51 protein-coding genes (1 of these 51 running past the window's edge) are annotated in these 57671 nt (G+C 43.2%); 33 read left to right on the forward strand and 18 right to left on the reverse strand.

The annotated features are described in order from the left end of the window. Positions 1-41: 41 nt before the first annotated feature. Both ACP69U_RS08310 and uvrA read right to left on the reverse strand, forming a co-directional pair. Positions 42-497, reverse strand: coding sequence for a hypothetical protein (locus ACP69U_RS08310; protein ID WP_426138269.1), 456 nt, complete (start codon positions 495-497; stop codon positions 42-44). A gap of 245 nt (positions 498-742) precedes the next feature. After that, complete coding sequence (gene uvrA / locus ACP69U_RS08315; RefSeq protein WP_426138270.1) at positions 743-3649, reverse strand: excinuclease ABC subunit UvrA; 2907 nt, start codon at positions 3647-3649, stop codon at positions 743-745. A 708-nt stretch (positions 3650-4357) separates the two neighbouring features. Between uvrA and ACP69U_RS08320 the strand changes: the two genes are divergently transcribed. From ACP69U_RS08320 to ACP69U_RS08385, 14 genes are all read left to right on the forward strand, one after another. Next, entirely contained in the window at positions 4358-5722 is a 1365-nt protein-coding gene (locus ACP69U_RS08320; protein ID WP_426138271.1) for an MFS transporter, read from the forward strand. A 136-nt stretch (positions 5723-5858) separates the two neighbouring features. Next, positions 5859-6458 (forward strand): DUF3833 domain-containing protein, encoded by a 600-nt coding sequence (locus tag ACP69U_RS08325; protein ID WP_426138272.1) that lies wholly within the window; start codon positions 5859-5861, stop codon positions 6456-6458. 264 nt (positions 6459-6722) lie between these two features. After that, a complete protein-coding gene (gene ssb / locus ACP69U_RS08330) occupies positions 6723-7346 on the forward strand; it encodes a single-stranded DNA-binding protein (RefSeq protein ID WP_201581943.1) in 624 nt (207 codons plus the stop codon). Between the two features lie 702 nt (positions 7347-8048). Next, a complete protein-coding gene (locus ACP69U_RS08335) occupies positions 8049-8660 on the forward strand; it encodes a hypothetical protein (RefSeq protein ID WP_426138273.1) in 612 nt (203 codons plus the stop codon). A gap of 114 nt (positions 8661-8774) precedes the next feature. Continuing rightward, complete coding sequence (locus ACP69U_RS08340; RefSeq protein ID WP_227676075.1) at positions 8775-9293, forward strand: BLUF domain-containing protein; 519 nt, start codon at positions 8775-8777, stop codon at positions 9291-9293. 62 nt (positions 9294-9355) lie between these two features. After that, entirely contained in the window at positions 9356-9793 is a 438-nt protein-coding gene (locus ACP69U_RS08345; protein ID WP_201561037.1) for a BLUF domain-containing protein, read from the forward strand. A gap of 432 nt (positions 9794-10225) precedes the next feature. Then, positions 10226-10549 carry an H-NS family nucleoid-associated regulatory protein gene (locus tag ACP69U_RS08350; protein WP_045453321.1) on the forward strand — a complete coding sequence of 108 codons (324 nt, stop codon included), beginning with the start codon at positions 10226-10228 and terminating at the stop codon, positions 10547-10549. A gap of 346 nt (positions 10550-10895) precedes the next feature. After that, on the forward strand, positions 10896-11723 hold the full coding sequence (gspN, locus tag ACP69U_RS08355; RefSeq protein ID WP_426138274.1) for a type II secretion system protein N: 828 nt from the start codon (positions 10896-10898) through the stop codon (positions 11721-11723). Further along, positions 11724-12620, forward strand: a complete 897-nt coding sequence (locus ACP69U_RS08360; protein ID WP_238035544.1) for a type II secretion system protein N — start codon at positions 11724-11726, stop codon at positions 12618-12620. A gap of 186 nt (positions 12621-12806) precedes the next feature. Beyond that, entirely contained in the window at positions 12807-15053 is a 2247-nt protein-coding gene (gene gspD / locus ACP69U_RS08365) for a type II secretion system secretin GspD (protein ID WP_372814885.1), read from the forward strand. 237 nt (positions 15054-15290) lie between these two features. Next, positions 15291-15479, forward strand: coding sequence for a hypothetical protein (locus ACP69U_RS08370; protein WP_201554633.1), 189 nt, complete (start codon positions 15291-15293; stop codon positions 15477-15479). Between the two features lie 188 nt (positions 15480-15667). Beyond that, complete coding sequence (locus ACP69U_RS08375; protein ID WP_426138275.1) at positions 15668-16657, forward strand: TatD family hydrolase; 990 nt, start codon at positions 15668-15670, stop codon at positions 16655-16657. 165 nt (positions 16658-16822) lie between these two features. Further along, entirely contained in the window at positions 16823-17674 is an 852-nt protein-coding gene (locus tag ACP69U_RS08380; RefSeq protein ID WP_426138348.1) for a tRNA threonylcarbamoyladenosine dehydratase, read from the forward strand. Between the two features lie 21 nt (positions 17675-17695). Next, positions 17696-19513, forward strand: coding sequence for an ATP-binding protein (locus ACP69U_RS08385; RefSeq protein ID WP_426138276.1), 1818 nt, complete (start codon positions 17696-17698; stop codon positions 19511-19513). Positions 19514-19819: 306 nt separating this feature from the next. Here the strand turns inward: ACP69U_RS08385 and efp are convergent, their stop codons facing one another. Continuing rightward, complete coding sequence (gene efp, locus ACP69U_RS08390; RefSeq protein WP_045444336.1) at positions 19820-20395, reverse strand: elongation factor P; 576 nt, start codon at positions 20393-20395, stop codon at positions 19820-19822. A gap of 167 nt (positions 20396-20562) precedes the next feature. Here efp and epmB point away from each other — a divergent pair, with 167 nt between their 5' ends. The 8 genes from epmB (at position 20563) to ACP69U_RS08430 (ending at position 31863) form a co-directional block, all read left to right on the forward strand. Further along, positions 20563-21570, forward strand: a complete 1008-nt coding sequence (gene epmB / locus ACP69U_RS08395) for an EF-P beta-lysylation protein EpmB (RefSeq protein WP_426138277.1) — start codon at positions 20563-20565, stop codon at positions 21568-21570. A 220-nt stretch (positions 21571-21790) separates the two neighbouring features. Next, positions 21791-23566, forward strand: coding sequence for a hypothetical protein (locus ACP69U_RS08400; RefSeq protein WP_426138278.1), 1776 nt, complete (start codon positions 21791-21793; stop codon positions 23564-23566). Positions 23567-23927: 361 nt separating this feature from the next. Beyond that, positions 23928-26015 (forward strand): EAL domain-containing protein, encoded by a 2088-nt coding sequence (locus tag ACP69U_RS08405; protein WP_426138279.1) that lies wholly within the window; start codon positions 23928-23930, stop codon positions 26013-26015. A 290-nt stretch (positions 26016-26305) separates the two neighbouring features. Next, positions 26306-26767 (forward strand): c-type cytochrome, encoded by a 462-nt coding sequence (locus ACP69U_RS08410; RefSeq protein ID WP_426138280.1) that lies wholly within the window; start codon positions 26306-26308, stop codon positions 26765-26767. Between the two features lie 220 nt (positions 26768-26987). Then, positions 26988-28016, forward strand: coding sequence for an AAA family ATPase (locus ACP69U_RS08415; protein WP_426138349.1), 1029 nt, complete (start codon positions 26988-26990; stop codon positions 28014-28016). A gap of 133 nt (positions 28017-28149) precedes the next feature. Next, a complete protein-coding gene (locus ACP69U_RS08420; RefSeq protein ID WP_426138281.1) occupies positions 28150-29199 on the forward strand; it encodes a DUF58 domain-containing protein in 1050 nt (349 codons plus the stop codon). Beyond that, positions 29196-31517, forward strand: a complete 2322-nt coding sequence (locus ACP69U_RS08425) for a transglutaminaseTgpA domain-containing protein (RefSeq protein ID WP_426138283.1) — start codon at positions 29196-29198, stop codon at positions 31515-31517. The genes ACP69U_RS08420 and ACP69U_RS08425 overlap by 4 nt, the downstream gene beginning before the upstream one ends. Before the next feature lie 67 nt (positions 31518-31584). Further along, on the forward strand, positions 31585-31863 hold the full coding sequence (locus ACP69U_RS08430; RefSeq protein WP_055124646.1) for a DUF4031 domain-containing protein: 279 nt from the start codon (positions 31585-31587) through the stop codon (positions 31861-31863). Between the two features lie 230 nt (positions 31864-32093). Here the strand turns inward: ACP69U_RS08430 and ACP69U_RS08435 are convergent, their stop codons facing one another. Together ACP69U_RS08435 and ACP69U_RS08440 are read right to left on the reverse strand one after the other, a co-directional pair. Then, positions 32094-32612 (reverse strand): DUF302 domain-containing protein, encoded by a 519-nt coding sequence (locus ACP69U_RS08435; RefSeq protein ID WP_198329414.1) that lies wholly within the window; start codon positions 32610-32612, stop codon positions 32094-32096. Between the two features lie 173 nt (positions 32613-32785). Further along, entirely contained in the window at positions 32786-33679 is an 894-nt protein-coding gene (locus tag ACP69U_RS08440; protein ID WP_045453282.1) for a LysR family transcriptional regulator, read from the reverse strand. Positions 33680-33870: 191 nt separating this feature from the next. Here ACP69U_RS08440 and ACP69U_RS08445 point away from each other — a divergent pair, with 191 nt between their 5' ends. After that, on the forward strand, positions 33871-34995 hold the full coding sequence (locus ACP69U_RS08445; RefSeq protein WP_055124643.1) for an S-(hydroxymethyl)glutathione dehydrogenase/class III alcohol dehydrogenase: 1125 nt from the start codon (positions 33871-33873) through the stop codon (positions 34993-34995). A 74-nt stretch (positions 34996-35069) separates the two neighbouring features. Here ACP69U_RS08445 and ACP69U_RS08450 read toward each other — a convergent pair whose 3' ends face one another. From ACP69U_RS08450 to ACP69U_RS08460, 3 genes are read right to left on the reverse strand one after another with little or no spacing between them, the layout of a single operon-like run. Further along, positions 35070-35588: an HAD family hydrolase gene (locus tag ACP69U_RS08450; protein WP_426138284.1), complete on the reverse strand. Its 519-nt coding sequence runs from the start codon at positions 35586-35588 to the stop codon at positions 35070-35072. Beyond that, a complete protein-coding gene (locus ACP69U_RS08455) occupies positions 35589-35798 on the reverse strand; it encodes a hypothetical protein (protein ID WP_426138285.1) in 210 nt (69 codons plus the stop codon). A gap of 57 nt (positions 35799-35855) precedes the next feature. Further along, positions 35856-36524 (reverse strand): DsbA family oxidoreductase, encoded by a 669-nt coding sequence (locus ACP69U_RS08460; RefSeq protein ID WP_426138286.1) that lies wholly within the window; start codon positions 36522-36524, stop codon positions 35856-35858. Positions 36525-36886: 362 nt separating this feature from the next. Between ACP69U_RS08460 and nfsB the strand changes: the two genes are divergently transcribed. From nfsB to ACP69U_RS08500, 8 genes are all read left to right on the forward strand, one after another. Then, positions 36887-37543 carry an oxygen-insensitive NAD(P)H nitroreductase gene (gene nfsB / locus ACP69U_RS08465; RefSeq protein ID WP_426138287.1) on the forward strand — a complete coding sequence of 219 codons (657 nt, stop codon included), beginning with the start codon at positions 36887-36889 and terminating at the stop codon, positions 37541-37543. A 299-nt stretch (positions 37544-37842) separates the two neighbouring features. Then, positions 37843-38490 (forward strand): 2Fe-2S iron-sulfur cluster-binding protein, encoded by a 648-nt coding sequence (locus ACP69U_RS08470; RefSeq protein ID WP_426138288.1) that lies wholly within the window; start codon positions 37843-37845, stop codon positions 38488-38490. After that, positions 38487-39476, forward strand: a complete 990-nt coding sequence (locus ACP69U_RS08475; protein ID WP_426138289.1) for an FAD binding domain-containing protein — start codon at positions 38487-38489, stop codon at positions 39474-39476. Before ACP69U_RS08470 ends, ACP69U_RS08475 begins: the two co-directional genes overlap by 4 nt. A 2-nt stretch (positions 39477-39478) precedes the next feature. Beyond that, positions 39479-41926: a molybdopterin cofactor-binding domain-containing protein gene (locus ACP69U_RS08480; RefSeq protein ID WP_426138290.1), complete on the forward strand. Its 2448-nt coding sequence runs from the start codon at positions 39479-39481 to the stop codon at positions 41924-41926. A gap of 126 nt (positions 41927-42052) precedes the next feature. Then, a complete protein-coding gene (locus ACP69U_RS08485; protein WP_426138291.1) occupies positions 42053-43441 on the forward strand; it encodes an XdhC family protein in 1389 nt (462 codons plus the stop codon). Further along, positions 43438-44178, forward strand: coding sequence for an NTP transferase domain-containing protein (locus tag ACP69U_RS08490; RefSeq protein ID WP_426138292.1), 741 nt, complete (start codon positions 43438-43440; stop codon positions 44176-44178). The genes ACP69U_RS08485 and ACP69U_RS08490 overlap by 4 nt, the downstream gene beginning before the upstream one ends. A gap of 31 nt (positions 44179-44209) precedes the next feature. Then, a complete protein-coding gene (locus tag ACP69U_RS08495; RefSeq protein ID WP_426138293.1) occupies positions 44210-44785 on the forward strand; it encodes a GNAT family N-acetyltransferase in 576 nt (191 codons plus the stop codon). A 125-nt stretch (positions 44786-44910) separates the two neighbouring features. Further along, positions 44911-45432: an HdeD family acid-resistance protein gene (locus ACP69U_RS08500; RefSeq protein WP_087814292.1), complete on the forward strand. Its 522-nt coding sequence runs from the start codon at positions 44911-44913 to the stop codon at positions 45430-45432. Between the two features lie 405 nt (positions 45433-45837). Here the strand turns inward: ACP69U_RS08500 and ACP69U_RS08505 are convergent, their stop codons facing one another. The 5 genes from ACP69U_RS08505 to ACP69U_RS08525 form a co-directional block, all read right to left on the reverse strand. Continuing rightward, complete coding sequence (locus tag ACP69U_RS08505; protein WP_426138294.1) at positions 45838-46452, reverse strand: hypothetical protein; 615 nt, start codon at positions 46450-46452, stop codon at positions 45838-45840. Between the two features lie 41 nt (positions 46453-46493). Continuing rightward, the gene (locus ACP69U_RS08510) at positions 46494-47111 is read right to left on the reverse strand and encodes a hypothetical protein (RefSeq protein WP_426138295.1); all 618 of its coding nucleotides are present in this window, start codon (positions 47109-47111) and stop codon (positions 46494-46496) included. A gap of 143 nt (positions 47112-47254) precedes the next feature. Further along, the gene (locus ACP69U_RS08515; RefSeq protein WP_426138296.1) at positions 47255-48004 is read right to left on the reverse strand and encodes a PhnD/SsuA/transferrin family substrate-binding protein; all 750 of its coding nucleotides are present in this window, start codon (positions 48002-48004) and stop codon (positions 47255-47257) included. Positions 48005-48007: 3 nt separating this feature from the next. Then, positions 48008-48502, reverse strand: a complete 495-nt coding sequence (locus tag ACP69U_RS08520) for a PAS domain-containing protein (protein WP_426138297.1) — start codon at positions 48500-48502, stop codon at positions 48008-48010. A gap of 291 nt (positions 48503-48793) precedes the next feature. Next, complete coding sequence (locus ACP69U_RS08525; RefSeq protein ID WP_179797756.1) at positions 48794-49156, reverse strand: roadblock/LC7 domain-containing protein; 363 nt, start codon at positions 49154-49156, stop codon at positions 48794-48796. Positions 49157-49788: 632 nt separating this feature from the next. Between ACP69U_RS08525 and gdhA the strand changes: the two genes are divergently transcribed. Both gdhA and ACP69U_RS08535 read left to right on the forward strand, forming a co-directional pair. After that, the gene (gdhA, locus tag ACP69U_RS08530) at positions 49789-51135 is read left to right on the forward strand and encodes an NADP-specific glutamate dehydrogenase (protein WP_426138298.1); all 1347 of its coding nucleotides are present in this window, start codon (positions 49789-49791) and stop codon (positions 51133-51135) included. A gap of 244 nt (positions 51136-51379) precedes the next feature. Next, the gene (locus tag ACP69U_RS08535; RefSeq protein ID WP_426138299.1) at positions 51380-51964 is read left to right on the forward strand and encodes a PepSY domain-containing protein; all 585 of its coding nucleotides are present in this window, start codon (positions 51380-51382) and stop codon (positions 51962-51964) included. 152 nt (positions 51965-52116) lie between these two features. Here ACP69U_RS08535 and hutI read toward each other — a convergent pair whose 3' ends face one another. The 5 genes from hutI to hutU form a co-directional block, all read right to left on the reverse strand. Further along, on the reverse strand, positions 52117-53442 hold the full coding sequence (gene hutI, locus ACP69U_RS08540) for an imidazolonepropionase (protein WP_426138300.1): 1326 nt from the start codon (positions 53440-53442) through the stop codon (positions 52117-52119). Positions 53443-53489: 47 nt separating this feature from the next. Beyond that, on the reverse strand, positions 53490-54518 hold the full coding sequence (gene hutG / locus ACP69U_RS08545) for a formimidoylglutamase (protein WP_426138350.1): 1029 nt from the start codon (positions 54516-54518) through the stop codon (positions 53490-53492). Positions 54519-54551: 33 nt separating this feature from the next. After that, complete coding sequence (gene hutH / locus ACP69U_RS08550) at positions 54552-56114, reverse strand: histidine ammonia-lyase (protein ID WP_426138301.1); 1563 nt, start codon at positions 56112-56114, stop codon at positions 54552-54554. A 119-nt stretch (positions 56115-56233) separates the two neighbouring features. Next, on the reverse strand, positions 56234-57595 hold the full coding sequence (locus ACP69U_RS08555) for a YjiH family protein (RefSeq protein WP_426138302.1): 1362 nt from the start codon (positions 57593-57595) through the stop codon (positions 56234-56236). Positions 57596-57665: 70 nt separating this feature from the next. Further along, on the reverse strand, positions 57666-57671 hold the final stretch of the coding sequence (gene hutU, locus ACP69U_RS08560; RefSeq protein WP_193008641.1) for a urocanate hydratase. Its footprint extends 1713 nt past the window's final position; 6 of the gene's 1719 nt are visible here — the last part of the coding sequence; its start codon lies beyond the right edge, outside the window; the stop codon is at positions 57666-57668.

Below are 57671 nucleotides of genomic sequence, written 5' to 3' on the forward strand. Positions count from 1 at the left end.
TCGACGCTTCAATCAGCATGCGAACGGCGCGTTCTTTAATCTCAGGAGTGTAGGTTTGTCTTTTCATTGTCATATTCTCTCAGAATGTTGAGTCTCCGACAATCCCGGGGCGGTTCAAAGTGAGAGATGAGGAAATAGCGCCCATTTTCACCTGAACCAGAAAGTAACATTGGTATCTGTGTTAATGGAGAATTAAATACTGATTCTTGGACTTGTGGTGATTCTTTATCAGGTTCTGACTGCTCTTCATCATATTGTCTTGCTTTTTCTGTATAGCCATCATAAGCACTTACAAGCCAAAAGCCGATAAGAACTATAATAATGATTAGGAAGATAGTTGCGCCAGAACAGCCACTATTCTTTTGTCTTTGACGACTGCTTGCTAGCAAATTATTGTTATCTATCTGTTCTGAAGGAGTAGGGAAACCACAACTAGGACAAGCAGTACTTTGATCACTAATTCTTTTAGAACATTCAGGACAGTTAATTAAAGCCATTTTTTTCTACTTTATCTTCATGTGTAATATCATCAGCACATTTCTGCAAGGGTAAGTACTACAAAGTTGTTTAAATTGTTGGTAAATAAGATAAAGATTATAACTTATCAGTAATTTTTGAGCAACAAATGTCAAGATTTTATACTTTTTAAAATAGAGTTTTTAAAGTCTATTTTATATATCACCACCAACAAAAAGGCCACTCCCTAAAGAGTAGCCTTTTATTAATCATTTACTAGCGTGTATTAGCTGACTTCTTTCATGCCTTGCTCAAGCATCGGCTTTAAGAATATACCCGTGTAGGACTCTTTGACTTCAGCCACTTGTTCAGGCGTACCTTCCGCAATAATCAGTCCGCCACCTTTACCGCCTTCAGGGCCCAGATCAATCACCCAATCGGCGGTTTTGATGACGTCCAAGTTATGCTCGATGACCACAATAGTATTACCTTTATCGCGTAGGGCATGCAAGATATGCAGCAGTTTATCGATATCATGGAAATGCAAACCAGTGGTTGGCTCATCCAAGATATAGAGCGTCTGTCCCGTATCGCGTTTGGCAAGCTCACGCGCCAGTTTGACACGTTGCGCTTCACCGCCTGATAGCGTTGGCGCAGACTGACCTAAACGAATATAGCTAAGACCAACATCCATCAAAGCTTGCAGACGACGATAAATCGCTGGAATGGCTGAGAAGAATTCAGTGGCATCTTCGACGGTCATATCTAGGACATCGGCAATATTTTTACCTTTATAGTGAATCTCTAAGGTCTCGCGGTTATAGCGCTTACCTTCACAGGTATCACATGGCACATACATATCAGGTAAGAAATGCATCTCAACCTTTATAAGACCATCACCTTGGCACATCTCACAGCGTCCGCCTTTGACGTTGAAACTAAAGCGGCCCGGCTTATAACCACGAGCACGCGCTTCTTGAGTTTGGGCAAACATCTCACGCACAGGGGTAAACACACCCGTATAAGTCGCTGGGTTTGAGCGCGGCGTACGCCCAATTGGGCTTTGATCGATGTCAACCATTTTGTCCAGATGCTCAAGACCGCTGATGCTGTCATGCTTATCCGCGATGAGCGTTGAGGCATTATTCAATTGCGTCGCTGCCAATGGCATAAGGGTACGGTTAATCAACGTTGATTTTCCCGAACCTGAGACACCAGTCACACAAGTCATAATACCAATGGGAATGGTCAAATCTACATCATCCAAGTTATTACCTGAGGCACCTTTTAGCTCAATCGTCATCGGAACTTGTTTGGGTTTGGCTTTACCTTTGACTTCCATATCGATCGTTTTGGCTTTATGACGAATGGCTGGAATCTCGATTCTCTTCTTACCAGACATATATTGTCCAGTCAGCGATTCTTTGTTTGCCATGATGTCATCGACCGTGCCCTGAGCGATAATATGACCGCCATGTACACCTGCACCGATACCGATATCAATCACATGATCTGCTTGGCGAATGGCATCTTCATCATGCTCAACGACCAGTACGGTATTACCCAAATCACGTAAGCGCGTTAGAGTTTTTAGCAGACGATCATTGTCACGTTGATGCAGACCAATGGATGGCTCATCAAGGACATACATCACGCCCATCAGACCTGCGCCAATTTGGCTGGCAAGACGAATACGCTGCGCTTCTCCGCCCGATAGCGTTTCAGCAGAGCGAGCAAGGGATAGATAATCAAGACCGACACTGACAAGGAAGTTTAAGCGCTCGTTAATCTCTTTAAAGATTTTTTCCGCGACTTCGCCTTTATGACCGCCAATTTTTAGCGTTTTATAATAGTCAGCTGCGTCACCGATAGACAGCTTGACGATTTCGGCGATGGTGTGATCTTCGACACGGACGTTACGTGAAATTTCATTGAGTCGCGCGCCATCACAGACATTACAAGTGGTATCAGCCAGATATTTGGCTAGCTCGTCACGCACGAGATTGCTTTGCGTTTTGGCATAGCGACGTTCTAAATAAGGCAATACGCCTTCAAATGGCACGGTCTTATTGGTTTTACGACCGCGCTCATCAGTGAAATTAAAGGTTAGCTTTTCTTTACCAGAGCCTTGCATAATCAGGTCTTGTTGCGCTTTGGTCAGATCTTGCCACGGTGCATCCATATCGATTTTGAAATGATTACAGACAGTGCTAAGCAGGCCAAAATAGTAGGCATGACGTTTGTCCCAACCATTGATCGCGCCTTGATTGAGCGATTTTTCATGATGGGTAATGAGTTTCTCAGCCGAAAAATACTGACGTTTGCCAAGACCATCACAGCTTGGGCACGCGCCGTATGGGTTGTTAAAACTGAACATACGCGGTTCAAGCTCAGGTACGGCACGATCACAGACAGGGCATGAATGCTTGGCTGACATCACTTGGTTTTCGTCGCCGCCTTCTTTTGGATTGCCATCCATAAAGTGTAACGTCACTAAACCTTGACCCAAGCGTAGCGCCGTCTCTAAGCTCTCTGCGACGCGGTTACCTAAGTCGTCACGGACTTTAAAGCGATCAACGACGACTTCAATGGTATGCTTTTTCTTCTTATCTAGGGTTGGTAGCTCATCGGTATCGTAAACATCGCCGTCGACACGTACGCGCACAAAGCCTTGACCAATTAGTTGCTCAAGTAAGACCGTATGCTCGCCTTTACGCTCACGAATCACTGGAGCTAAGATCATGATTTTGGTGTCATCTGGCAACGCCATGACTTGATCGACCATTTCAGTGACTGACTGCGCGACCATTGGCTCGCCATGCTCAGGGCAAAAGGGCGTACCGATACGCGCATAAAGTAGGCGCAGATAGTCATAAATTTCGGTAATCGTCCCCACAGTTGAGCGCGGGTTATGGTTGGTCGATTTTTGCTCGATAGCAATCGCAGGGGATAAGCCCTCGATACTATCGACGTCAGGTTTCTCCATTTGTGAGAGGAATTGACGTGCATAGGCCGATAAGCTTTCGACATAACGACGTTGCCCTTCGGCATACAGCGTATCGAATGCCAATGACGATTTACCAGAGCCTGATAAACCCGTAATGACCACAAACTTATCTCGTGGAATGTCTAAATCGATATTTTTTAGATTATGAGTGCGTGCGCCGCGAACCTTAATATACTCGTGTGCCATCGGTGTTAGGTTTCCTATTTGCTAAAAGGGGATTGAAAATATCTCAAATTAAAAGTTAAATATAGATCAATAGAATGGTTGGTTAAAAACGTGAATATTCTGTAAATTTATAATGTTGTTATAAATAGTTTTATTATCAAAGATTTTGTTATAAATAATATTTTTATAAAGTGTTCATACGTTGATGAAGTGAGAGCTATAGATGCCTAATTTACTGTTTTAATTTTTATAATTGCTGAGCAGTATGCTGCTTGGCGTTCATTTTGCTGTTTTCTTATTCTACAGCCTTTAAGGTGATTGGTTTTCGTATGACTAAGCAAATCTAAATCAAATCAATGTTAAGTAGTAGTCATCTTTTGTCATGGTTTTGACCAAAATGTCATTTTATAGAGGAGTTTGTCATCTAAGCGATTGCTCTAGCTGACGAGTAATAATGTTTATGACGCCTTACTTTATTGTCATGGCGACCGCATTATTCAAGGTGTGATTGCGCATCCGATGCAGTTGGTAACAAAATAATCGCGTAATATGAATGGCTTGGGTTGAGAAGGTATAGGAGGCTGCACTCATAAGACAAAAGTCTCGGCACGCAAACGGCGAATGTCTTATACTAGTGGGCTTAATTTGTAGCTAAAGTCTTGATAGCATCACAATAGTACAAGCAGCGCAGTAGTGATAAATCAGCAATGACGAACCAGTGAGGCAAGTATGAATAGCGTAGAAAAACGGGCAATCCTCGGGGTCGGTGGTATATTTGCTTTGCGGATGATTGGTCTGTTTATGATTGTGCCTGTGTTTTCTGTATATGGTGACAATTATGCGCACGCGACGCCGTTTTTGATTGGCTTAGCCGTCGGTATTTATGGGCTAGGGCAGGCGATATTTCAGATACCCATGAGTTTGGCTGCTGACAAGTTCCCGCGTAAGCCGATTATCTTTTTAGGGCTGATCTTATTTGCTCTCGGCGGTATCATTGCGGCAAATGCGACTGATATTTACGAGGTTATCATTGGTCGGGCGCTGGCAGGTAGTGGCGCGGTTTCAGCGGTATTGATGGCATTATTGGCTGATGTAACGCGCGAAGAAATGCGTACCAAAGCGATGGCGACGATGGGCTTGACCATTGCGACTTCTATCATGCTCGCTTTTGCCTTTGGTCCGTTATTGGTTGGCTCGCTGGGTATCTCTGGTTTATTTTGGTTGACCTCAGGCTTTGCTGTTTTGGCGATGCTGTTATTGTTGTTTGTGCCGACACCGCTACGAGTGCTTAAACACAATTTAGACAATAAAACTATTGGTCAGCAATTAGCGACCGTCCTCAAAATCGGCGATTTAAACCGTTTACATATCGGTATCTTTGCTCTGCATCTAACCATGACGGCGATATTTGTGATATTGCCGCATCAGCTTAATGAAGTGATGGGGCTGTCGGTACGTCAGCAAGGCTTGGTTTATTTGCCGCTGTTATTTATTGGTTTTGCCGTCGCCATTCCTTTTATTATCATTGCCGAAAAGAAACGCAAAATGCGTCAAGTATTCTTAGGCGCGATTGCGTTAATGACCGCTGCTTTAGCGATATTGGCTATTGGCAGTCAGGTTGGCATTGGTATTATATTAGGTCTGTTATTGTACTTTATGGGCTTTAACTTACTTGAGGCAACGATTCCCTCATGGATATCTAAGCGCGCCCCAGTCGCCAACAAAGCCACTGCGATGGGGCTTAACTCATCCAGCCAGTTCTTTGGTGCGTTTGTCGGTGGTGCGATGGGTGGTTTGTTATTAAGTCAGCCGAATTTGCTGGCGTGGGGAATTTTAGCCGTCATTATGGGCGTGGCACTACTCATTATCATTCCTATTTCTCAGCCGCCATACTTATCGAGTACCACGGTGACCATCCCTAAAGACATTAATATCCAAGACTGGTCACGGCAAATGCTGGCGGTAGATGGCGTGGATGAGCTGGTCGTGATGGCGAAAGAGCAAGTCGCTTATTTAAAGTTAGACAAGACACAATTGACAGATGACTCGCGCATGCAGTTATCGAGTTTGGCACAGAGTCCACTAGATATTTAACAAAGGGTATAAACAACGTACTTAGGCGAGTAGAGGTAAGGTTGAATAGGCGAAAACTGAGTAGACAACGACTAGATAGACAGCCATTATTAATAAGTGAACGCTAAATCTTTATCTCTATTTAAAAGGAATTAATATGAGTAAGTTTAAAGTGCTATCGCACGGTGTTGCGCTTCGAGCAGTGGCTAAATTTTCGATAGGTCTTGGTCTATCAGCCATGTTACTACTCTCAGGCTGTGCCACACAAAATATCCAAGCCTATCAGAACAGCACGCCCACGCTCGATATGCATGAGTTCTTCTCAGGTCAAATCGATGGTTGGGGCATGTTTCAAGGTCGCAATGGCGAGGTTAAAAAACGCTTTTACGTCGATATTGATGCCACTCACGAAGGCGATAATGTCATCGTTTTAGATGAGAAGTTCGCATGGGCAGATGGGTCAAAATCACAGCGTATATGGCGATTGACCAAACAAGCTGATGGTAGCTGGAAAGGAACAGCAGGCGATGTCATTGGCGAGGCAACAGGGAAAGTGGTTGGCAATACCTTGCATTGGAATTACTTGTTAGAGCTACCCGTTGAGGATAAAACCTACAAAGTGAATTTTGATGACTGGATGTATCTGGTCGATAAAAACGTCATGCTCAATCGCTCAGTCATGAAAAAATTTGGCGTAGAGCTGGGTAGCGTCACCTTGAGTATGCATCGCAATAACGAGAGCAATGATTCTAAATAAGTTTATAAAGGGCAGAGTGAGTTGATAAGTCAGTAACTGGTAATAGTATTAATTCGCTTAATAAAATGGCAAAATAGCAATATCATGGTTTTTTAAACCCAAAAATTATAATATATATCTAAACGACATAGATTGTCGTCTTTAATAAATAGCTTGTAGATATTCCAATAAAAATTGATTACAGTAAAATCATTAATGAATGCGCTTAGCTGCACAGTCATTAAAGCGATTCATAAAATTATTCATAAGTAAAAGGACGGTATCATGCGCGGAGTTAATAAAGTTATCATCATCGGTAACCTTGGAGCAGACCCTGAGGCACGTCAATTTAATAACGGCGGTAGCGTGACCAATATCTCGGTTGCAACGTCAGAGCAGTGGACCGACAAGCAAAGTGGCGAAAAAAGAGAAGCGACGGAATGGCATCGTATTTCTCTATTTAATCGTTTGGGTGAAATCGCCGCGCAGTATTTGCGTAAAGGCAGTAAAGTTTATATCGAAGGCAGTTTGCGTACCCGTAAATATCAAGATCCCAATGGTCAAGACCGTTATATTACTGAGATTCGCGCTGAGCAAATGCAAATGCTAGATGGTGCGACTGGTGGTCAAAGTGATAATAGCTTTGGCGGTCAAAATCAGGGTCAAGGTGGTGGCTATGGCAATCAAGGTGGCCAAAACAGTCAAAACAACTTTGGTCAGCAAGCAAACAATCAGCCAGCACAGCAAGGCGGTTACAACCAGTCAGCTGCTCAAGGTGGTCAAAACAGCTTTAACAATCAAAGCGCACCTGCTCAGCAGAATCAGTTCAATCAACCTGCGCAAAAGCCTGCACAGTCAAAGCCAACAGCAATGCCTGACGGTCCTGTCGATGATGATATTCCGTTCTAAATCTGATGATGATAAGACTTATATGTAAAGAGTAATCTATAGAAGGCCCTGCAATTGCAGGGTTTTTTTATGCCTAGTGATAAATAATTTAAAAAATAAATTTTCTATAGTGCCCATAAAGGTCGTATGAAAGTGAGCGCGTTTAGAAAGATAGACTTTATCAATTGCTATATTATCTCGCTAAAAAAGTAAAACGTTTGTTGGTTTTTATAGTTGTAACCTGATAGTTATTTGAAAGAATAGAAAATTAATTATTGGTTGGTAAACGATTTAGTAAGAAGATAAAGCGGATAAACAGTAACCTGCTTCATTGATTTTATCGATTTTTTTATTCTCATTATCTTATCAAATTTTATATTGAAATTTATGAAAACTACCTTTCATATCCTATATAGACCGTCTGTTCTATTGGATTTAATTAGTGCTAACGGTTCATTAAATGGGTTGATATAATCCACTCGAATCAATAATTCAAACAATATTAAATGTGGGGCTTTCATTTAAAGTGATTCTTATTAACCAATAAAAAGTCAAAATTTGACTGTTCAATGGCTGAAATAATAAAAATTCATCTGGTCGACCGCTTACTATAGGGTTGGTTCAATGTGAAAGGTTAAAGCTGTCACGCTTTTATAATCAATTGACTATAAGAGTGCCCAACATTACTGCTAGTGCTGAGTACAAAGAATGAAAGATGGTGATGTGTTTCAAAAAACTGATTTGGGCAGAGAAGAGATTAAATCTCAGAGTCTCGGCATATTGCCGCGTGAAGCGAGAACATTGCTCATTATGATCGATGGCAAACGCACGTATCAAAGCTATCTTGATACGCTTGACCGTAGCAAGATGTTTGCTGATTTTGGCGGTGTTGCACCACTATTTGAGTTGCTGTTAGGGCTTGAGTGTGTAGAGGTAGTGGGCGCTGATAATGCTACCTCCCAAACATCCACTGCGCCGCAATCACCGACGGCTTACCAGTCTCAAGCATCGTTGTCTGAAAGAAATATTGAGACAGAGTTTGATCGCACCTTTAATGATAAAAGTCTCAATAAAATGGCAGCATTAGGCAAGAAATCAATCAGTAGTATTTTCAAGGCTAGGTTGTCTGGTGCGAGCTACGAAACGATAAAGTCAGAGTTGGCTAACTATATTGAAAAAAACGCACCACCAGTAGAAGCTTGGGGTTACTTGTTGAGTTTAGAACAATGCGCGGATAGCTCGCAATTATTGAGCTTGGTCAAAGAAATACAGAGCACCAGTAGCAGTAATTTATCACGCGGCATGAATGATTTTATCAAAAAAATTCAACGTTAATATATACGCGACTTATGTTATAAAAAAATGACTTATACCACAAATACTCGGTTATAAAAGACAGTAGCTGGGTGGTGATGGGTGAAAAATTTAGCAAACTAATTGGAGTGTTTTGTGGAATCAGCTGAGCTTTCAGAATTAAATCGCCTAAAAATGCATCATGGCGAGCATATTATTTTACGTTTAACTTACATTAGCCGTTATAACACCGACAATCCTAAAGGTGAAGTAACGCGCATCCTGACACAAGCTCAGCAAAATAATGAGCGCAATGGTATTACGGGTGCTTTGGTGTTCAATCACAATTATTTTTTGCAAAGTATTGAAGGGGCGAGACCCGTCATCAATGAATTGCTCAGAAAATTGGTTAAAGATAATCGGCATCATGGCTTACAAGTCATCGAATGCCGTGAAGTAGAGCTGCGCCATTGGAGTAAATGGTCAATGAAGTATTTGATTCCGAGCGATGAAAACAAAGGACTTGCGCTTAAATTTTCGACAGGTACTCAGTTTAATCCTTATTTGATGAACACCAATCAAATCATGATGTTGATTGAGACGTTATCAGACCTTCAAGAGCAAGAAGCCGTGAGCGCCGCCAAAAAGAAGAAACCATGGTTTTCTATTGGCTAATTGACTGACGTGTATAAAAGCTAAGAACCATCACACCCATGACATTTTAAAAGAGATAAGATATGACATCAGCAATGGAAGATGCACACATTTTGATGAGCATGACATACGCTAGCCGTGCCAACCCAGATGTATCGGCCAACGACTTCAACGAAATCTTGCAGCAAGCACAAGTAAATAATGCCGCCAATGGCATCACTGGTATGCTGACGTTTAATAAAGATTATTTTTTGCAAACCGTTGAAGGGCCAAGAGCACAGATCAATCGTCTGTTATATAGTTTAATTGCTGATCCGCGTCATCATGACTTACAGGTTATTGAAACACGTGAGTTAAAGCATCGAGCATGGTCTAAATGGTCCATGAATTATGCTTCACCGACTGAAAAAAATGCGGCGATTTATTTAAAATATTCGACAACGATTGATTTTAATCCCTATTTATTGAGCGCCGAAGCAGCCTATAATTTGATGAATGAGCTTAGTGATCAGCATGATTAATCAATAGCGCTTTTAACTAATCGGTAAGTATATATATGGAAACAATTAGTTGCTATTTTTAATGGATTTATGTTTGCTGAGTTATTCGTTCAATCGTTTTTAGGACATTGTTTATAGAGACTGGTTTTATCTTAAAATTAATAACTGTTTGTGAATAACTATTAAATAAATAATGGTTTTTCATTTACCCGATTTTACTATTCACTGACCTTTGCTATAGTAGATATAATAATCTACTGTTGTGATAGCAAGGTTTTTTGTTTATATTATCTACGCCATTAGCTATTGTGGCTAACAATATTTTATTTGGTTCAAAAAATATCGATTTTTGACATTCATCGTTGTATTTAATGATGAATACGTCATTCTTAGTTCTTAATAGTGAATAATATCTATTAAGGTTATATTTTTTATCTTACAGTTGGATTTATTATGAGCAAAAATACCGCCATTGATTTAGAAAACCTGAACGTTGATGAGCTACGTGCCATCACTGAAAATGCCCAGCAGCTTATTGCCAAAAAACAACATCAGCGTTTGTATGACGCTTATATGCAGTTTGAGAAAATTGCAGAAGATAGCAATGCCTCTATCGAAGAGATTCTAAAAGCTGGTGAAACGCTAGAGAAAAAACGCAGCATCAAGTATCGCAATACTGACAACAACGAAGAAACGTGGACTGGTCGTGGTCGCAAGCCAACGTGGTTGGTTGAAGCGCTAGCAGCAGGTCGTAGTATCGAAGATTTTGCTATCTAGATAGTGTAGTGGCTAACAGGATGATGTCGGTTTAGATTTAGCAAGGTACAATTTTTATTAAAGGCTATTTAAAATAAGCGCTCGTCTAAATAAGAGCTTGTTTAAATAAGTCCTGTTTTAAAAAAGCGCCATGTTACATCTACTCTGATCATTGGGCTTGTTTCTTATGATTTGTGTGCAATGATAGCGTTTGATCGTGATAGTCCTTTCGTCTTAGAAGCTGATAAAAGCCAGTATCTTTATTGCCATTATGTTGGTAAAAAGATACTGGCTTTTTTTCTGTCATCTGTATGCCATTGTTTGTTATGATAATGACGTTTTTGTCTTATATAAGAGTTATGCAACCGTGCCCCAAGTATCTGCGTCGTCTCATAAGCGCCCTCGTAAGCTGTGGTGGCTGGTTGGGTTTGTATTATTTGCATTATTTGCTGTGTTGCAAATGCCAGCGGCGTGGCTGCTTGAAAAGTATGCTCCCGAAACGCCTTATGTACAGCATGTGTCGGGTAATTTATGGCAAGGCTCCGTTATCTGGCAGATGCCTTTAGCAGCGACACCGCTCACAGGTACGGCAGAATGGTCGTGGCAGCCATGGCATTTGTTATTGGGTAAGATAAGTGCAGAGGTCTATATCAATTCAGCACAAACCCGCCTCAATGGACAAGTGAAAATAGGCAGCAACTCATGGCAAGTGGATAATATGAGCGGCAAGATAGCACCTGAGACGTTGGCAAGTTTGGTTGATTGGCAATTGCCCAATACACCGATTCAGGTCAATAACGTTTCGCTCAGCCGTCAGTCTGGCTCAAGTACTGCCGCAGAAAACGCTTCAACAAAAAATCCATCTGGTTTTACTCAAGCCGATGGTCAGCTGACATGGGTCGGCGGTGAGATAGGCTATCCTAGTGGTGGCAAGGTTTTTTATCTGACCATGCCTGCGATGCGTGCTGAGTTAAGTGCCGAGCAAAAAAACAATAAAAACCTGCTTCATATCAATTTATTAAACAATCAAGATAAGCGCTTGGGCGACTTATATATCGATGGCGATAATATGTTGGATGTCAGTTTGACGCAGCGTTTATTAGAAAGTATGCCTGAGTATAAAGGGCAAGCACCCCAAGATACCCCAGTCGTCAGTGTGCGTCAGCCGCTGCTAAATGGGCTGGGGACACGCTAGATGATGAATGTTTCTACAACTTTAAAACCTGTGCTTAACACCCTTAATCGATTCTCAGGTTGGGTATTGTTATTGGCTGTTGCTTGGTTATGTTGGACAGCGGCTCGGTTACTATGGTTGTTGCTCGCAGCACCATTGGCACCGATGTTGCCACCAGCAGCTTTGCAAAACACATCGGCATCTGGCAAGGACTATAGTGGATTATTTGCTATTTTTGCAGACCCTGATCCTATTGCAGCAGCAGTGCAGCCACCGCCCAATGTCAATCTAAAAGGCGTTCTGTTAGCAATGCCAGAGAGCATGTCCTCGGCACTACTGGATGTCAATGGTGAAGTGAAAAATTATCGAATCGGTGATGCGCTAAAAGACAGTGGCTATACCCTTGTCGCTGTCGACTGGAATTCGGTTGTCATCGCTGATGCCAGTGACAAGCAAACCGTCATTAGCATGCCAGCCGCGATGCCGTTAGACCAAAGTGACATGATCGCAGGTGCCGTGAGTAATCAGCGCTTGCCAGAGAACAGCATGTTGCCTAACGCCCCTCAGCCTACACAAAATACTGAGGAAGAGTCCGCTGCGACAGGCAGTGACAGTAGCCCGCAATCTGCTATCGATGAAGCGGTCACAGAATTGCAAGAAAACCCCGCCAGTTATTTGAGTAGGATGGGGGTTATGGCAGCAGGGGAAAGCTATCAAGTAACACCTGCAATGCCAGCAAAGCTGCGTAATCGTCTAGGGCTTGAGCCAGGTGATAAAGTGCTAACGGTTAATGGTCAAAGCGTGGGTAGTAATCCTGCCCAAGATGCTAGTGTGCTACAACAGGTACAGCAATCAGGTGAGGCGCAAATAGAGGTACAACGCGGCGATCAAGTCATTACCATTCGTCAGCAGTTTTAAGCGCAATAAATGGGTGAGAGCTCTTACTTTAAGTAAACAAGTTTTAAGTAAACAAGTATTTAGATAGTGCCACTTAAATAATGCCATTGTGGGCAGAATATTAAGTGAGCAAAGCAATCATTGAGCACCTTAGCACACAATAAATCCAGTACATACTAAGCGACATCACTGTAGGTAATCATCAATATGGTAAGTTTTCATAATTTTTCAGTCACGCCTCTGTACCATGTTTTGCAGCGCCTGATGCGCCTGTGTCGTCCTCTTTGCCTCGCCGTACCATTATGGGCTGCCAGTACAGGTCTTGCGAGTGCTGAGAGCTGGAAAGTCAACTTACAAGATGCCGATATCAAAGCCTTTATTAATGAGGTGGCAACCATCACTGACCAAAACTTTGTCCTTGATCCGCGTATCAATGGCAATGTGACGGTGATTTCTAACAAAGCCTTGTCCCGTGACGAAATCTATCAGCTGTTTTTGAGTGTGATGCAAGTCAACGGTATTGCAGCGATTGACTCGGGAACGACCATTAAATTGGTGCCAGATAATGTCGCCAAACAATCTGGCGTGGCAGTTGATTTACGCGGTGACAGTGTTGGTGAGGCGTTAGCTACTCGTGTTATTTATTTAACCAATACCCAAGCCGCAGAAGTGCTGGGTGTCATCCGTCCGCTTATGCCCCAATCAGCTCATGCCGCTGCCGTGCCTGGTGTCAATGCCTTGGTATTGTCCGATCGTGCAGATAGTCTTAATCAGCTGACGTCGCTTATCCGCGATTTAGATAGCAACGTCAATGACAGTTTGCAAGTGATACCACTACGTCACGTCGATGCTGAACGTATGATGGAATTGATTAGCGCCTTGGTTGCAAGCGCTGGTAGCGGGCAAGCACAAGGTGGTAATAACCAGCTTAAAGTCATCGCTGACACCTCTAGTGATAGATTGTTGGTGAAAGGCAGTCCGGAGATGATTGCTAAAGTCAAAGAGATGGTCAATCAATTGGACACCACGCCTACAAGGCGTTTGAGTGGTCTGCGCGTCTTTCGATTAAAATACGCCAGTGCAGGTCATATTGCAGATATGCTACGCGGATTGCTCGCCAATCAATCTATTAATAGCGCTGGAGCAACGTCCTCGTTAGAGTCTGCATCATTGAACGATTCCAGTAGCACGGGTGCTACCTTGACTAATGAGTCTAGCACTAACACGACTAACAATGCGTCGACCTCAGCTACCTCTGGTGCCAATTCGAGTAGTACTGGTACAGGTGTTGGCGGGCGACCTTTTAGTATTATCGCTGATGAAACCCAAAATGCCGTTATCGTTAATGCAGCACCTGAGCTGATGTTTGAGATTGAAGATGCGGTCAATCAGTTGGACAGTCGCCGCGCGCAAGTATTGATTCAAGCGGCTATTGTAGAAGTGTCAGGTGATGATGCGACCCAGCTTGGTGTGCAATGGGCGCTTGGCAATGCCAATAGCGGCTACGGAGTCGTAAACTTCAATAACGTAGGCGCGAGTGCTACAGCACTTGCTGCCGCCGCGTTAGGTGGCGGTGCCGCCAGTATCAGTGCAGCAGCAGGCTCGATAGCTGGTGCTTTGATTGGTATTGGTGATAGCAGCAAAGACAGTCAGGGAAATACCCAGTTTTATGGGGCTATCTTGCAAGCGCTTGATTCTTCTACCAGTGCCAATCTTCTGTCTATGCCATCAATTTTGACATTGGACAATGAAAAAGCCAGTATTTTAGTGGGTCAAAACGTGCCTTTTGTGACAGGTTCCTTTACCACCAGTGGCAACGATTCTAGCAACCCCTTTCAAACCATTGATCGTCAGGATATTGGTATCAATCTAAATGTCATTCCTCATATTGGCGACAATGGCACCGTACGCTTGGAAGTCTCACAAGAAGTCTCATCCGTCGTGCCTGGTAGCACTGGAAATGCTACTGGTTTGGTGACCAATAAAAGCCTCATCAATACGACGATTCTGGCTGATGATCAGCAGACCATTGCTCTTGGTGGCTTGATGCGTGAAAACAGCACCACGCGCCAACAAAAAGTCCCTGGCTTGGGTAATGTGCCAGTCATTGGTCGACTGTTCCGCTCTGACAATGACACGACGCAAAAAAGCAACTTAATCATATTTTTACAGCCAACCATCCTACGTGATGGCAGGGCAGTCGCCAGTGTCACCGAGCGCAAATTTAACCAAATGCGCGTCCTACAATTGGTCATTGATAAAAACGGTACCATTAAACAGCTGCCATTGAGCGGTACGGAAGGTTGGAATGGCGATGTTAGTGTAGATTATGAGTTGATGCCGCTCAATCCCCTTGTTCCTAAGCGCGATCAGACACCAAAGTCTCAGTCTCAAGGTTTTACCAAAGTAGACAGTCCTAATAATGGTATGACAACTTACCCTTTAAACCGTTAAGCACTCAAAAAAGCGCTTTATTAATGATAGGTTAATAAAGCGCTCGCCTCCTATTCTTATAGCATGTAGAGACACGGTGTAATAAATAAACTACGCCGTACATTAGCTTGCGTATTCATAACACAGATAAACATAGCAGTTTTTATATCGCAGTATACTAATGAGTAATTGAGTAGTAAGTATGAACACTTGCTGATAAATATAGCAGATAATGATATAAAGGTAGGGGTGAAAGCAATGACAAGTCATACAAATGCTAAAAAGTGGTTTTTATTAGCAGTCGCTGCCACCGCCTTATTAGTGATTCCTCGGCGTAGCAGTCGACAAGCTAATACCAGACCGTTAGATGAGCACAATGTATCAGATGAGCACTCAGATGAGCACAATGCAAAAGCCAATCATGATGATACTAATAGGGCGTGTTGAAGGTCTCTTTATTTATCAAAAGCTCTTTTGTTGATGAGTATTTTTCTAACTGTCGAAATCATTTTAAATAAAGTTGCCATCCTAAAGTGTTCATTGACGTGGTTATTGCTACAAAATGACAAATAATGTCTATTGAATGACAAATCACGGAACGTCTCGCTGAAAACTATTAATTTTGGAGTCTATCAATGACCCCTATCGCTTCACCTAAGATGATCAAACAGCCCTTACCTACTATTTATCCTCTCATTGATACGCATACTCATTTTGATGCCCCAATATTTGATGATGATAGAGAAATACTGACGCAGCAGGCTCATACTCAGGGAGTACGCCATCTGGTATTAGTCGGCTATCTATATCAGCATTTTGAGCGGATGTATGAGACTGAGCGCCTGTTAAATACGCTGTCATTACCTACGACAGCCAATGTCGATAGACAAAAAGTGTCAAATTTTAGTAGCCATGTTGCGGTTGGTTTGCATCCTTTTTATATTAAACAACATACTGACGATCATTTAATCGCTATGGCAAAAAGGATTGCTGATAAACGCCCATTAGCAATCGGCGAGATTGGTTTAGACACCTTTACTGAGGCGATGAAAGCGCCTGACATATTTGCCAAACAAGTACGATTTTTTAAGGCACAATTGGATATGGCGGTGACTCATCAGCTGCCAGTGATGCTGCATATTCGTAAAGCCCATGCAGAAGCATTGGCCATACTAAAAGCGCATGACTACGATGCACACAAACTTGGCGGTATCGCGCATAGTTTTAGTGGTGGGACGCAAGAAGCCAAAGCATTTGTTAAGTTAGGATTTAAGCTTGGGGTTACCGGTCAAATCACTAATCCCAATGCTAAGAAACTGCGCCGCGCCATTCAAGCAGCGGTTGATAGCTATGGTGTTGAATGTTTGGTGATAGAAACGGATTGCCCTGATATGACGCCTATCATGTGTCAAATATCTGACCATGATTCATCAGTGCCAAATCAAGACTCAGACAGTGAACGGAGGAGTACAGCCGTACATAATAGAAATGTACCTGCCAACTTGCCATGGGTATTGCTAAGCTTGAGTGAGTTGCTTAATGTACCACCCGCCAGTCTTGCTAAGCAATTGTGGCACAACAGTTGCAGTGCTTTGCAAACAAAATGGGATTATCCGTTATCGTAGTGCCACAGATTTTAGTCAATGACGGTTTATTATATGGCTAGCCATTGATATGATAGTGAATGAGATAGCCGTGAATAAAGAAATTGACGTAATATAAGCGCCACCAAAATAATTTAAAAGAGCATTTAATCTGTTATGAGTGAAATACAACCATTTGAGCAAACAATGACAGAATCCATTGGCACCGAAGACGTTACAAAGACAGAAAAGCTTAGCGAAGACAATGTGCAATATGAACGCCGTTTTCAAGGTACGCGCACTCTTTATGGTACGGCAGCTGTCACTACTTTTGCCGATGCGCATGTATACGTTATTGGCGTTGGAGGCGTTGGTTCTTGGGCAGCTGAGGCTTTGGCAAGAACGGCAGTGGGCACTATTACGTTGATTGATTTGGACGTATTGGTTGCGTCCAATGTCAATCGGCAGTTGCCTGCACTAGACAGCACCTTTGGTGAGAGTAAAATTGCAGCGATGGCCACCCGTATTCGTGAAATTAATCCCAAAGTAACGCTAAACTTGATCGATGATTTTTTAACTGTAGAAAACGTCGCCACTTTATTGCCAAGTCGCGATGAAGCAAAAGCCGCTGTTGCTCAAGGCAGACCTATGGTTATTTTGGACTGCGTAGATGATATGAATGCCAAGCTTGCCATCGCGCTACACTGTCGTTTTAATAAATTAAAACTGGTTTGTGCAGGCGGCGCAGGTGGCAAGATAGACCCTAGTCAGATTAGGGTGAGTGACTTGCGTGACAGTTACCAAGATCCTTTACTTGCTAAATTACGCAATAAGCTGCGCCACGAAAAAGGCATTAATAGTACACTAAAAGAAAAGTTCGGGATCAAATGTGTCTACTCTACAGAGCCACCACGTGTAGATAAGAGTTGTCAGACAGGCGGTTTGCAGTGTGGTGGTTACGGCTCAGCAGTAGTGGTCACATCGGTGGTTGCGATGATTATGGTGAGTGAAGCATTACAATTATTAATAAAACAGGCGGGCATCAAGCCGAGCGTCTGATCTTATTTAATGGAGTCTATCTTGTCTATATTTAACGCACCTAAACACAGCTACCCAGTGGCGGCAGATGAAGTAGAACGCATCAATAAGCTTAGAAAGTATCAGGTGCTCAATGACAATGATGAGCCTGCATTTAAGCGTCTAATTGATCTGGCAAAGCTATTTTTTGATGTACCAGTCGTGACCATCACTTTCATGGACGAAGAAACACAGTATCTAAAATCTATTCAAGGACTGGGCGGTGTTTGCCGCACGACGCGTGAAGTGGCTATTTGCAATTATACCGTGCTTTCTAACGACGTCTTTGTAGTACCGGACTTAACCAAAGACAGTCGCTTTAGCCACAATCCCTTAGTGACAGAATCGCCATACCTACAGTTTTATGCTGGTGCGCCAATTATCTTGCATGAGGACAATAAAAGCTATCGTTTGGGCTCGCTGTGTGTGATGGATATGAAGCCCAATCATGACTTTGATGAGCAAAAAGCAAAGGTGTTGGCTCAATTTGCGATGATGGCGGCAGATGCCTTGCAGTTACAGGATAAGCAGCGTGATGCCAAACATGCCAATGAGATGAAATCAGACTTTTTGGCCAATATGAGTCATGAAATCCGTACCCCAATGAATGGTATTATTGGTATGGTGGAGATGCTCGGTGAGACCAAACTTAGCAGTGAACAACAAGAATACGTGGATAATATCAAAGTTTCCAATGAGCATTTGATGGCGATCATTAACGGGATTTTAGATTTATCGAAAGTAGAATCTGGGAAAATGACCATTGATTCTATTCCTGTTAACTTATCTGCATTATGTAATGAGGTGGTCAGCCTCTTTGCTGTTAAAGCACGTCAGCGAGGGCTCATTTTAGACTACCATTATACCGAGTCATTATCGCCCTATGTACAAGGCGATCCGGTACGCCTCAAACAAATTTTAGCAAACCTTGTTAATAATGCGATTAAATTCACTCGTGAGGGCGGGCGAGTCACTATTGATGTCAAACATGTACCCAATTGTCATTGTGATGGTTTTGACGACGACAGCGCTGACCAATATCGCGCTCAAGGCATTTCAGCAAGTGATCTCAGCAAAATAACGGCTCAAGAAGCTATCAGTAATACCATCTATCATGAAGTCATGACCCTATGCATTGAAGTCACAGATACAGGCGTCGGTATCAAAGCTGAGTCATTGGATGCGATATTTGATGCTTATGACCAAGCAAACAAATTCACCCACCGTCTTTATGGTGGCACAGGTCTAGGACTCTCGGTTTGTAAGTCTTTGGTTGATTTGATGGGCGGTTATATCGATGTGGATAGCGAAGTGGGTGTGGGCACTACGTTCAGTGTTTTATTGCCGCTACCGACTATTGACGAAAACCAGTATGAGATGTGGCAAGATTCAAATGACTTTACGATGATTGAGCCGACCCATGAGCGTGCTGGTCATATATTGTTGGTTGAAGACGATACCGTCAATGCCATTATCGCTAAAAAAGCCCTGAATAATAGTGGTCATACGGTCACGCATGTCACTGATGGGCAGCAGGCTATTGAAATTTTTGCGCTCTCACCTGAGCGTTATGATGTCATTTTAATGGACCATCACATGCCTATTTTAGATGGCGTGCAGGCCACTATTAAATTGCATGAACTCTATGATCCTCAATCATTACCACCTATTATTGCGTTGACCGCCAATGCAATGGATGGTGAGCGTGAAAAGTATTTAAAAGTTGGGATGCAAGATTACTGTACCAAGCCTTTCAAACAAGAGCAGTTGAATGCATTGGTACAATATTGGCTGATACAGAAACACTCATCAGCAGAGTAGTGGTTTGGTAGATATCTATAGAAGGTTATTTATCATCGCTGTCATCAATAGCGACAGTTCATCCACTATAAAAAACCACAGCGCTGACCTTGTTTGACATACTCCATATGAATTTTTACTCGGTTGTTTTGGAATGCTTTTCAATCAAATTAACTACAGAGACAGTATTAAAGACAATATTCATAAATAAAAAAAGCTGAACCGCTTTATCAGTGGTTCAGCTTTTTTGTGGAATAACAGCTAGAGGCTAACTGTTAAGTTCTATTATATAAGTCCTATTATGTCGAGCGCTATGACTTTTACATACTATTGGCTAACGCGAGTTTGATAGTCACCTGTGCGAGTATCAACACGTACGACTTCTTCTTGTTGTACAAACAATGGCACACGGACGACAGCACCTGTCTCTAACTTGGCAGGTTTGCCGCCACCACCTGAAGTATCACCACGCACACCAGGATCTGTTTCAGTGATTTGCAACTCAACGAAGTTAGGCGGTGTTACTGAAAGAGGAGTACCGTTGAATAAAGTGATGGTACATAGTGCATTGCTGTTTTCTTTTAGCCACTTTATTGAATCGCCCATCGCTGTTTTGTCCGCTTGAATCTGCTCAAAACTTTCAGGGTGCATGAAATGCCAAAACTCACCATCGTTATATAGATAGTTCATTTCAGTATCCATGACATCAGCAGCTTCTAAGCTATCGCCTGACTTAAAGGTTTGTTCCAATACTTTACCACTACGAAGGTTGCGCAATTTAACACGGTTAAAGGCTTGACCTTTACCTGGTTTGACAAACTCGTTTTCAAGAATGGCACAAGGGTTGCCATCGAGCATGACTTTTAGACCAGCTTTAAATTCATTAGTAGAAAAACTTGCCACAAGAAACTCCTAGGGGTTATAAATAGAGTGGTAGATAAGGGAATGAATAGCTTGCTGCGTTAAAATCGCTTATTACGCTAAGTGTTTAAAGGATAGGTCGTATGCTTTGATAGGCTACGCACTAAGCGCGTATAATAGCGACTTTTGGGCACAGGTATTAGGTTGTCATGATAAACCATTTAATCACACAAAAAAACTGGCAAACGCAATTATCCGAGGCCATTACGTCTATCGATGAGCTGTTAAGCATCCTAAAGCTAGAATCATTGCGGGCAGAGGTTTATGTGCCTAGGCATTTTGAGCTGCGCGTACCACGTGGATTTGTGGCAAAAATGAGTATCGGCGATAGCAATGATCCTTTACTGAGACAAGTATTGCCTGATCAGCGCGAGCAAATCAAGGTAACGGGCTATGTGGCGGATCCCTTGAGCGAGAATACGCAAAACCCAGTCAAGGGTATGCTGCATAAGTACCAATCCAGAGTATTATTGACCGTGACAGGTGCTTGTGCCATTCATTGTCGTTACTGTTTCCGTCAGCATTTTGACTATAGTGCCAATATGCCGACGGCTGATGCCAAAGAAAATATCATTGATTACATTACCGCACACCCTGAGATTAATGAGGTGATTTTGAGTGGCGGTGATCCACTGAATGTGACAAATAGACGATTGTTTGCTTGGCTAGATACTTTAGAGTCACTCCCGCAATTGACCACTATTCGCTTACATACACGCTTGCCGCTGGTCATACCAGCGCGTTTGGATGATGCGTTATTGACCAGACTGTCTCAAAGTCGCTGTCATATTGTGATGGTAATTCACTGTAATCATGCCAATGAAATCGATGCCTTAACAGCAGAGCATCTGCAACGTGCTCGAGCGGCTGGTATGACTTTATTGAATCAAGCGGTGCTATTAAAAGGCATCAATGATAGCGTTGCTGTTCAAACACAATTAAGTCAGCGTTTATTTTCCGCTGGTGTGTTGCCTTATTATCTGCATGTATTAGACAAAGTTGCTGGTGCCGCACATTTCGATAATGATGAACGCTTTGCAATTGAGCTGTATTGGTCATTGTTGGCAGTACTCCCTGGTTACTTGGTACCCAAGCTGGTCAGAGAGCTACCAAATAAACCTTTCAAAGTACCGATTGATATTTACAATGATCGTTAATATAGGCACTATGGTATATTGAAAAATTAGTGAACAAAGCGTGGTTTTTAGAAGATGGGCGTGCGGTTAGATGATGCTATAGAACTTAATCGTTACTAAAAATGGGTGCTGTCGATTTCGATGGTTGCTGCTGATTTGTATCTTTTATCTTGTGTTGTTGCATACGGCATGGTTGAATATTTGCCTCCTGCCAAGTTACTCAAGGTTACTAGGAATACTGATGATAACTTTATCGACATTTCAAGAGCACCTATCTTCTACAGAGGCATTGCCACTAGTTTCTAAGCGATCCGCTAATGGCCAAGAAGGTTATTTGCTAAAGTTGTTGGCAGCGTTACCTTCGCAAACGCAAGCACAGCAAGCTGAACAATTAGCAAAAATACTTACGGTACTACGTGTGGCCAATATCGATGATTCGCAACGTCTTACCCTTATGGCGACGGTGATAGACGCCTCAGACCAGTTAATTGCCACTTTGCGACAGTCTTATATTTATGAGACAGGTGCGCTTAGTGACATTCAAATGGGTTATGTGGCTCAAATAAAGTCGCTATATTATTCAATGATTATGGTCTATGACAGAGTGATACGTCATAAAACTTCATTGCTCAATAATCAGCGAAAATATGCTGCAAGTAATGGCTGGCAGCGCTATTTTAATGGTGATAAGTCTTCATCAACGACACTCGCCATTGCTATTTACCAGACGCTGCTGATGTACCAGAAGCTATTGGGCGAAGAAGCACTGTGCTATCAAAAACCCTCATCTTACTTATGGCACAAAATCAATCAGCTGTATTACCTTGCTTATCAGTACCATGCGGCTGAGATTAATATGAGTGTTACGGCAGGCGTACAGCGTGCCAAGACGGTTCATCAGTTGTATTGCCAAATTTGTTTATACAGTCTATTAAATGTACGTGCCATGCGTCGTCCCAATATTCTGCTCGTCCAACGTTTGTTACCTGAATGGGCTAAGCATATCGTTGCGACGATTGAGCCAACCACTGAGACACGCGTGTTCGTTGATTTACAAAGTGACAATCCGCCAACTTACCTGACGGCCAGCTCTACAATCAACCCATACGACGATCGCTATCACTGTTTATTTATAGAAATTGCCCCGCTGGTTGAGTATCTTAAATTACGCAAACAGGCCTTAGTCAAGGAAGGGGGTGAAGGGGTTGAAAGTCACTTGCTTAATAAGATAGCGATGACGCTCAATTACCGCTATCTACAGCCGCCACTCACATTAGCGACTAAACATAGTGCGAAAGAAGACGCTGTGTTGATTACGGGCTTTAATAATATTCATTATCGGGTTAGCCATTCACATAGCTTTACCAGTTTGATAGCGATGAAAGAGCTACCAGATGAGCAGCGGCCTCGTTATGATACTGTGAATAAAAAACAAGACAGCAGCCACGTATTAACCAGCGAAACCTTTGATAGTAATGATGATTTGTCACTATTTCGTACCTTGCGATTATCACCGAAAATAGATGCTTTAAATGAAGACAGCTTTCATAAAGACAGTGTTGATAAAGACAATGTTGATAAAGATAGTCTTAACGTAGTGGCTGATAATAATGATTCTGCGACGACTGCACCGCCAGCATTACAGATGATGAGCCTCTTTTTAGTCTGTCGATCTGATACAATCTCGCCGCCTGATTGGTCGATGGGCGTGGCGCGCTGGCTTAATTATGATAGCAAAAATCCAGAGATCGAGTGGCAAGTACTCGGACATCAGCTAGTGGCTTGTGGATTGCGTTTAGAAGGTGGAGAAACACGTAGTCGCCATTTTGTGCCAGCATTTATCCTTGGTAGAGATGAGCGGCTACAAACCACTGGTACTCTGATTGTACCGACTTCTTACTTCCAGACCGATGATAGAGTGATTATGCGTATTAATAGCAAACAAACCCCTTTGCGTTTGGGACAGAGATTGCTGATTACTGATGAATTCAGTCAGTATGAAGTGGTACAGCTGTAGTTTATTTGAGTGGTTATAAAAAAGTCGCCAGATAGTAACGCCAATAAATACTGGCTTAAATGTTACTTCATCAAATTTTTTTATTCAATAATGACAGTGAATAACTGTACCGAATAATGATGATAAGTTAGTCTGCAAGCAGTCATATTATTGTCTATAATGATGGATATTATTACTCTCGTTTAGACAATGCTTTTGGTTTACCAATATGTCACTTTGATTCGGAAAACGATGCCAATCTAATAAAAATTGCTAAGCCTATTCCTGATAGTATTTTCCTTGCTAGGTTAATGCTTAGAAAAGGTGTAGGGTGTCAAAACTAAAACACAAAAATAAGATCACAAGATTCAAAAGGCTTCTTATGCGTACTCAGTCCGTCTTAAACCTATTAGTCATTGATGACGATCAGCTCTACGCTGAGCGCCTTGTGCACTTACTAGGTTGCTATTATGACACCATCAATTTAGGGTTTTTAGACGATAAAGAAGAGCTATTAAAGTCACTCCGACAACCGTGGGATGTCTTGGTGTTTGGCAATGCTTATGATATGAGTTTTACCGATGTAGTGGGCGTCGTTCAAGAACAAAGTATTGATCTGCCTATGATCTGCCTATTCAATGAAAAGATGGCAGCATCCGCCAATAATGATGAGGGGCTACCTGATATTATTAGCGGCACGATGGTCAAATCTCTCAAAGTAGACCAAGAGATGGCAGTAGTGATGTCTATTTGCCTACAGCATGATAATTTACGCAGCCGCCGTGAGCTTAAAATGTTGCGACATGTACTCTCTGAAGCAGAACAACGCGCCAACGTCTTGATTAAAAACTCTAAAAGTGCGGTCGCCTATATTGATCAGGGTATCCATATTTTTGCCAATGATCCTTATCTTCAGCTTTTTGGTTTTGAGTCGATGAATGATGCCATAGGCGTGCCTGTCGTTGACCTAATTGCAGGCGGTGATAACGTTAAGGGTTTCAAACAGTTCTTACGTCAATTTGATAAAGGTAGCCGCCAAGAAGTCGAGTTCAATTTTGAAAGTAAGCGGATGGATGGCAGTACTTTTGAAGCAAAGCTACAATTGGCAGCAGCGACCTTGGATGGCGAGCCGGTTACGCAGGTTATTATCCAACAAAACCATAGTAACAGTGCGGAAGTTGCCAAGCGTTTGGCAGCCGCTGAATGCAAAGACAACCTGACAGGAATCAATAATCGCCGTGGCTTTGAAGAACAAATGGCAATCATGTACCAGCAAGCACGTCAAGGTGTACTAACGGCTGGGCTTTTATATATTCAACTCGATAATGTTGGTAAAATAAGAAGCAGTCTAGGTTTGCAAGGGGTGGATGCGACCGTCAAGCAAGTCGCCTATGCATTAGATGAGCTGATATCAGACGGACATGTGAGTCGTTTTAGTGATACTGCTTTTACCATACTGGTCGAGGATAAGACCACCACAGAGCTTGAAAAACTGGCTGAGCATATTGGTTCACGTATCGGTGATATGCTCATTGAAGTAGATAAGCGTACGACCAGTACTACTGTCAGTATTGGTATTGTCAAAATCGAGACCAATACCGCAGAGCCAAGTATACTGCTTGAACGCGCGATAGATGCCATTAATCAGATTATGATAGAAACCTCTAATCATGGCGGCACCTATCATTTATATGACCCAAGCGAGCATGCCAATAGTGATGATCATGCACTTGCTGAGTCTTTAATCGATGCCATTGCCAATAGCCGTTTTGAGTTATCGTTCCAGCCAATATATGATATTAACAATGATCGAAGCGACTTTTTTGAAGTATATCTGCAGTTACCATTGGCGGATGCGGACAACACGATATTGACACCTGATCAATTTATGGCAGTCGCCAAGACGCATAAATTGCTCGAAAAAATAGATCGTTGGGTGCTCATCAATGCCTGTAAAAAAGTCAATGAGGTACGTAAAACACATCCTGAAGCTAGATTGCTAGTGCAATTGACTAGTGCCTCATTGATAGACAAAAAACTGCCTAGCGTCGCCAGTCAGCTTATAAAAGCGGTGGGCGGTGCAGCTGGTGTGCTAACCTTGCAGTTCAACGAAAAGGACGTCGCAGACCATCTCACAGTGGCGAAAACTCAGTTTGCTGCCCTTAATCAAGTCAGCTGTCAGATGGGTATCAATAACTTCGGTTCTTCTGCCAAATCCATAGAGATTGTCAGTTTTGTGCAGCCAGATATGGTGCGTTTAGCACGTAGCTATGTGGATGGTATCGATTCGGCAGACAATTTAGAAACTGTTAAATCACTTATCATGCGTACTAATGAAGTCAATGTGGACGTATTGATGCCTTATATTGAAGATGCGGCGACCATGTCCGTTGCTTGGAGCGTGGGCGCGCGCTATTTACAAGGCTATTATTTAGAAGAACCCAGCAGTACGATAAAGGTTGCGACCTAAAGACATTTAGAGTGCGTTTGATATGCAACTATCAACAGTGCTTATTTATGGAATACTCTACACGGCTTAATAGTTCATAAATTCTTTATCGTCATACATTACAACAGCATTATTCAAACTGTCCTATAAGCGTTGTTTATTGGCTCGATATGTCCCAATAAATAACGTTATGTTTTTACAAGCAGCTATTTAGATGTGAAGAGGATTCCACTTTGCATGTGTTTGACCCTGACTTCATTATTTGTACTGTTCACCTATAGCTGACATTCCTCAACCAAAGATTGCCGAAAATGCCCATCATTAATAAGTATCAAATAAGCAGTATATTTACTGCTATTTTATTGCTCAGTGCTTGCGGGGAACGTACCCCACCTGATCATCGTGCTCCTGTGACATTGCCGCTCTATACGGAAGGTGATGCTGATAATGGCGCGATCATCTATCAAGATGCTTGTGGTCAATGTCATCAACTGAATGCGGGTCTCAATAAAAAAGGTCCGCAGCTGATGAATATATACGGTGCGCCAGCCGCTGAGCTAGAAGATTACACCTATAGTGACGGGTTAAAAACATCCGGTTGGATATGGGATGCGCAAACGCTCGACCCTTATATTGCGGATGCGGAAAAAGCCATGCTAGATTCAAAAATGCTGTCAAACCCGATGCCCGATGCCCAAGAACGTGCGGATGTAATCGCTTATCTGTCAACGCTTCGTGCCGCCGCGCCGATAGCTGAAGATGACTCAAAATAATAGCCAATCTATGGCGTGTTCTCAATCTAAACGAAAGCGACTAAATGGGCTAAAAACGGTTAAATTTTACCAAACCACGTCAAAAAGTTGGTTAATATCTTGATATTATCTGCGCTATTTTTTTGTTTGGCTGCCATTTATCTCATTTTTATCACCATTTTCAAAATAAGAACACGCTCTAGAAACATTAATCCCATAAAAAATGAGCCAATAATTGACTATGACCCACGCAGCTATCGATAGAGCCATTATAACACCACATCAATCAGCAGCAGAGGTGATTAATACGTCGACCTTTAGCGCTGCCGACTATCGTCACAATCAGCAGAAAATTGCCCAGCTCATAGCGCAGTTAAATCAAATTGTGTTAGATAAGCCGCAAGTGGTTAAGCTTGCGCTTAGTGGAATTTTGGCAGGTGGACATCTGTTGCTGCAAGATCTACCGGGTATGGGAAAGACGACATTAGCGCAAGGCTTGGCGCAATTATTAGGCTTGAGCTTTAGTCGTGTACAGTTCACCAATGATATGCTGCCAGCAGATATCTTAGGGATGAGTATTTATGATCAAAGTAAACAGCAGTTTGAGTTTCGCCCTGGGCCTATTTTTACTCAGCTGCTACTCGCTGATGAAATTAATCGCTCTAGCCCAAAGACGCAAAGCGCATTACTAGAGGCCATGGAAGAGCGGCAAGTCACCCAAGATGGGCAAACCTATCCTTTGCCACAGCCGTTTTTTGTCATTGCGACCCAAAATCCTCTACAGCAAGCAGGTGTCTATCCGCTCCCTGAATCGCAGCTAGATAGATTCTTATTATGCTTGTCGCTCGGCTATCCGTCGCCTACCGCAGAGCGCGAGCTATTAAAAGGTCAGGATCGCCGCGAGCTACTAAAAAGACTAGATACGGTGCTTGATACCGAGGCGGTCTTATTAGCGCAACAAGGTGTTAAACAAGTTTATGTTGCGGATGTGGTCTTAGATTATCTACAGAGATTGGTCGCAAAGACACGAGCAAGCTCCGAGTATCATGGCTTATCACCGCGTGGTGTGTTGTCGCTACAGCGTGCCGCGCAGGCTTATGCGTACGTATCGGGGCATATGGAAGTGACACCTGAGGATATCCAAGCGGTGTTTGCCGCGGTCACGGATCATCGTCTCGGTCAGCGTTTTGTCCCAGCTCATGTGACTGGTGGGCAGGCGACGCAGACCATCGCACAACGTATCTTGGCAGAAGTGGCTGTTGTCATTTAAATGATGGTTATTTCAATCACTGTTATTTAAGTATTTATTTTTCAGTTGCCTGTTGTTTCATGGCACATTTATTTTTAAAACTATCGCCAATTATGGATGAGAGTATCAATTTTATGGTAAGGATAGGGTAGTCATGAGCTTTTTACCAAAAGCCTTAACCATACCAGCCACTTTAGCATTGAGCCGTTGGTTTGCCTCGCGTGCGCCCAAAAGTGATAGTGCCACCCTCAACTTGCGTAACGTTTATATCTTTTTTAGCCGTGAAGGGATGCTATATGCGGTGTTGTTAATCATCACCTTTATCGCTGGCATCAACTATGGCAATAACTTGGTATTAGGTTTATGTTTTTATTTGGTCAGCGTCTGGCTTATCAGCTTTCATGTAACCTTTGCGCACATTTCAGGTCTGCAAGTACGTTTGCTAGAAGTGACTATGGCAGAAGCGGGCGCGCCTGTTTGGGTGACTTTGCAGTTGCGCAGTGAGAGCCGCCAACCAAGACGGCAGTTGTTATTTAGCTTTGAGCAGACTAGTGGCACGGCTAATAGCGAGAAAGATAAAAAAGCCCATAAAAAAATCAAACATAGCGCTAATAATCAACAGTCGATACTGGTGACACGACTGCAAGGCGAGCAAATTATTCGCTTGCCAGTACCGACGCATAATCGTGGGCAGTTTGAATTACCACGCTTAAAAATAAAAACGGTTTATCCTTTGGGCATTATGCGGGCGTGGTCCTATGTCTATTTTGCCCGTACTGCTTGGGTCTATCCAAAACCTGAAGTGTTTGATTGGCAGGCGCAGTATGCAGTTGCCAGTCAGGAGGATTTGCCAACAGGCGGACAATATCGGCAAGGTCAAGATGATTTTGAGCGGCTAGATAACTACGTTGAAGGCGAGTCGCTGGCACGGGTGTCGTGGGGACATGTAGCACGTGGTCAAGGCATGTTGACCAAGCATTTTGCTGATCCAGTCGGTCATGAGCAAACGTTAGATTATGCGGATATGCCAGCAGCACATCATGAGCAAAAACTCGCACAACTGGCGTATGGGGCGATGAAATTAGGTGAACTGGGCGTGACATTTCATATGCGCTTACCCAATGACACGCATTTAGCTGCACCCATGGGTGAAGGCGATAGTTTTGCACAAGCGTGCTTGCTAAGGTTGGCGAAAGCACAATGACTAATAAGACCAACTCAAAAAAACTCCCTACAAATGACGTTGAACATACATTTATAGGTTTTCCTGAAACAAGTCCCACAAGCTTTGAGCAGTTGGCACTGGGTCAAAACGTCACTGATCGTGCTCTACAGGATAGCGCTGCAAAATGGACTCGTAAGCTATTCGCCTTGCCTGCTTATTATTGGATGCTAATTGCTCAAATTACCGTTATTTTACCTCATGCGGTGCATCTGCCATTTTGGTTGATAGGTTTTGCGGTGGTCAGCATCGCCGCCCAGCTACCGTCTATAAAAGCTAAGTTTAAAAAAACAGCGCATTTAAAACGTGTCTATCAAGGCATGCAAATGCTCGGCTTTTTATTGGGGCTGGCAGGTCTATGGCTGACTTACAATACAGCGTTTGGACTGGATATGGGCGTGGCGTTTTTAGTGCTCTGTCTCATCAGCAAGCTGTGGGAGATGTATAAACGGCGTGATGCTTATGTGGTCTTAAATTTATCACTATTTGTCCTTGCCGCGCTGTTTTTGATGGATCAAGGTCTTGTTACTACTTTAGAAGTGATTGTTGGTGCAGTTATCATTTTATTGGCATTTATTGCGCTTAATGATGACGGCAACACTCGCGGTGATGGTCGCTTGCGTACTTTGGGTGTGCTGGGTATCGGGGCGTTGCCGTTATTAGTCGTGCTATTTTTGTTCTTCCCGCGCTTGCCACCACTGTGGTCAGTACAGCTATCAGGTCAGCAAGCAACCACTGGCGTATCCGACAGTATGTCGCCCGGTGATTTTGCCAATTTGGGACAATCGACTGAGCTGGTGTTTCGGGTAGAGTTTGCAGAGAATCGCCCGCCGCAACAGCAGTTATATTGGCGTGGTTTGGTGTTTAGCGACTTTGACGGTATTACATGGCGTCCTAGCCCTCAGCAACGACAATGGCGACCTGCACCGCAAATGCCATCTTGGATTGAGAATGCCTTTGCAACTGTCCCTGATGAAGTAAAGGTTGCGCCTACCAGCTATGAAATTATCCTAGAGCCGACGCAGCAAAACTGGCTATTTGGACTTGATTATCCTTTTGCCCAGCGCCAAGATGTCAGTATTACTTCAAACTTTACCTTATTAAAAGATCAGCCCGTCACTCAGCAGTTACGTTATGACGTATTGCAATTTGCACCGATGCGTATCGATCCGATTCTCTCTGATGAGTTGCGACGTCTAAATCTTACCTTGCCAGCCGACGGAAATCCGCAAGCAAGAGCACTGGCCCAGCAGTTATTTGCGCAATCAGGATCAGATCCAGTGCGCTATATGGCGGCTATTGAACGCTGGATTAATCAAACAGAATTTCGTTATACGTTATCACCGCCACGGCTGAGTAATAACCGTATTGACGAGTTTTTATTTGAGACCAAAGCTGGGTTTTGTGAGCATTATTCTTCCAGTTTTACCTTTATGCTGCGCGCCGCTGGCATACCCGCGCGCGTCGTCGCCGGCTATCAAGGTGGTGAGCTGAGTCGCGGTGGTAATGTGTGGGAGGTGCGGCAAAAGGATGCGCACGCTTGGACGGAAGTTTGGCTTGAGGGTCAAGGCTGGGTACGTGTCGATCCGACGGCTTTTGTCGCGCCTGAGCGTGTCGAGCAAGGGATGGATGCGCTGACGCAGGCACAAGGAGCGGCAATGTTCGGCGATGGCGCTAGCGCACAAATCAGCTATCAGCAGTATCAAATGCTACAAACCTTACGCCGTCTGTCCGACCAAGCCAGCTACTATTGGCAAAAAGATGTCGTTGGTTACGATCAGGACAAGCAAGCTGACTCGCTACTCAAATGGTTTAACATCCGTTCAATCACGCAGCAAATTATTTGGCTAGCGGCAAGTGCTATTACCGTCATGGTGATTTTGGTCTTTGTCATTTGGCAACGTCGCCGTAAGCGTTGGCATCCAGCAGACCAGCCGCTTGCACAGTTATCAAAACGTATTGGCAAAGCGGATAAATCACTTGCTCGTGATGAAAGTGAAGGTCAGTTGGCTTGGCTTGAGCGTGTGGCAATAGCGGTTAATGACCGAGAAAATGATTCAAAGGCTGATATTAACGCTGATATTAACGCTGATATCAATGCTAAAAGCAATAATAAGAGCAGTAAAGCTAGTAAGCTAACAGATAGCGGTGATTCAGACATTGCCCAAGCAAAAATCATGCAGATGAGGCAGGACTATCGTCAACTGCGTTATGGACGTCTAAGCACGCTTGGAACCAATCATAGCGAATACCAAACTATCCTGAAACAGCTTAAGAAAGATGCACGTGAATTGTTCTAATGGCTGCTCTGTGAAAGCGTTGCTTAACACATGATAAAAAGTTAAGGATAATAAAGGAGACGGTTCTATGGCGATATATGTGGATTTTATGCAGATAGAATTTAAAGGCTATAAGTGGTGCCACATGCTGGCAGATACCCTGCAAGAGCTGCATGATTTTGCCGCACTAATTGAAGTGGATAAGCGCTTATTCCATCGAAACGCCAGCTATCCGCACTATGACGTCACGGTACAAATGCGAGAAATAGCGATTGAATATGGGGCTATTCCTGCTGGTCGAAAAAAGATTATCGAATGTGCAAAGAAGTTAAAAATAGAGCTACACGATCTAAACAGCGCTATATGAGCAAGTAGCACAGTCTGAAGATTGCTAATACGTTAATTTTTTAAAGGCAAATAAAAGGTGGGAGTGCTTTTGCATCCCACCTTTTTATATCTTTAGATTTTCACCCAACGCTTACACCCTCTCAAAAAATTAGAGTAGCAAGGAAAAAGAGTGCAAGTACTACATCTAGTAGACTAAGCGAGCGGAACAAGCAAAAATGACGTCGTTAATCGTATTTTTTGGGTTTGGTATTACTTTGCAATAGCGGCTTTACTGACACCATCAAGGGCTTTTGCGATATTCGCCAATTGGGTATCACAACCCTTTATATTATGGCGGTCTTTGAGATATTCAGGATTATTGTACGACAACCAAACTTTTTTATCAGCATCTTCACTGATGAGAATTTTTTGCGGCAAGTCGATAGCGACGCTTTGCTCACAATTCATCAATGGCGTACCCGCTTTCGGATTACCAAACATAATTACTTGCGTCGGTCTTAATGTTAAATTGACACCTTGGGCGTTTTTCTGATGATCGACGCGTGCAAATACTTTCATACCTTTGCTTTCAATAATTGCCGCCAGTTTATCAGCAGTATCTTGCACGGAACGATTGCTTTGCAGCGTAACCAAGCCTTTTTCGGCATCGATAGCAGTCATCGTTTTTGGCGTTGATGGCATCTTATCTGGCGCGTTTAAAATATTTTCAACACTGGCGCAAGAGGATACGGCCAAAGCTAGGGCAGCGATAGAGATAATTTTAAGCATAAAAAGTCCTTTTATTGTCATTGTTTATTCAGCGAATGATGGCTGACAACATCGAATATTTAGTGTGAACCATAATATTCCTTGTGCTTAGTAGCATTGTGCGTAATAAACCGTGCATAGTAAAGCCTCGCATTGCAACACACCTTAAAGAATGCCTAAGCCAAAACGCATAGCTAAACCAAATGCTCTGCTAGATAATCGACGAGCAGTCTAATCTTTGGCGATAAATGACGGTTGTGCGGATAGATGGCCCAGATACTTTCTTCAGGCTCTCGATAGTTATTCAATAAGCTGACCAGCTCACCTGATGCTAAGTATTTTTGCACATAATAATCAGGTAGCTGCACGATACCCAGACCTTTTAACGCCGCATCGACTAGACTGTGACCGCTGTTATATTGGACACTGCCAGACACGCGCAGGTTTTTTTCTTTATCAGCATTTTTTCCAGAATCTATTTTGCCATCTTCTATAAAGTGCCAATAGTCACGCGTGCCAAGTAAGCAGTTATGCTGACTCAGATCGCTCAAAGAATGTGGTATGCCGTATTTTTCGAGATAAGCAGGCGCGGCACAGACGAAATTGGTACGACGGCTAAGCTTTTTTGCCATCATCGTCGAATCACTTAATTTTCCGATACGAATCGCCAAATCATAACCGCCATCAATGAGGTCGATTTTTTGATTGCTCAAAAATGCCGTCACTTCGATATCGCGATATTGCACCATGAAATCATTGACTAATGGCAATAATTGCTGCTCGCCATAAGTGACAGGAGCGGTCAGTTTAATCCTACCTTGCGGCTTTGATTGTAAATTGCTCACTGCTTGCTCAGCCGCATCCAAGCCATCGAGCACCCCGCGGCAATGCTGATAAAACACCCGACCTTCTTCAGTCAGCGATACCTTACGCGTCGTGCGATAAAGCAGTTTAATATTCAGTCGCTTCTCTAACGCGCTTATCTGTCGACTGACTTGCGCGGTAGAAATGCCCAATTCTTTTGCCGCGCGCGTAAAGCTTTCGTAATCTGCTACATAAACAAATTCGCTAATACCATCCCAGCGCATGATTATTACCACTGTGTAAAAGATATTTGCAAATATAGCACATTGTTATCGCTATAGAAAAAACTATAATAGTCAGTATAAAGCTTTACAGACTGCTACAACTGCCGCTTGCCTCCATTCAACAAGCAAGATAAGCTGAATAGAGGTCCGCGCTTAATAACCCATAAAATGAATTAAAAAGAGAGATAACGATGTCAGATAAATTTATTAAATCAAAAGCCGCCATTGCTTGGGGCCCGAATGAGCCACTATCTATCGAAGAAGTGGATGTCATGCTACCCCGTAAAGGCGAAGTATTGGTAAAAATCGTGGCAAGCGGCGTCTGTCATACTGACGCTTTTACTTTATCTGGTGAAGACCCAGAAGGCGTATTCCCAGCGATTTTAGGTCATGAAGGTGGCGGTATCGTTGAGCAAATCGGCGAAGGCGTCACCAGTGTGCAAGTTGGCGATCATGTCATTCCTTTATACACAGCAGAATGTGGCGTCTGTAAAATGTGTACCTCTGGTAAAACCAATCTTTGCTCGGCGGTACGTGAGACACAAGGCAAAGGTCTGATGCCAGATGGCACCACGCGTTTTTATAAAGATGGTGAGCCTATTTATCATTATATGGGCTGCTCAACCTTCTCTGAATATACCGTGTTGCCTGAGATTTCTTTGGCAAAAGTGAATAAAGAAGCACCGTTAGAAGAAGTTTGTTTGCTTGGCTGCGGCGTGACTACCGGTATGGGTGCAGTCATGAATACGGCAAAAGTCGAAGAGGGCGCTACCGTTGCTATCTTTGGTCTGGGCGGTATTGGTCTATCAGCGGTAATTGGTGCTGCGATGGCAAAAGCCAGTCGTATCATTGCTATTGATATCAATGAGAGCAAATTCGAGCTGGCTAAAAAGTTAGGCGCAACTGACTGTATCAATCCAAAAGATTACGATAAACCAATTCAGGAAGTGATTGTTGAATTGACAGATGGTGGAGTAGATTACTCATTTGAATGTATCGGTAATGTCGATGTCATGCGTTCGGCGCTTGAGTGCTGCCATAAAGGCTGGGGCGAGTCGGTCATCATCGGTGTTGCTGGTGCTGGACAAGAAATCTCTACTCGTCCGTTCCAGTTAGTGACTGGTCGCGTCTGGCGCGGTTCAGCGTTTGGCGGTGTTAAAGGTCGTAGCGAGTTGCCAGGTTATGTTGAGCGTTATTTGGCTGGTGAGATTCCACTGCAAGATTTTATTACCCATACCATGCCATTAGAAGATATCAACGAAGCGTTTGATTTGATGCATAAAGGCGAGAGTATTCGTACGGTTATTCATTTTTAAAAATCATTATTAATAATAGTGATTATAGATTTAGCCTTATAAAATAGCAGTATGCTAAACCAAAAATGCCGTCCTTATATAGGGCGGCATTTTTTTGGTATTGGTAATTGTTTTTTAGTGGAAAAAATTATCTGTTCGGCAAGCGTGGTTAGATCTGCTGCTATAAAGTTTGGCGCTAGAACGTTTGACGCTGATAATAAAGCATTGTGCGGTCGCGTGAGAAACGCCCCTTGGCAGCCAGCCGCTTGAGCGCCAATCGTATCCCAAAGATGACAAGCGACTAGGCATAAATCTGACAACTCAACAGACAATGCGTGAGCGACCATTTGATAAGTCTCAGGCGCAGGCTTGAATTTACCGACAGTTTCAACACTAAAATGCTGTTCAAAGAAATGGCTGATGCCAGCTTTTTCAAGCGGGGTCGGGGAAGCGCTATTTGCTGAGTTGGTCAACGTTACCAGTCGAAACCCTGCCTCACGCAGCTTGGTTAATGCTGGAACTACATCAGGGTCAGCAGGCATTTTGCTCATACGCTCTTTTAATTCGTCGACATCGCTATCTATCAGCCTGACATTATGAATATCAGCGGTCATCTATAAGGCGCTGATGCCAAGCTCGCCAAAAGGCATATAAAGTCCTGATAACGTCATGGTTTGTGAATATAGCACCAATTGCTCAAACCATTCTCTTAGTAGTATTTTATTGCCAAATAGGCGAGCAAATAATGGCTCAAGAGAGGTAATGTCGAGTAGCGTCTCATTGACATCAAACACGATAATAGGGAGAGATGTATCAGAAGACATAAGGGGTCCTTTTAGGAATAGCAAACGAAATCTTGTCAAAAAACCTCGTCAGGAAAACTAGTCTGGCATGTTAGCCAACTGCTGCAAGATATTCTTGAAATTTTCCACGCCTTGCGCACCGCTAACCAGATGGCGCTTATTAAAAATTACCGCTGGCACGCTTTGAATGCCTTGTTGTTGCCAATGTTGCTCTTCTGCGCGCACCTCTTTAGCGAACCTTTGGTCTGCTAACACGGCTAGCGCCTCATCACGATCTAGTTCAATCTCTGCGGCGATATCAGCAAGCACGGCATTGTCAGAAATATTGCGACCATTGGTAAAATGAGCGACGAATAACGCCTGCTTTAAGTCATGCATGCGACCTTGCTGATCTGCCCAGTGCAGTAATTGATGCAAGTTGAACGTGTTGTGCATACGCGTGTCATCGTTAAAATTAAACGTAAAGCCAACCTCGTTACCCGCTTCCATTAATCGAGTACGGCTAGCGTCAGATTCTTGCTTGCTCGAACCATATTTCTCCATAATATGTTCACGCATATTTTGTCCTGCGCTTGGCATATTTGGATTAAGCTCAAACGGATGCCAGTGAATCTCGTGTTCGGTGTTAGTTTGCTTGAGGGCTTCTGCCAGCTGGCGGTAACCAATGACGCACCAAGGACAAACAACGTCTGAGACGATATCTATGCGTAGTGGCTGCTCTGAGGATAATTGCTTTGAATGTTCCATATCTATCTGCCTAATTCAGTATTTATTTTATATATAAGCTGTCTGTGGTCGACCGCCTTATAAATCAATGCTCATTATCAATGCTAATTAACTAATGCTAAGAGAATGAGGGAACAATTACAATATCGTCTAAGTTACTGTTTCATGAGTCTCTGTCTAATAAGTATCTGCTTAAATAACTGTTCAAATAACTGTTCAAATAACTGTTCAAATAACTGTTCAAATGGCGGCTCAAATAACTCAGCGATGCACTGAGTCATCAGTAACGTAATAACAAAATAGGTGACTACTTAACCAATCTGTAACGGTCATCAAACGGGTTTTTGCTTAAAGTGGCGGTACTAAAAATCTTGGAGTCATAAATGAAAAATATCACTGAAGCCATGAACTGGCGTTACAGCACCAAAGAGTTTGATGCCAATAAAAAAATATCAGCAGCAGACTTTCAAAGTTTAAAGGATATCCTACGACTTAGCCCATCAAGCACCAATATCCAACCTTGGCATTTTGTGATCGCTGATGATGATGCTGGCAAGGCACGTATCGCAAAAGGTACGCAAGGGATGTTTGATTTCAACATGGCAAAGGTGAAAGATGCCTCACACGTCATCGTGTTCTGTAGCCGCGTTTATGCTGACGATAAATTTTTGCATGAAGTATTGGATCAAGAAGAGGTGGATGGTCGCTTCGCAGAACCAAAATTCAAAGATCAAATGCATCAAGTGCGCAAAATGTTTTTGGACATTCGTCGTTATGAGCAAAAAGACGAGCCACATTGGCTGGTCGAGCAAGTGTATCTAAATATGGGCGCATTATTGCTGGGTGCTGCTACTTTAGGCATTGATGCCGTACCGATGGAAGGTGCTGATCTAAAGGCACTCGATGAAGAGTTTGAGCTACGTAGCAAAGGCTACACAGCCGTTGCCGTTATCTCACTTGGTTATCGTAGCGAAGACGATTTTAATGCCGATTTACCCAAGTCTCGATTGAGTAAAGCGAGCATAATTACTAAAGCGTAATGCCCGACTGGTATTTTTAACTGGCTATATTGAACTCAAATAGCGTTATAAACGGGATGTTTATAGCGCTATTTTTTTGCTAATAAAATGAGTTTTTGAGTTTCATTTATAAAATTGATAGTGAATAAGCGAGATAAAATAGTGAGAAGTAAAGTTTTCATAGATTAAAAACTACACTGTAATAACTACAAAGTGAAAACAAATCGACATTTCTAATAAGTCATAATAAATCGATTGGCGCGACTTTTAAGAAGCGTTTAACCCTATTTTTTATGATTATCTGCCAGCGAGAAGCCAGCATGTCTACCTTGAACTTAACCATTAATAAGCAAGATTATCAGCTCGACAATCTTGATTCACGTACGACCTTACTCGATGTCTGTCGTCAGCACCTCAAAATTACGGGGCCTAAAAAAGGCTGTGACCATGGTCAGTGCGGCGCTTGTACCATACTTATCAATGGGCGTCGGGTCAATGCCTGTTTGACCTTGGCAGTTATGCACGATGGTGATGACATTACCACGATTGAAGGTATTGGCATGCCTGAATCCTTGTCAGCGTTGCAACGAGCCTTTAAAGATAATGATGCGTTTCAATGTGGTTACTGTACCCCTGGGCAAATTTGTTCAGCAACAGCGCTCATCGATGAGATTAAACAAAACTGGCCCAGTCATGTCACTACAGATTTGCAAAATCCTGATGGATTGCTGGTGCAAGAAATCGCTGAGCGTATGAGTGGCAATATTTGCCGCTGTTCTGCTTATCCCAATATTATTAAGGCCATCTCACAAGTACTAGAAAGTGAAATGAATGACTCATCTAAAACTGACGCAGTACAAAAATCAGAGGTGACGGGTATTTGGTCGCCACCACCTAGTGAAGCGCAGCTAGGTAGTCAATCTATGAAGAATAAGACGGCAATTAGCAGGTTAGGAGATCGCTCATGAAACGTTTCGAGTATAGCCGTGCTACCGCGCCAGAGCAGGCAGCCCAATCTGCTAGTGTAAAAGACGCCTCATTTATCGCAGGGGGTACCAACCTTTTAGACTTGATGAAGTTAGAGATTGAAACGCCAATTAAGCTGGTGGATATCACTCGCTTAGCATTAGCTCAAATTGAGAAGACTACAGATGGTGGCCTGCGCATCGGTACGCTAGTGACCAATAGCGACTTGGCCGCGCATCCTGAGGTCATTGCCAATTACCCAGTGCTATCACGGGCGATCTTGGCAGGTGCGACAGGACAGTTGCGCAATAGGGCGACGACGGGTGGTAATCTATTGCAACGTACGCGTTGTTATTATTTTTATCAGACAGACAGCGCCTGCAATAAACGCAACCCAGGTTCTGGTTGCCCAGCGATAAATGGTGAAAATCGTAGCTTGGCAATCTTAGGTACCAGCGAGTCCTGTATTGCTCAACATCCATCTGATATGGCCGTCGCGGTGCGCTTATTAGATGCCACTGTTGAGACGTTAAAAAGGGATGGTTCAACGCGTACAATTGCCATCAAAGACTTTTATTGTTTGCCAAAAGACACGCCACATATCGAAAACGTTTTAGAGTCTGGTGAGCTTATCACTCATGTGGTGTTGCCAGCGCCTGTCAGCGGTATGCACACTTATGACAAAGTGCGTGATCGCGCGTCCTATGCTTTTGCCTTAGTCTCCTGTGCAGCGGTTATAAAGGTAGAAGAAGGAAAAATCACTACTGCACGTCTGGCATTCGGTGGTATTGGTACTGAGCCATGGCGCAACGAAGCTGCTGAGGCATTGCTGACGGGTACTGATGGCAATGAAAATGTCATTAAACAAGCAGCGGACTTATTATTAAAAGAGGCTAAAGGTAGTGGTCAAAATGATTTTAAAATGCCGCTGACTCGTCGTCTACTCAAACAAGTTATTCAACGCGCATTAGCGGGCAAGGGAGCATAATCATGTCGTTATTGGATTCAATATTGCCAGCAGAACCAACCAAAAAAATGATGATGAATGAGCCTGTTGAGTCACTTTTTGATAAAACAGCGAGTAAATTGGTGGGTAAGCCCATTAACCGAGTCGAGGGATCACTTAAAGTCAGCGGTCAAGCGCACTATACGGCAGAGATTCATCTAGATAATCAAGCCTATGGCGTATTGGTGGGCGCGACGATTGCCAAAGGGCGGGTTAAGGAAATTGATCACAGCTCTCTAGAGGGTATTCCTGACATTATTAAAGTGGTGACCGATCCTGAGCACTTTTTACGCAATGCTCAACAGGGCGGTGCGACCAAATCACCTAAGCAAGGCGTTAGTGAGATTTTTTATCATGGTCAGCCGATCGCGGTTGTCATTGCTGAGACGTTTGAAGCGGCGACAGAAGGCGCAAAAGCGCTCAAAGTGACTTATGAGGATGACACTAATCAGGCGGCATTGAACTTTACGACAGAGCTGCTAAATGTTCATGATGTTAATGAAAAAAAAGGTTCGGATAAAAACTCAGAAAAGGGTAATCCAGAACAAAGCCTCGCTGATGCTGCGGTAACCCTTGACCGCTTTTATCATACGCCAAGTCAAAACAGCGCAGCGATGGAGCCACATGCAACGCTTGCTCACTGGGAAGGTGAGAAGCTGATTATGTACTCCTCTAATCAAATGCTTTCTTCGTGCAAAAAGCAAATCGTTGATGCGTTAGACTTGGATCCAGAAAATGTACAATTAATCGCTCGTTATGTCGGTGGGGGGTTTGGTAGCAAGCTTGGGATTTCTCCAGAATCGATAGCCGCCGCACTCGCCGCAAAAGAATTGGGTCGTCCCGTGTTAATCACTATGACCCGTCCGCAAGTAATGGAGGCAACGATTAGACGCTCGAACACGCGTCAACGCATCGCAATTGGCTGTAGTGAAGATGGTATTATTGACACCATGATTCATGAGACGGTCTCTAGTAATTTGCCAGGAGAAGCCTTTTTTGAGCCAGCAGCGCTCTCTACGCATTATCTGTATCGCGGTGACAATCGCCGAGTTAATTATCAGCAAGTAGATATGAACCAAGTATTGTCAGGCTCAATGCGTGCCCCCGGTGAAGCAGTGGGGCAGATTGCCCTTGAGTGTGCGATGGATGAATTGGCAGAGCAACTCAACCTAGACCCTGTCGAGCTGCGCCGTCGTAATGAGCCTGAGCAAGATCCTAGTAAAGGTGTCCCGTTTTCCACGCGTAAGCTCATCGCTTGTATCGATCAAGCAGCTGAACAGTTTGGCTGGAATCAACGCAATGCTAAGCCTGCCAGTCGCTTAGAAGGTGATTGGTGGATGGGTATGGGTATGGCAGCGGCAGCTCGCGGCAACAGCTTAGCGCCATCAGAAGCACGGGCGACCCTGCAAATAGATAACTCAAAAGCACTAGGCGTCAAAGCTGTGATTGAGACAGACATGACCGATATCGGTACAGGTTCTTATACCGTATTTACTCAGGTTGCTGCAGATTTATTAGGGCTACCAATAGATCATATTGAAATGAAACTTGGTGATACCAGTTTGCCACCTGCGGTAGGCTCAGGGGGCAGTATGGGCGCTGCCAGTTCAGGCAGTAGTATTTACCTTGCTTGTCAGCAGCTACGTGAAATGACCGCAGAAAAAGTCGGTCTATACCCTGATACCATTCAGCTGGATAACGGTCAAATTAAGCAGATAGGTGAGCATGATGCTAACTTGGTAGAAACCGTTATAGAAGCAGGAAAACAAAAAGTAGCAGGTTTGGGCGATAATATCGTAGATAAAGTCGCTGATTTAAAAGACAAATTAGCTGAAATAACAGGAATCTCACTAACTGAATCGAAAGAATATGACTTTAGTAATTTCCAGACTCATTCATTAGCCGATATCGTCGCTCAATATGATGACCAAAAACTCAGTGCCAAAGGTCAAATTGCACCGGGTAAAAATGCAAAAAGTCATCGCCAAGCGTCATTTGGTGCTAATTTTGCCGAGGTCGCTGTACACCGAGTCACTGGTGAAATACGCGTTAAACGTATGACTGGTGCCTTTGCAGCAGGGCGTATCCTCAATCACAAAACCGCGACCTCGCAGTGCTATGGCGGCATGGTATTTGGTATTGGTTCGGCATTGATGGAGCAGGTGATTCACGATAAGCGTGACGGTCGGCTATGTAATCATAATCTTGCAGAATACCATGTCCCAGTCAATGCGGATGTCCCTCAGCTTGATGTTATCTTGGTAGAAGAGGACGATCCGTATACCAATCCAATGCACATAAAAGGTATTGGGGAAACGGCGATTGCTGGTGCTGCCGCTGCTATTGCTAATGCCGTTTACAACGCCGTGGGTGTACGAGTTTATGACTTTCCTATTACCCTCGACAAATTACTTTATGAACTACCAGAGTAGGTTTTTAGTCAGATAGATGGACAATATAAACCCGCTAATTGTAGTCGTTAGCGGGTTTTATAAGTGGACTAGGATGGATATAGACCGTATATAGATATAAATGATAGATAGTATATAAGAGACATTATGAATCAAATTGCTGATATTCTTAAGCTGGCACGCGAGGCTCAGCAACAACAGGTTGACGCGGTACTAGCAACCGTCGTGCGTACAGAAGGGTCAACCTATCGCCGCGCAGGCGCAATGATGCTTATCTGTGAAGATGGTCGTTCGGTCGGAATGATTAGCGGTGGCTGCTTGGAGCCGCATATTATCAAACGTGCTTTTTGGCTCACACGTGATGGTGCAAACGTGCAAGTTTACCAAACGGGTGACGACATCGAATATGCTGAAAATGGTAATGTGCGAGCGAGCGTATCAGAAGAGGGTTTTGACTTTGATAGAGGTAGTGATAATAAGGGCACAGATAATAAATACGATGAACAAGATATTGATTTGGACGAGTTAAATTTTGGATTAGGCTGTAATGGGCGCGTACACGTGTTGTTTGAAAGGCTGGCAACGGCAATGCCTTTGTTAAATGTCATCAGTCAGGTTCGTCAGTCTCAGCAGCCGGTAACGGTAGCAACTTTAATCCGCTCTACAATCCATTTTAATATCCAAAATAATCCAAACTCTCAACTTCAAATTGGTTTGCGTCTTAACCTAGATAATTATATCAAGTCAGGAAAACTCACTGCTATCGACGCTAATCATTCAGATAAAGTGGTATCTAATGCTTCAAGCACAGTTATCCATGCTATTGAAAGTTTATCCGAATATAAACTGCTCCATAAAAATGCTGAGTACGTCATCGTAAAAGATGACAGTGATGATTTAGCCACAGAATGGCTGATTCAGCGCCCACAACCACAGATACGCTTGCTGATTTGTGGTGCTGGCAATGATGTGATGCCGCTAGTTACGATGGCAAAGCTGCAAGATTGGCATGTGACAGTGGTAGACAGTCGAGCGCAATATGCCACGCAGCGGCGTTTTCCTGAGGCAGATAGAGTGATGGTACTGGCGTTAAATGATAGTGACACTTTACTAAAACTAAGTAAAAATGCCACTATTGCTTTAATGTCGCATAGTCTCAGCCAAGACCGTGCTCGCCTTGGCGTATTATTAGAGCATGCTAATCACTATAAATATCTTGGACAACTAGGACCACGCTATCGTACTGAGCGCTTAATCGAAGAAATTAGTACAACGCTTACACATCCTACCAGTTTAAACCTAGGTATCAAAAAACTGCATTATCCGATTGGTTATAAGCTGGGCGGAGATGGACCTGAAGCATTAGCACTGGGTATCATGGCACAAGTCAATGCGGTCGTGCATAATCAGCTGCCGCCAGCAGAAAACTCAGACACTCATCTGTCAAACACTAACTTTACAACGCTGTTTTCTACACATATTGACTCTATAGAGACGACTGCTATAAGTGCTCGTGCATCGAAAAGTTTATCATGAGCAGCGACGTATCTATTTTAGCATCTACACAACTAAAGCCAATAAATCTATCAAAGCCACCAAACCATGCGGTCATTATTTTGGCCAGTGGACTGAGCCTGCGTTTAGGTCAAGCAAAACAGTTACTGTGTAAAGATGGCGAACCCTTAATTTGCTTCATGACTAAACTCGCACTTTCTACAAAACCGCAAGCAATTATTATAGTCATTCCTGATAATCAACCATCAATAGCCAGTGCGATGAATGAATTGGCTTTTCAGTACTCTATGATTCAAATGGTCGTAAATTCTACGCCTGAAATAGGTATGGCGTATAGTTTGGATTTGGCTATTGAGGCAGTCACGCAGTTGACAAGTTCATTAATCGAGCGCGTCGTCATTATGGGTGTTGATCAAGTTTTACTCGATGAGCAGCATTTAATGGGACTGCTGGCAGGTAAGGAGTCAGTGGTAGCAAGTGAATATAGTAGCTGGCAGCATTTAAATAATATGAATTTAAATGAAACGTCTGCTGCCACTGCATTAAAGCAAAATGTTATCGGACTACCTTTAACGATTGATTGTGATTTACTCAGAGAGTGGCAAGCATTGCTGGTAGGCGATAAAGGGCTGCGTTATTTAATTAGAGGTTTGCCGCCCAGTCAGATGAGTACCGTTGTTAATAATCAACTGAGCTATGATATCGATACTCCTGAGCAACTTGCTCATGCTAAGCAAAAAGGCTGGCTGGATAAATAGTATTAATAGTGTCAATCCATAAGTGATAAAAATGATAAATGTGATAGAAACAGAACGTCTTTACCTCAGGCAATGGCAAGCAAGTGACTTTGCTGTTTTTGCTGAAATAAATGCTGATCCTGAAGTAATGAAATATTTCCCCAAGTTATTAACGCCTAAAGTAAGTGACATCATCGCTAGTAAATGCCAGCAGCTTATCGCTAATCAAGGCTGGGGGCTTTGGGCAGTATGTTTAAAAAATAGCACCAAAACATATGATGATTTTATCGGTTTTGTTGGCTTGAATGATACTCACGCAGATATGTCTTTTACCCTGGCTGTCGAAATTGCATGGCGACTACATAAAGATTATTGGGGACAGGGCTATGCTACAGAGGCGGCGCGTGCGGCGCTGAATTTTGCTTTTACTGAGCTGTCGCTCGATGAGGTTGTGTCATTCACAGCGGTTATCAATAAGCGCTCGCAATTGGTTATGGAGCGCCTTGGCATGATGAATACCCGAGCCAACTTCTATCATCCAGCCCTTGACCCTAACCATCGGCTGGCTGAGCATGTACTTTATAACATGACGCGGCAACAGTGGAACAATCAGTTAGCAGGCTTGTGACCACAAATCAATGCCTACACTCTGATATTAACAGGACTACTCGAAGATATTACTACCGTTATACAACACAAGATAAGGTTTGCGATATAATTTATTTTCTATTAAATGTAAAATAAGGTCGTCTTATGAATCGTACATTATGGTTAGTCATTGGCATCATTAGTATTCTTGGCGGTATCTTTGCATTTTTTAATCCTCTTAGCGCCACTTTGGCCGCTGAGCAGTTAGCAGGTTTTATCTTCCTTTTAGTGGGTGTTTTACAGTTTATTGCCTTGTTCCGAGCACATAGTACCACTGGAAAAGTGCTGGCGGCCATCGGCGGTGTACTTGGTGTATTGATTGGTATTGAATTATTACAAGATCCGTTGCAAGGCATATTGACCTTGACCATGGTAATTGCTATTTTATTTATGGCAACAGGTATAGTCAGAGTTGTTGTTGCTTTCGGTCTACGTCGGACAGTGGCTTTTGTCCCAATATTACTCTCAGGTCTGCTCTCGATTATATTGGCTATCATGATATTTACCAGTTATCCGCAGTCAGCGACGTATATTCTTGGCATACTGTTGGCCGTCGAGTTGATATCTAACGGCATATCATTAATTATGTATTCACGTATACAATCAATTGTGGTGCGCAATATATAAGTTTAGTTATATAGTCAGAGCATTTTTAAACCGCTACGGTGTTACCCGCTCTAGATGTACTCAGTGTACTATCTGCGGTCGGTCGCCTTGTAGCGATTCTAAAATTCCTTGACTATAGCAACAAACAAAAAAGACGCTATTTAAAGCGTCTTTTTTTTATTTCATAATTTATTTGAATATCACATCTTAACCATGCGTAAAGGCTAAGTGCAATTTGTAGTACTTTATCCTTGTATACAAATCGTATTAAATCGGCTACAGCAGAAGATGAAAGAAAAAAATATATTGAAAGTAAAGCAGATGTGAGAGATTGAAAGAAGTGCGCTTGGTTTGATATAAGCGCACTGGTCAGTATGGCAGCGTGTCATACTGATATTTAATGGTATATCAAGCGGTTTGGTTGATTTAGCTAAGAAATCTTAATCCAGATGTTTTCAATGCCCATACCATCTCAACAAAGGCGCGGCTATTAGTCAAAGGCTCGCCATCGATGATGAGGGCGTAACCTGAACCATCAATCCATAAGAACACAAAACTGGTCTCAGGAATCAGTAAGTCGACTTGTTGAAAAAACGAGATGGCTTGGCTTTCGACTGCCCAGCCGCGTTGTTTTTGGCGTATCATAAAACCTGAAAAATCAGCAGCTGCAACACTGAGCATATCTGCTTCTTCTTGGCTGTAACCGATTCTTGCTAGGCAAAATCCTTCATCAGAACCAATAGCAGCACGGCGTTTGCCTGACAAGCTGGCAACCACATATGGCAAAAACTGATCCAATGGCAGATTGGGTGCAGGTAAGAGCAAAGATAGCTTTTCAATCCAGCCGTATTCTATAAAACTCTGTAGCCATTCATCAGAATAACGCTCGAGCCAATCAGCGGCGAGCAATGTCTGCTCATAGGATAGTAAGTCTTGTAATGACAGCTGTTCATCAGTGGGCTCACTTTGTGAAAATGCCTCAAAAATACCGGCTGGAGTGAGAGTTAGATACGTTTTATCGGCATTTAAGTAAGAGGACATAGCGGCTACCATTGTGATGAAAGTGTTGAATCGGCGATAAATTAAGTCTTGATGGTCTGATCAAGGTGTTGCTGACAGTTGTTCCAGCGCTCATCGAACTGCCAGTCGCTTTTACCTAAGCGAAACCATACTAGCGAGAAGGCAAGTCGATCATTGCGAGCGATACAGTGAGCAAAGAACTCGTTTTCGATTTGCTCAATCGTGCCCCAATCCTTATCCTCACGCGCCTGCATGAGCTCAGTAGTGATGTTTTTAGCAATTTCTTTGGCATCGTCGCTACTGATAAGCAATCGCTGATCCTGCTCATTGAGAGACGGTGATATAAGAACACTCCAGCGGGTCGCCAGCATACTATTGCGTTGAATATATCTTTTCTTACTAATACAATCGCGAAACCCTTGCTGGACATGAGGATACAGCCGATCTTTAATACGCGTAAACAGATTGTTTACATCGTAAGGAATATCATACCAGCAGCCATAAAAGAAGTCGGCGACAGCACCTTGCAGCGGCTCCTTTTCAGTTAAAAGTAAGGCAGCATTGATACGTTGTTCATGAAAATGACGGTTATTGGGAGCCAAAAAAACTTTACGCGAGTATAAACGAAATACTCGGCGCGCCTCCATCTCATTTTCTTTGATAAGGTCTAAATCAGACATAATAGTGTCCTTTAAGTCATAGAGTCTATTGTATGACTAACAGTGTATGGCCAATATCTTGTGGTCAAAATGATACAGCCACTATGGTGCGACAATAGGCTATGACTTCACTAAGCAAAAAGATGCAACGTACCAATTAATCACTAATCAAGTAAGGTCTGCATCAAATCTATCATAAATTCAGCATCTTCTTCATCCATGGCTTCAAAACCTTGAGGCATGCCAAGTTCAGCCAAGGCTTCTTTACCATCGTCATCATTATGCAAATTCAGAATCGCATTCATGAATATTTCGGTATCAGGAAAGTCATCTTTAATTAGTAATACATGACTGATATCTGCCAAATCACTTTCGATCAACACCGACAGCTGAGTTTTGGTCAGGCGTGAAAAGCTATGAAAAATCTCTGCCAAGAAGAAAGCTGCTTGAGCATCACCTTTGATGACTTTACGGGCAGCTGCCTGATAAGTCTCAGTGATATCCCAGTTGAGATCAGACTCTTCTATATCCACAGCTTCTAGTAAGCGTAAACCAATCAGCTTAACATCACGGTTGTCAGCCATTGCTATGGTTGCACCAGATTTAATGTCCTCTAAGTGCTTGATATCACTGTTTACCGCTGCAGCAATGACCATCTCATCTGATTTGCCAATAGGACGCGCAACGGCACGATAGCCTTGCTCACGGATCAATGTAGCTGCATCAAAAGGATTGGCATAAATGACCTGAATGTCGCCTGTCTCAATGATCTGCTCTTGCTCAGCATGTGAGGCAGGTATGTTTAGGTGCATATTTAGGTTGGCACGTTTTTGGATTAATGTATTAAACATATGCCAGCCTGCAAAACGCTCAGGCGAAAAATCAGGGGCGATTAACATATTGTGTGTCGTCATGATTTAGCCTTCCTCATTTTGATTCATTTGAGCATACTGAGCCGTCGCAGCTTCGATTTTGCTACGTGATGGTTTACGGCGTACCGAGGTATAACCCACTGTTTCGCCGCGACGAATGTTCGGCACAACGGTCGCATAGACCCAGTAATGACTACCATCTTTGCATAAGTTCTTAACATAGCCATGCCATTTTTGCCCTGCCTCTGCGGTATCCCACAAATCTTTATAAGCGGCCTTTGGCATATCAGGGTGGCGCAAAATAGATTGTGGCTGACCAATCAGCTCATCAACGCTGTAGCCACTAATTTCAACAAAAGCATCGTTGACGTGAGTCAGTACACCGTTCAAATCGGTGCGCGATACAATCAGCTTACCATCAGGATAAGGGCGTTCAATACCAGTATCATAGACAGTCCGCGATGTACCATCATAGTAAGTCAGAGTAATCTGCTCAGCGGGCATATCAGGCTTGTGTGCATCAGGGATTGGAGAACCCATCGTAATCTCCTTCATTTATCGTTATATTTATAATGATTAAAAAGCCAATCTGGCGTGGTACTTGTCGATGAACATTATTGTATTTTAGCTTATGTGTTGCCTTTTAGCTCAGTAGTAGACCCAATATCTATTAGGCGATTATCTCATACAAATAATGTGCAACCTCTTAAATAATTTTTATGAGACAGTCACTCAATTTTGATTTAAAGTGATATTTATCAGTCAAGTTCTACGTTATATGACGCTAAATAATACAATAATGTGCTATCGACAAAAATCCAAATTCACCAATTAGATAAGTTTTGCAAGGGCTTCTGAGGCACGCTTTATATCTAAGAATATCAAACCAAGTTTCGCATTTGGTTTTGCCATAATGGTAAGTACAGCTTCATCTCCAGATGAGGTCATAATTACGTAGCCTTTTTCACCTTGAATCATAATACGATCGATACCACCACGTGCTAGCTCACGACCTGCGCGGTCACCCAATGACAATAAAGCGGCTGACATAGCGCCGACACGGTCTTCGTCAACGCCCGTTGGTAATGCTGATGCAATCATAAGACCATCGTTAGAAATAAGAGCAGATGCTTCAACATCGGCTGATGAGCTGTTTAGGTCTTCCAAAATTTGCTGGAATGAATCTGTACGCATATCGCTTTCTCTGTGACGGGTTATTCAATGGATAAAATAACGGTTAGTAATGTTAGAAAATAAATGTCGACTAAGCCAGTTATTATAAACCCTTGTTACCAATATTGATATACATAGAAGCAGGTGAAAAGCCAGATTTTGGAGCTTTTATACCGTTTAATACTCATTATTGACCTTTTATCTCCAAAATAGAGGGCATTCTATAGATATTTATTGAGATTAGAGGTGCTCGGACATCAGAAAAAAAGACGTTTTAGTAATGCATGTCTATTCTTACCACAATTAATTGTATCTATAGGCTAATAAACCGATTTTTCGAGGTTTCATGAAAACGTGCACTTTAGACTATACCCATAAAATCACTTATAACTTTTCATGATGGCGATATTTACTAGACTTATACGCCTCAAAAATGATATATAGTTATGAGATAAAAAATGTTCTTGTCTCTGAATTTGGTCTCTCAGCATAAGTTCAGTTAGCTTTTTTAATCCCATTTGTCTCTACATAATTCAGCGTGTAGAGGTAATTTCAGTTTTACATCAGTGTCCACAATCCCCTCGTTTGCTATCAATACGACGTGACATCGGTGTAAATAACCACGAACACCATTTTTACCCTAAGGAAAAGATATGAGTATCAGTCAGGCCATCGAAAAAGTTGAAGCACGTTATGCCCATCAACCTGAATTCGTTCAAGCGGTAAAAGAAGTTGCAATCACGATTGCCCCGCTATACAACGCCCATCCAGAGTATGATACTTTTAAAATATTTGAACGCCTTGTTGAGCCTGACCGTATTATTGCTTTTCGTATTAATTGGGAAAATGACCAAGGTGAAGTTCAAGTGAACCGCGGCTGGCGCGTCCAGTTCAGCAACGCTTTGGGACCTTATAAAGGTGGTGTGAGATTTCATCCTACTGTCAATCAATCTGTATTGAAGTTTTTAGGCTTTGAGCAAATATTCAAAAATGCATTGACTGGATTGCCAATGGGTGGCGGTAAAGGCGGCTCTGATTTTGATCCCAAGGGCAAAACAGACAGTGAAATTCGTCGTTTTTGCTACGCCTTTATGCGTGAGCTACATCACTATGTAGATAAAGACATCGACGTGCCAGCTGGTGATATTGGCGTGGGTGGACGTGAAGTTAGCTATATGTTTGCTATGTATAAGAACCTAACACACGAATATGGTGGCGTTTTGACTGGTAAAGGCGTTGGTTTTGGTGGTAGTTTGATGCGTACTGAGGCGACAGGCTATGGTGCTGTGTATTTCTTAGAGAACATGCTTGCTAAGCAGAATGATGATATTAAAGGTAAAAGAGTGCTGGTTTCGGGTGCTGGTAACGTCTCATTACATGCTGCTGAAAAAGCCCATATGCTGGGCGGCATCGTCGTCACCGTCTCAGACTCACAAGGGACTTTGTATGATGAAGCGGGTCTGAATCAAGAAAAAATTGATTGGCTTAAAGCGCAAAAAGCAAAAAGCAAACCGTTGGCTGAGTACGTTGAGGTGTATGGTGGTGAATGGCTTGCGAAGCAAAAGCCATGGCAATTTAAAGGTGATATCGCGATTCCATCAGCGACGCAAAACGAAGTCAATGAAGAAGATGCCAAGCTCATGGTTGAAAATGGCATTACATACGTTGTCGAAGGTGCCAACATGCCATTGACTGCCGAAGCCATCGATTATATTCGTTTGCACCGTGTACATTATGCCCCAGGTAAGGCGGCCAATGCAGGCGGTGTGGCAGTTTCTGCGCTTGAGATGTCACAAAACTCAGTACGTCAGTATAAGAGCTTTGAGCAAATAGACTTGCGCCTCAAAAACATCATGAGAAACATTCATGACAGTGCAGCCAAAGCTTCAGAACAGTATGGTCAAACAGATAATGGCTATATCAACTATATGGCCGGTGCAAATATCGTTGGTTTCAAACGGGTTGCCGATGCGTTGGTCGCTTATGGTATTTTAAACTAAGCACTTTTATCATAGTTACTTATTGATGAATAGGTATTTGCTTAATAGGTATCTACTTAATAATTATCGACTAACCATAAGTATTTAGTACTTTTACTTGATATTACTATTTTTTGAATGACCCATGACATGCAATGTCAAAGCATTCTCTACAAAGTGATACGATTGTCGTATTGATAATACGCATTTCTTGAAAGATAATTAATGCAGAACAGTCAATAAAAATAATTTTGTGGAGACCGTTATGAGTAAAATTTTTAAGTCATTTTCCCTAAAGACCTTAGGTACTCGTGCTGCAGTCGTAATGGGCACGGCTATTTTAAGTACAACAATCTATGCATCTGCACATCAGCCATTAGCAAGTGAGGTGCAAGCCGCTAAAGCCAGTAAAATAAGCTTACAACAAGCCATTGCTATTGCTGCCAAAAAGTCATCCGGTCTATTAATGAGCGCCAGCTTTGACCACGATGATGATAAAGTGCAAGGTGGTCTGTATGAGATGGAATTTATCACAAGCAGCCGAAGCTATGAAATCAAAGTCGATGCCATGACTGGTAAAGTTATCAGCACGGATGTAGATCGATTAGACAATGATGATATGGCAGACTATAAGGCGCTAAAACAAGCGAAGATTGATGCTAAACAGGCAATAAAAATTGCTGAAAAGCAAAGTGGTGGCCGTGTTATAGAGGTTGAATTTAAAAATGACCGAGATTATAGTGATCACGCGACCTATTATGAGACTGATATCCTCAAAGGTAATAGTATCGTTTGGTTGAATGTCGATGCCAATACTGGCAGCGTATTTAAAAATAAATTTAAGAAATAACGTAGATAGATATTGCTAGTATTCGTTTTCCTTGTTACTCAGATTTTTGGAAGTGGAATAGGATAACAACTTGTTGATACTTGCAGATTAAACAAGCCTCAATCATTCAGTGATTGGGGCTTGTTTTTATGATGAGTAGTTATATGAATGTGCTATGCCATCTCGCGCCATTTGCCTTGAACCATAATACCGTGAATAGGGTTTAGTCCCATCTGATAGGCTAGATCAGCAGGACGGGTAATATCCCATAGCGTTAAATCGGCATCGCAGCCAACTTCTATTTTACCTTTTTTGGCTAGACCTAAGGCCTTTGCCGCATGAACCGTTGCCCCTGCTAATACTTCTTCAGGGGTTAGATAAAATAGTGTACAGCCCATATTCATCGCAAGCAATAATGAGGTAAGCGGTGAAGTGCCAGGATTACAATCAGTAGAAACTGCCATAGGTACTTGGTGTCTGCGTAATGCCTCAATGGGTGGCAACTTGGTATCCCGCAGGGTATAAAATGCACCGGGCAACAGAACTGCAACCGTATTGCTTGCTGCCATTTTTTTGATGTCATCTTCTGATAAATGCTCCAAATGGTCGCTTGATAGCCCCTTATATTCAGCAACCAAGGCACTACCACCTATGTCAGATAATTGCTCAGAGTGCAGTTTAACTGGTATATTTAATGAGCGCGCGACTTCAAAAACCCGTCTGATTTGCTCAGTGCTAAAGGCAATATTTTCACAAAAGCCGTCGACCGCATCGACCAAGCCCTCTGAATGCAAGATTGGTAGCCACTCGCACACTTGCTCGATATAGTCATCCGAGCGGTCCTGCATGTGAGATTTGTATTCAGGTGGCAAGGCATGCGCCGCTAGATAAGTGGTGCTCACATGGATATTGTGTTTGTCACTAAGTTGGCGAGCAACCGTGAGCATTTTGCGTTCAGTATCTAAATCTAAGCCGTAGCCCGATTTGATTTCGATACTGGTGACGCCTTCTTTCATGAGTGCTATTAAGCGTTTCTCACTTTGTGCAAATAACGATTCAATACTAGCGGCGCGGGTGGCACTAACCGTCGCAACGATACCGCCGCCTTGTGCAGCAATGTCTTGATAACTAGCGCCTTGCAAACGTGCCTCAAACTCGTTACTGCGATTGCCACCATAGACGATATGAGTGTGACAGTCGATAAGTCCAGGAGTTATCCATTTACCATCTACGTCTGTGATTTGGTGGTCTTGATAGTGAGTCAGATGAGCAGTGATTTGATTGTGCTCACCAATCCAAGCAATGCTGCTATTTTTAATACCGATAGCAGCATTGTTTAATTGACCATATGGGATGCTATTTGTATGTTCATCTGTATACATGCCAAAACCATACTGCACTGAAAAAGTCGCAAGATTGGCATTGATAAAAACATGATCAAATGATGCCATGCTAGCATCGTTGAGCGTGATCTCTGTCGTATTATTGGAATCATCCATAATATTCTCCTGATTATTTTGCAGGCAGTGATTTTTGTTAGTAAGACTTAGACGACCAGTAAATGCTGTTCTACCATAATGGCCAGCAATCTAGCCGCGACCTTGCAGCTGCACCCATCAATATCAAAGGTGGGATTAATCTCGGCAATGTCTACCATTTTTACTTTACCAGTAGCCATAATGGTTTTTACCATACGCTCAACGAAACCCAGCTCAATACCATAAGCCGCTGGGGCACTCACACCGGGCACAACACTGGCAGGCAAGCAGTCCATATCGATGGTCAGATAAATCACATCGACCTGATTGATAAAGCTGATAACCTGATCGGCAAGTGTCTGCCAAGGCTGATAGTGGCAGTCTTCATCACTGATGATATGCACGCCCAATTGCTCAGCACGATCAAACAGCGCCGCCGTGTTAGAAAACCGACTGACACCAATACAGCAATAATGGAAAGGCTGACCATGTGCGTCAAGATGCTCGGCAATTTGACGAAACGGTGTACCAGAAGTCGCTACATCAGATTGACGAATATCAAGATGCGCATCAAAATTAATGATGCCGATGGTAGGTGTGGCATTTGCTTCGCTTTTATTTTCTAATGCCTGCCATAGTCCCAAAAAACTACCATAGGCGATGGCATGACCACCACCAAGACCAATGGGCAAGCCGCCTTTTTCAACAATAGCACTCACCTTATCCGCATATTCGAGCTGAGCTTGCTCAAGAGTGTGCGCAGCAAAGTCATCATCGTCGTGACAATAGATATCGCCTGCATCACCTAGCAATGTTGCCAATTGGTTATCATAGCGTGTCTGCAACGACGCAATCACTGGCAGCGTCGCAAACGCTCGGCGAATCAGCGGCGGGGCAGCTCGTGCACCCACGCGGCCTTGATTGCGCCTAACTCCTTGATCACATGCAAAGCCAATTAGCCCAATATTTTGATCCTCGTAAGGCTTTGCAAGCTGATACCAGTAGCGGGCGCGCGCAGTCTCAAATGGCTCTGCACGACCTGTCCACTGCGTCATGTCAGCCGCTGTATGACTCACGGTTGTGCTAGTTGTCGTCATAGCCATCGCTCATTTCCTTTAATTATCTAACGCTTATTTAGACTCATACCAGTCGCTGCGTAGTGACTGCCAGTGCTCAGCAAGTGTACCGTCTAATACCAACTGCTTGGCCGCTTCGATATCAGGGGCTAGGTAGCGATCTTTGTCATAGAAAGTCACTTGCGCACGCAGTTTCTGATGTGCCACTGTCAACGGCTCTGATGTCTCTAATCCGCGATGGAAATCTATCCCTTGACCGGCAGCCAACAGCTCAATACCGATGATAGTGGCCGTGTTTTGCGCCATCTCGTATAAGCGGCGTGCGCAATAGGTCGCCATGGAGACATGATCTTCTTGGTTGGCAGAGGTTGGGATGCTGTCAACGCTACCCGGATGGGCGATAGATTTGTTTTCTGAAGCCAGTGCCGCTGCTGTCACATGGGCGATCATAAAGCCTGAGTTGACCCCAGCGTTATCAACCAAGAATGGCGGCAGACCACCTGACAGCGTCGCATCGATAAGTAAGGCCACACGGCGCTCAGACATAGAACCAATCTCGGCAATTGCCAAGGCTAAAATATCAGCGGCAAAAGCGACTGGCTCAGCATGGAAGTTACCACCTGATATAGCCACTGGGCCATCTTCGTTATTAAAAATTAGCGGATTGTCAGTGACGGCATTGGATTCGATTAGTAGCGTTTTACCTGCTTGATTGATGATATCAAGACAGGCACCCATGACTTGCGGCTGACAACGCAAGCAGTAAGGGTCTTGAACTCGATCATCTTGCTCACCGTCATGCGAGGCGCGAATGGCACTGCCTTTGATTAATTGACGGTGCGCTTTGGCGATTTCAATTTGACCATGATGCCCACGTACTTCGTGAATACGCGCATCAAATGGTGAGTCCGATCCTTTGGCCGCATCAATTGACAGGGAGCCAACGATAGTTGCTGTCTCCAGCAAATCACGCGCTAAGAAATAACCCCGTAATGCCAATGCGGTTGAGACTTGCGTGCCATTGATAAGCGCAAGGCCTTCTTTGGCTGCTAGGGTAATTGGCTCAAGTCCATGCTGTGCTAGCGCGTCTGCTGCAGGCACTTTTTTGCCAGCGACAAACACGTCACCTTCACCCATCATTGCAAGCGTCATGTGTGATAAAGGCGCTAAATCACCAGAAGCACCAACAGACCCTTTTGCCGGAATATTTGGCGTGATTTGATTATTGATTAAGGCAAGTAAGCTGTCCACTACCTCGCGGCGTACGCCTGATACACCTTGTGCTAGGCTGGCCACTTTCATCACCATAATCAGTCGTACCACGCCAGCAGGAAGTGCTTCACCAGTACCTACTGAGTGAGAAACAATCAAGTTGCGCTGAAGTAGCTCAAGCTGATCATCACTGATACGGGTCTTTGCTAACAGGCCAAAACCAGTATTGATGCCATAAGCGCTTTTGTCTCGGGCAATAATCGTACGCACATCTTCATGTGAGGTATCGATGGCCTTATAAGCACTCTCAGGTAATGTCAATATGACAGGCTGCTCATAGATATCACGTAGCATCTTAAAGCTAAGCTGGCGAGGGTGTAGGGTTAATTGTTTGATATCGTTCATAGGGTGATCCTAGTATTGTAAGACATATGGGTTATATTATTTTTGATTCATGTCTTTGTTGAAATGACGTTTTTTAAATGTTTTTAGTTAACGTAATACCTGTTATTAAATTTGTTTCTTTAGCCAATCCAGTTGAAGTACATGGCTAGATGTCCGAATGCCGCAGCTAATAAAATACTGAATACCACACGCTCAAACCAGATAATGACCATTTTGCCGACAGATAATGGTATTTCAGTGGCAAGCACACAAGGAATCATGGCAGAGAAAAACAACACGCTGCTAATAGAGATGACCCCTGCAACATAGCGAGTCAGTATATCAGCCTCACTGAGGAGCAGTGCTGGCAAGAACATTTCAGCCAATCCCGCTGACATACCTTTGGCGGCAACCAAAGGCTCTGGTAAGCCGCTAAGCCATGTGAATGGATAAAGAAGCAAGCCTAAAGCATCGAATACAGGCGTATACTTTGCTAATATCAATCCTGTCAAGCCAACCGCGATGATAGAAGGCACAATCGCCGCTGCCATCGTCAGCCCATCGCGAAAGTTAGACCATAAGATTTGTTTTAGGTCAGTGGCACGGCGTGAAGTGGACAAACCCAAATCAAATGCTGCCGCCAGACGTGTACCACGTTTATGGTCTAAAGCGGGACGTTCAACGCTATCATCAACAAGGCTAATGGGTGGAATACGAGCAGTAATCGCAGTGACGATAAAGGTAATCACTAGCGTAGACCAAAAGAACAGATTCCAAAACTCCATCAGACCAAGCGTTTTGGCAACAATCACCATAAATGCCGCTGATACGGTCGAAAATCCAGTCGCAATGATAATGGCTTCGCGCGCTGAATATTGCTTTTGCAAGTAGACACGATTAGTAATGAGCAGCCCGATAGAGTAGCTACCAACAAAGGATGCGACCGCATCAATCGCTGATGAACCTGGGGTTTTCCAGATAGGTTTCATGATCGGCTGCATGAGCACACCGACCATCTCGAGCAAACCAAAACCCACCAAAAATGCTAAAATTAATGCCCCAAGCGGTACAATCATACCGACTGGTAATGCCAGTTTTTCAAACAAAAACGGCAGCATGTCGGCTTCCATCATAAAGGCAGGCGCTACGTCAGCAACATACATCACTGCCAGTATCAGACCAATGATTTTAAAAGCAGTCATAATCATGTAGGTGATGTTTTTACGCCATGAGCCGTCTATAAATGGCTTGCTTACCCCAAAGATCATCAATAAAAATAATAACGTCACAGACAATGTATGCTGCTGATTGACCAGATAAGTTGCCCCATGATCGAACAAAATCGTGCTTTTCTCACCAATGGTAAATGGCACAAAAAACATGACCAAACCGATAGCACTAAAGACTATCAACTGCAGTAACGCTATAGATTTAGACAGTAGTGCTTCAGTTGGTGTCGCTGCTGCATCCTTGAGATTTAGTGTCGTATTTTGCTCAATCATATTATCCTCCTTGATAAAATGTCGATGATATCCTTATGTCAAGTAATCACTTATAAGGATAAAGGGTATGCTACTT

This window comes from Psychrobacter sp. TWR1-1-1, assembly GCF_049895865.1.
Taxonomy (GTDB): domain Bacteria; phylum Pseudomonadota; class Gammaproteobacteria; order Pseudomonadales; family Moraxellaceae; genus Psychrobacter; species Psychrobacter immobilis_A.

What these genes read in the sequence shown, in the direction of transcription:
- ACP69U_RS08470 (WP_426138288.1), top strand. Translation starts at nt 37,843, where the DNA reads ATGTCTACCTTGAACTTAACCATTAATAAGCAAGATTATCAGCTCGAC.
- ACP69U_RS08320 (WP_426138271.1), top strand. Translation starts at nt 4,358, where the DNA reads ATGAATAGCGTAGAAAAACGGGCAATCCTCGGGGTCGGTGGTATATTT.
- ACP69U_RS08360 (WP_238035544.1), top strand. Translation starts at nt 11,724, where the DNA reads ATGATGAATGTTTCTACAACTTTAAAACCTGTGCTTAACACCCTTAAT.
- ACP69U_RS08405 (WP_426138279.1), top strand. Translation starts at nt 23,928, where the DNA reads ATGCGTACTCAGTCCGTCTTAAACCTATTAGTCATTGATGACGATCAG.
- hutG (WP_426138350.1), bottom strand. Translation starts at nt 54,518, where the DNA reads ATGACGACAACTAGCACAACCGTGAGTCATACAGCGGCTGACATGACG.
- ACP69U_RS08440 (WP_045453282.1), bottom strand. Translation starts at nt 33,679, where the DNA reads ATGCGCTGGGATGGTATTAGCGAATTTGTTTATGTAGCAGATTACGAA.
- ACP69U_RS08515 (WP_426138296.1), bottom strand. Translation starts at nt 48,004, where the DNA reads ATGACGACACACAATATGTTAATCGCCCCTGATTTTTCGCCTGAGCGT.
- ACP69U_RS08345 (WP_201561037.1), top strand. Translation starts at nt 9,356, where the DNA reads ATGACATCAGCAATGGAAGATGCACACATTTTGATGAGCATGACATAC.
- ACP69U_RS08430 (WP_055124646.1), top strand. Translation starts at nt 31,585, where the DNA reads ATGGCGATATATGTGGATTTTATGCAGATAGAATTTAAAGGCTATAAG.
- ACP69U_RS08435 (WP_198329414.1), bottom strand. Translation starts at nt 32,612, where the DNA reads ATGCTTAAAATTATCTCTATCGCTGCCCTAGCTTTGGCCGTATCCTCT.
- ACP69U_RS08375 (WP_426138275.1), top strand. Translation starts at nt 15,668, where the DNA reads ATGACCCCTATCGCTTCACCTAAGATGATCAAACAGCCCTTACCTACT.
- ACP69U_RS08450 (WP_426138284.1), bottom strand. Translation starts at nt 35,588, where the DNA reads ATGACCGCTGATATTCATAATGTCAGGCTGATAGATAGCGATGTCGAC.
- nfsB (WP_426138287.1), top strand. Translation starts at nt 36,887, where the DNA reads ATGAAAAATATCACTGAAGCCATGAACTGGCGTTACAGCACCAAAGAG.
- ACP69U_RS08535 (WP_426138299.1), top strand. Translation starts at nt 51,380, where the DNA reads ATGAGTAAAATTTTTAAGTCATTTTCCCTAAAGACCTTAGGTACTCGT.
- ACP69U_RS08455 (WP_426138285.1), bottom strand. Translation starts at nt 35,798, where the DNA reads ATGTCTTCTGATACATCTCTCCCTATTATCGTGTTTGATGTCAATGAG.
- hutH (WP_426138301.1), bottom strand. Translation starts at nt 56,114, where the DNA reads ATGAACGATATCAAACAATTAACCCTACACCCTCGCCAGCTTAGCTTT.
- ACP69U_RS08490 (WP_426138292.1), top strand. Translation starts at nt 43,438, where the DNA reads ATGAGCAGCGACGTATCTATTTTAGCATCTACACAACTAAAGCCAATA.
- ACP69U_RS08460 (WP_426138286.1), bottom strand. Translation starts at nt 36,524, where the DNA reads ATGGAACATTCAAAGCAATTATCCTCAGAGCAGCCACTACGCATAGAT.
- ACP69U_RS08495 (WP_426138293.1), top strand. Translation starts at nt 44,210, where the DNA reads ATGATAAATGTGATAGAAACAGAACGTCTTTACCTCAGGCAATGGCAA.
- ACP69U_RS08475 (WP_426138289.1), top strand. Translation starts at nt 38,487, where the DNA reads ATGAAACGTTTCGAGTATAGCCGTGCTACCGCGCCAGAGCAGGCAGCC.
- ACP69U_RS08505 (WP_426138294.1), bottom strand. Translation starts at nt 46,452, where the DNA reads ATGTCCTCTTACTTAAATGCCGATAAAACGTATCTAACTCTCACTCCA.
- ACP69U_RS08445 (WP_055124643.1), top strand. Translation starts at nt 33,871, where the DNA reads ATGTCAGATAAATTTATTAAATCAAAAGCCGCCATTGCTTGGGGCCCG.
- ACP69U_RS08510 (WP_426138295.1), bottom strand. Translation starts at nt 47,111, where the DNA reads ATGTCTGATTTAGACCTTATCAAAGAAAATGAGATGGAGGCGCGCCGA.
- ACP69U_RS08325 (WP_426138272.1), top strand. Translation starts at nt 5,859, where the DNA reads ATGAGTAAGTTTAAAGTGCTATCGCACGGTGTTGCGCTTCGAGCAGTG.
- ACP69U_RS08310 (WP_426138269.1), bottom strand. Translation starts at nt 497, where the DNA reads ATGGCTTTAATTAACTGTCCTGAATGTTCTAAAAGAATTAGTGATCAA.
- ACP69U_RS08555 (WP_426138302.1), bottom strand. Translation starts at nt 57,595, where the DNA reads ATGATTGAGCAAAATACGACACTAAATCTCAAGGATGCAGCAGCGACA.
- ACP69U_RS08520 (WP_426138297.1), bottom strand. Translation starts at nt 48,502, where the DNA reads ATGGGTTCTCCAATCCCTGATGCACACAAGCCTGATATGCCCGCTGAG.
- ACP69U_RS08485 (WP_426138291.1), top strand. Translation starts at nt 42,053, where the DNA reads ATGAATCAAATTGCTGATATTCTTAAGCTGGCACGCGAGGCTCAGCAA.
- gspD (WP_372814885.1), top strand. Translation starts at nt 12,807, where the DNA reads ATGGTAAGTTTTCATAATTTTTCAGTCACGCCTCTGTACCATGTTTTG.
- ssb (WP_201581943.1), top strand. Translation starts at nt 6,723, where the DNA reads ATGCGCGGAGTTAATAAAGTTATCATCATCGGTAACCTTGGAGCAGAC.
- ACP69U_RS08410 (WP_426138280.1), top strand. Translation starts at nt 26,306, where the DNA reads ATGCCCATCATTAATAAGTATCAAATAAGCAGTATATTTACTGCTATT.
- epmB (WP_426138277.1), top strand. Translation starts at nt 20,563, where the DNA reads ATGATAAACCATTTAATCACACAAAAAAACTGGCAAACGCAATTATCC.
- ACP69U_RS08500 (WP_087814292.1), top strand. Translation starts at nt 44,911, where the DNA reads ATGAATCGTACATTATGGTTAGTCATTGGCATCATTAGTATTCTTGGC.
- ACP69U_RS08400 (WP_426138278.1), top strand. Translation starts at nt 21,791, where the DNA reads ATGATAACTTTATCGACATTTCAAGAGCACCTATCTTCTACAGAGGCA.
- ACP69U_RS08420 (WP_426138281.1), top strand. Translation starts at nt 28,150, where the DNA reads ATGAGCTTTTTACCAAAAGCCTTAACCATACCAGCCACTTTAGCATTG.
- ACP69U_RS08370 (WP_201554633.1), top strand. Translation starts at nt 15,291, where the DNA reads ATGACAAGTCATACAAATGCTAAAAAGTGGTTTTTATTAGCAGTCGCT.
- hutI (WP_426138300.1), bottom strand. Translation starts at nt 53,442, where the DNA reads ATGGATGATTCCAATAATACGACAGAGATCACGCTCAACGATGCTAGC.
- ACP69U_RS08350 (WP_045453321.1), top strand. Translation starts at nt 10,226, where the DNA reads ATGAGCAAAAATACCGCCATTGATTTAGAAAACCTGAACGTTGATGAG.
- ACP69U_RS08425 (WP_426138283.1), top strand. Translation starts at nt 29,196, where the DNA reads ATGACTAATAAGACCAACTCAAAAAAACTCCCTACAAATGACGTTGAA.
- ACP69U_RS08480 (WP_426138290.1), top strand. Translation starts at nt 39,479, where the DNA reads ATGTCGTTATTGGATTCAATATTGCCAGCAGAACCAACCAAAAAAATG.
- ACP69U_RS08415 (WP_426138349.1), top strand. Translation starts at nt 26,988, where the DNA reads ATGACCCACGCAGCTATCGATAGAGCCATTATAACACCACATCAATCA.
- ACP69U_RS08525 (WP_179797756.1), bottom strand. Translation starts at nt 49,156, where the DNA reads ATGCGTACAGATTCATTCCAGCAAATTTTGGAAGACCTAAACAGCTCA.
- gdhA (WP_426138298.1), top strand. Translation starts at nt 49,789, where the DNA reads ATGAGTATCAGTCAGGCCATCGAAAAAGTTGAAGCACGTTATGCCCAT.
- uvrA (WP_426138270.1), bottom strand. Translation starts at nt 3,649, where the DNA reads ATGGCACACGAGTATATTAAGGTTCGCGGCGCACGCACTCATAATCTA.
- ACP69U_RS08380 (WP_426138348.1), top strand. Translation starts at nt 16,823, where the DNA reads ATGACAGAATCCATTGGCACCGAAGACGTTACAAAGACAGAAAAGCTT.